At 73.3% G+C, this 55027-nt stretch carries 52 protein-coding genes, 1 other RNA gene and 1 pseudogene (2 of these 54 cut by a window edge); 24 read left to right on the forward strand and 30 right to left on the reverse strand.

All coding sequences use genetic code 11. The features are described 5' to 3' along the window. The 3 genes in view from ACFW2G_RS14170 to ACFW2G_RS14180 are tightly spaced (each overlapping or abutting the next) and all read left to right on the forward strand, a layout consistent with a single transcriptional unit that may run on beyond the window. Positions 1–803 carry the 3' portion of a Nif3-like dinuclear metal center hexameric protein gene (locus tag ACFW2G_RS14170; RefSeq protein ID WP_078556970.1) on the forward strand. 64 nt of this gene lie to the left of the window's left edge, so 803 of the gene's 867 nt are visible here — the last part of the coding sequence; its start codon lies off the left edge, out of view; its stop codon occupies positions 801–803. Next, positions 800–1543 carry a zinc ribbon domain-containing protein gene (locus tag ACFW2G_RS14175; RefSeq protein ID WP_201773415.1) on the forward strand — a complete coding sequence of 248 codons (744 nt, stop codon included), beginning with the start codon at positions 800–802 and terminating at the stop codon, positions 1541–1543. Before ACFW2G_RS14170 ends, ACFW2G_RS14175 begins: the two co-directional genes overlap by 4 nt. Further along, on the forward strand, positions 1543–2874 hold the full coding sequence (locus ACFW2G_RS14180) for a bifunctional RNase H/acid phosphatase (RefSeq protein WP_384452409.1): 1332 nt from the start codon (positions 1543–1545) through the stop codon (positions 2872–2874). The genes ACFW2G_RS14175 and ACFW2G_RS14180 overlap by 1 nt, the downstream gene beginning before the upstream one ends. 229 nt (positions 2875–3103) lie before the next feature. Here ACFW2G_RS14180 and rnpB read toward each other — a convergent pair. Continuing rightward, positions 3104–3505, reverse strand: an RNA gene (gene rnpB, locus ACFW2G_RS14185) — RNase P RNA component class A. Positions 3506–3582: 77 nt separating this feature from the next. On the opposite strand from rnpB, the gene ACFW2G_RS14190 reads away from it, so the two are divergent. From ACFW2G_RS14190 to yaaA, 3 genes are all read left to right on the forward strand, one after another. Beyond that, complete coding sequence (locus ACFW2G_RS14190; protein ID WP_384452412.1) at positions 3583–4317, forward strand: MerR family transcriptional regulator; 735 nt, start codon at positions 3583–3585, stop codon at positions 4315–4317. Then, positions 4314–5144 (forward strand): hypothetical protein, encoded by an 831-nt coding sequence (locus ACFW2G_RS14195; RefSeq protein ID WP_384583618.1) that lies wholly within the window; start codon positions 4314–4316, stop codon positions 5142–5144. Before ACFW2G_RS14190 ends, ACFW2G_RS14195 begins: the two co-directional genes overlap by 4 nt. A gap of 80 nt (positions 5145–5224) precedes the next feature. Then, positions 5225–6028, forward strand: coding sequence for a peroxide stress protein YaaA (yaaA, locus tag ACFW2G_RS14200; protein WP_384583615.1), 804 nt, complete (start codon positions 5225–5227; stop codon positions 6026–6028). Positions 6029–6051: 23 nt separating this feature from the next. Here the strand turns inward: yaaA and ACFW2G_RS14205 are convergent, their stop codons facing one another. Together ACFW2G_RS14205 and ACFW2G_RS14210 are read right to left on the reverse strand one after the other, a co-directional pair. Continuing rightward, a complete protein-coding gene (locus tag ACFW2G_RS14205; protein ID WP_384452421.1) occupies positions 6052–6801 on the reverse strand; it encodes a bifunctional DNA primase/polymerase in 750 nt (249 codons plus the stop codon). 170 nt (positions 6802–6971) lie between these two features. Continuing rightward, positions 6972–7583, reverse strand: a complete 612-nt coding sequence (locus ACFW2G_RS14210; RefSeq protein WP_037927327.1) for a TetR/AcrR family transcriptional regulator — start codon at positions 7581–7583, stop codon at positions 6972–6974. A gap of 139 nt (positions 7584–7722) precedes the next feature. Here ACFW2G_RS14210 and ddaH point away from each other — a divergent pair. Then, positions 7723–8550, forward strand: a pseudogene (gene ddaH, locus ACFW2G_RS14215) (dimethylargininase); the annotation flags it as partial. 13 nt (positions 8551–8563) lie between these two features. On the opposite strand, the gene ACFW2G_RS14220 reads toward ddaH, so the two are convergent. Both ACFW2G_RS14220 and ACFW2G_RS14225 read right to left on the reverse strand, forming a co-directional pair. Next, positions 8564–9577 carry a small ribosomal subunit Rsm22 family protein gene (locus ACFW2G_RS14220; protein WP_384583612.1) on the reverse strand — a complete coding sequence of 338 codons (1014 nt, stop codon included), beginning with the start codon at positions 9575–9577 and terminating at the stop codon, positions 8564–8566. Between the two features lie 69 nt (positions 9578–9646). Beyond that, on the reverse strand, positions 9647–10966 hold the full coding sequence (locus tag ACFW2G_RS14225; protein WP_384583609.1) for a multidrug effflux MFS transporter: 1320 nt from the start codon (positions 10964–10966) through the stop codon (positions 9647–9649). Between the two features lie 109 nt (positions 10967–11075). Between ACFW2G_RS14225 and ACFW2G_RS14230 the strand changes: the two genes are divergently transcribed. Genes ACFW2G_RS14230 through ACFW2G_RS14240 form a run of 3 tightly spaced genes read left to right on the forward strand, consistent with a single transcriptional unit; the run spans position 11076 to position 13332 of the window. Next, positions 11076–11837: an SDR family oxidoreductase gene (locus ACFW2G_RS14230; protein WP_037927317.1), complete on the forward strand. Its 762-nt coding sequence runs from the start codon at positions 11076–11078 to the stop codon at positions 11835–11837. A 59-nt stretch (positions 11838–11896) separates the two neighbouring features. After that, positions 11897–12760, forward strand: a complete 864-nt coding sequence (locus ACFW2G_RS14235) for a PhzF family phenazine biosynthesis protein (RefSeq protein WP_037927314.1) — start codon at positions 11897–11899, stop codon at positions 12758–12760. After that, positions 12757–13332 (forward strand): GNAT family N-acetyltransferase, encoded by a 576-nt coding sequence (locus ACFW2G_RS14240; RefSeq protein ID WP_384583605.1) that lies wholly within the window; start codon positions 12757–12759, stop codon positions 13330–13332. Before ACFW2G_RS14235 ends, ACFW2G_RS14240 begins: the two co-directional genes overlap by 4 nt. A gap of 4 nt (positions 13333–13336) precedes the next feature. Here ACFW2G_RS14240 and efeU read toward each other — a convergent pair whose 3' ends face one another. The 6 genes from efeU to ACFW2G_RS14270 all read right to left on the reverse strand — a co-directional run bounded on the left by efeU (position 13337) and on the right by ACFW2G_RS14270 (position 19997). Further along, positions 13337–14200: an iron uptake transporter permease EfeU gene (efeU, locus tag ACFW2G_RS14245; protein WP_037927306.1), complete on the reverse strand. Its 864-nt coding sequence runs from the start codon at positions 14198–14200 to the stop codon at positions 13337–13339. 26 nt (positions 14201–14226) lie between these two features. Continuing rightward, complete coding sequence (gene efeB / locus ACFW2G_RS14250; protein ID WP_384585228.1) at positions 14227–15519, reverse strand: iron uptake transporter deferrochelatase/peroxidase subunit; 1293 nt, start codon at positions 15517–15519, stop codon at positions 14227–14229. Between the two features lie 28 nt (positions 15520–15547). Next, positions 15548–16699, reverse strand: a complete 1152-nt coding sequence (efeO, locus tag ACFW2G_RS14255) for an iron uptake system protein EfeO (RefSeq protein WP_037927299.1) — start codon at positions 16697–16699, stop codon at positions 15548–15550. 187 nt (positions 16700–16886) lie between these two features. Further along, complete coding sequence (locus ACFW2G_RS14260; protein ID WP_384585240.1) at positions 16887–17750, reverse strand: heme ABC transporter ATP-binding protein; 864 nt, start codon at positions 17748–17750, stop codon at positions 16887–16889. Between the two features lie 65 nt (positions 17751–17815). Then, positions 17816–18979: a FecCD family ABC transporter permease gene (locus ACFW2G_RS14265; RefSeq protein ID WP_384585231.1), complete on the reverse strand. Its 1164-nt coding sequence runs from the start codon at positions 18977–18979 to the stop codon at positions 17816–17818. A 1-nt stretch (position 18980) separates the two neighbouring features. Next, positions 18981–19997, reverse strand: a complete 1017-nt coding sequence (locus ACFW2G_RS14270) for a hemin ABC transporter substrate-binding protein (RefSeq protein WP_384452446.1) — start codon at positions 19995–19997, stop codon at positions 18981–18983. Between the two features lie 115 nt (positions 19998–20112). On the opposite strand from ACFW2G_RS14270, the gene ACFW2G_RS14275 reads away from it, so the two are divergent. The 3 genes from ACFW2G_RS14275 to ACFW2G_RS14285 all read left to right on the forward strand — a co-directional run bounded on the left by ACFW2G_RS14275 (position 20113) and on the right by ACFW2G_RS14285 (position 23842). Beyond that, entirely contained in the window at positions 20113–21618 is a 1506-nt protein-coding gene (locus ACFW2G_RS14275) for an HtaA domain-containing protein (protein WP_384585234.1), read from the forward strand. Between the two features lie 66 nt (positions 21619–21684). Then, positions 21685–23157, forward strand: a complete 1473-nt coding sequence (locus ACFW2G_RS14280; protein WP_384585236.1) for an HtaA domain-containing protein — start codon at positions 21685–21687, stop codon at positions 23155–23157. Positions 23158–23176: 19 nt separating this feature from the next. Next, complete coding sequence (locus ACFW2G_RS14285; protein ID WP_106967674.1) at positions 23177–23842, forward strand: PhzF family phenazine biosynthesis protein; 666 nt, start codon at positions 23177–23179, stop codon at positions 23840–23842. A gap of 83 nt (positions 23843–23925) precedes the next feature. Here the strand turns inward: ACFW2G_RS14285 and ACFW2G_RS14290 are convergent, their stop codons facing one another. Both ACFW2G_RS14290 and map read right to left on the reverse strand, forming a co-directional pair. Continuing rightward, on the reverse strand, positions 23926–24573 hold the full coding sequence (locus ACFW2G_RS14290; RefSeq protein WP_384452455.1) for a heme oxygenase (biliverdin-producing): 648 nt from the start codon (positions 24571–24573) through the stop codon (positions 23926–23928). A gap of 130 nt (positions 24574–24703) precedes the next feature. Then, a complete protein-coding gene (map, locus tag ACFW2G_RS14295; RefSeq protein WP_037927284.1) occupies positions 24704–25561 on the reverse strand; it encodes a type I methionyl aminopeptidase in 858 nt (285 codons plus the stop codon). Positions 25562–25654: 93 nt separating this feature from the next. On the opposite strand from map, the gene ACFW2G_RS14300 reads away from it, so the two are divergent. Then, positions 25655–25903, forward strand: coding sequence for a hypothetical protein (locus tag ACFW2G_RS14300; protein WP_037927283.1), 249 nt, complete (start codon positions 25655–25657; stop codon positions 25901–25903). Positions 25904–25918: 15 nt separating this feature from the next. Here ACFW2G_RS14300 and ACFW2G_RS14305 read toward each other — a convergent pair whose 3' ends face one another. After that, positions 25919–26524 carry a hypothetical protein gene (locus ACFW2G_RS14305; RefSeq protein ID WP_037927280.1) on the reverse strand — a complete coding sequence of 202 codons (606 nt, stop codon included), beginning with the start codon at positions 26522–26524 and terminating at the stop codon, positions 25919–25921. An 84-nt stretch (positions 26525–26608) separates the two neighbouring features. Between ACFW2G_RS14305 and npdG the strand changes: the two genes are divergently transcribed. Further along, positions 26609–27313, forward strand: a complete 705-nt coding sequence (gene npdG / locus ACFW2G_RS14310) for an NADPH-dependent F420 reductase (protein WP_037927278.1) — start codon at positions 26609–26611, stop codon at positions 27311–27313. 58 nt (positions 27314–27371) lie between these two features. On the opposite strand, the gene ACFW2G_RS14315 is transcribed toward npdG, so the two are convergent. Beyond that, a complete protein-coding gene (locus tag ACFW2G_RS14315) occupies positions 27372–29435 on the reverse strand; it encodes a TerD family protein (protein WP_384452462.1) in 2064 nt (687 codons plus the stop codon). A 241-nt stretch (positions 29436–29676) separates the two neighbouring features. Between ACFW2G_RS14315 and ACFW2G_RS14320 the strand changes: the two genes are divergently transcribed. Further along, positions 29677–29865 (forward strand): hypothetical protein, encoded by a 189-nt coding sequence (locus tag ACFW2G_RS14320; RefSeq protein WP_037927275.1) that lies wholly within the window; start codon positions 29677–29679, stop codon positions 29863–29865. Positions 29866–29869: 4 nt separating this feature from the next. Here the strand turns inward: ACFW2G_RS14320 and ACFW2G_RS14325 are convergent, their stop codons facing one another. Together ACFW2G_RS14325 and ACFW2G_RS14330 are read right to left on the reverse strand one after the other, a co-directional pair. Beyond that, positions 29870–30763, reverse strand: a complete 894-nt coding sequence (locus ACFW2G_RS14325; RefSeq protein ID WP_384452465.1) for a S41 family peptidase — start codon at positions 30761–30763, stop codon at positions 29870–29872. A 70-nt stretch (positions 30764–30833) separates the two neighbouring features. Next, positions 30834–31634 carry a site-2 protease family protein gene (locus ACFW2G_RS14330; RefSeq protein WP_384452468.1) on the reverse strand — a complete coding sequence of 267 codons (801 nt, stop codon included), beginning with the start codon at positions 31632–31634 and terminating at the stop codon, positions 30834–30836. A 22-nt stretch (positions 31635–31656) separates the two neighbouring features. Here ACFW2G_RS14330 and ACFW2G_RS14335 point away from each other — a divergent pair, with 22 nt between their 5' ends. Next, positions 31657–35187 (forward strand): BTAD domain-containing putative transcriptional regulator, encoded by a 3531-nt coding sequence (locus ACFW2G_RS14335; protein WP_384680931.1) that lies wholly within the window; start codon positions 31657–31659, stop codon positions 35185–35187. A 56-nt stretch (positions 35188–35243) separates the two neighbouring features. Here ACFW2G_RS14335 and ACFW2G_RS14340 read toward each other — a convergent pair whose 3' ends face one another. The 3 genes from ACFW2G_RS14340 to panB form a co-directional block, all read right to left on the reverse strand. Further along, a complete protein-coding gene (locus ACFW2G_RS14340; protein WP_384583167.1) occupies positions 35244–36095 on the reverse strand; it encodes an ABC transporter permease in 852 nt (283 codons plus the stop codon). Further along, on the reverse strand, positions 36092–37114 hold the full coding sequence (locus tag ACFW2G_RS14345; RefSeq protein WP_370466550.1) for an ATP-binding cassette domain-containing protein: 1023 nt from the start codon (positions 37112–37114) through the stop codon (positions 36092–36094). The genes ACFW2G_RS14340 and ACFW2G_RS14345 overlap by 4 nt, the downstream gene beginning before the upstream one ends. Positions 37115–37251: 137 nt before the next feature. Next, on the reverse strand, positions 37252–38121 hold the full coding sequence (gene panB, locus ACFW2G_RS14350) for a 3-methyl-2-oxobutanoate hydroxymethyltransferase (protein ID WP_384583170.1): 870 nt from the start codon (positions 38119–38121) through the stop codon (positions 37252–37254). A gap of 288 nt (positions 38122–38409) precedes the next feature. Here panB and ACFW2G_RS14355 point away from each other — a divergent pair, with 288 nt between their 5' ends. Further along, positions 38410–39438 carry an endonuclease/exonuclease/phosphatase family protein gene (locus tag ACFW2G_RS14355; RefSeq protein WP_037927262.1) on the forward strand — a complete coding sequence of 343 codons (1029 nt, stop codon included), beginning with the start codon at positions 38410–38412 and terminating at the stop codon, positions 39436–39438. 74 nt (positions 39439–39512) lie between these two features. Here the strand turns inward: ACFW2G_RS14355 and ACFW2G_RS14360 are convergent, their stop codons facing one another. From ACFW2G_RS14360 to ACFW2G_RS14375, 4 genes are all read right to left on the reverse strand, one after another. Next, a complete protein-coding gene (locus tag ACFW2G_RS14360) occupies positions 39513–41267 on the reverse strand; it encodes an NAD+ synthase (RefSeq protein WP_037927258.1) in 1755 nt (584 codons plus the stop codon). 62 nt (positions 41268–41329) lie between these two features. Then, positions 41330–42559 carry a hypothetical protein gene (locus ACFW2G_RS14365; protein ID WP_384583173.1) on the reverse strand — a complete coding sequence of 410 codons (1230 nt, stop codon included), beginning with the start codon at positions 42557–42559 and terminating at the stop codon, positions 41330–41332. 111 nt (positions 42560–42670) lie between these two features. Further along, complete coding sequence (locus tag ACFW2G_RS14370; RefSeq protein ID WP_384583176.1) at positions 42671–44251, reverse strand: multicopper oxidase family protein; 1581 nt, start codon at positions 44249–44251, stop codon at positions 42671–42673. 134 nt (positions 44252–44385) lie between these two features. Further along, a complete protein-coding gene (locus ACFW2G_RS14375) occupies positions 44386–44763 on the reverse strand; it encodes a hypothetical protein (RefSeq protein WP_037927250.1) in 378 nt (125 codons plus the stop codon). Positions 44764–44838: 75 nt separating this feature from the next. Here ACFW2G_RS14375 and ACFW2G_RS14380 point away from each other — a divergent pair, with 75 nt between their 5' ends. Both ACFW2G_RS14380 and ACFW2G_RS14385 read left to right on the forward strand, forming a co-directional pair. Then, the gene (locus ACFW2G_RS14380) at positions 44839–45540 is read left to right on the forward strand and encodes a DUF998 domain-containing protein (protein WP_384454955.1); all 702 of its coding nucleotides are present in this window, start codon (positions 44839–44841) and stop codon (positions 45538–45540) included. Further along, positions 45537–46460, forward strand: coding sequence for an alpha/beta fold hydrolase (locus tag ACFW2G_RS14385; RefSeq protein WP_384583179.1), 924 nt, complete (start codon positions 45537–45539; stop codon positions 46458–46460). The genes ACFW2G_RS14380 and ACFW2G_RS14385 overlap by 4 nt, the downstream gene beginning before the upstream one ends. Before the next feature lie 19 nt (positions 46461–46479). Here ACFW2G_RS14385 and ACFW2G_RS14390 read toward each other — a convergent pair whose 3' ends face one another. From ACFW2G_RS14390 to ACFW2G_RS14405, 4 genes are all read right to left on the reverse strand, one after another. Next, a complete protein-coding gene (locus ACFW2G_RS14390; RefSeq protein ID WP_037927243.1) occupies positions 46480–46896 on the reverse strand; it encodes a CBS domain-containing protein in 417 nt (138 codons plus the stop codon). Positions 46897–47060: 164 nt separating this feature from the next. Continuing rightward, a complete protein-coding gene (locus ACFW2G_RS14395; protein ID WP_384454947.1) occupies positions 47061–47756 on the reverse strand; it encodes a DUF305 domain-containing protein in 696 nt (231 codons plus the stop codon). Further along, positions 47753–48385 carry a DUF3105 domain-containing protein gene (locus ACFW2G_RS14400; RefSeq protein WP_106967678.1) on the reverse strand — a complete coding sequence of 211 codons (633 nt, stop codon included), beginning with the start codon at positions 48383–48385 and terminating at the stop codon, positions 47753–47755. The genes ACFW2G_RS14395 and ACFW2G_RS14400 overlap by 4 nt, the downstream gene beginning before the upstream one ends. A gap of 131 nt (positions 48386–48516) precedes the next feature. Further along, entirely contained in the window at positions 48517–48891 is a 375-nt protein-coding gene (locus tag ACFW2G_RS14405) for a hypothetical protein (protein ID WP_384583182.1), read from the reverse strand. A 172-nt stretch (positions 48892–49063) separates the two neighbouring features. On the opposite strand from ACFW2G_RS14405, the gene ACFW2G_RS14410 reads away from it, so the two are divergent. The 4 genes from ACFW2G_RS14410 (at position 49064) to ACFW2G_RS14425 (ending at position 52658) form a co-directional block, all read left to right on the forward strand. Next, positions 49064–50425: a glutamine synthetase family protein gene (locus ACFW2G_RS14410; RefSeq protein ID WP_037927233.1), complete on the forward strand. Its 1362-nt coding sequence runs from the start codon at positions 49064–49066 to the stop codon at positions 50423–50425. A gap of 118 nt (positions 50426–50543) precedes the next feature. Next, on the forward strand, positions 50544–51368 hold the full coding sequence (locus tag ACFW2G_RS14415; protein WP_384454941.1) for an arylamine N-acetyltransferase: 825 nt from the start codon (positions 50544–50546) through the stop codon (positions 51366–51368). Positions 51369–51552: 184 nt separating this feature from the next. Further along, on the forward strand, positions 51553–51807 hold the full coding sequence (locus ACFW2G_RS14420) for a hypothetical protein (protein ID WP_037927230.1): 255 nt from the start codon (positions 51553–51555) through the stop codon (positions 51805–51807). 185 nt (positions 51808–51992) lie between these two features. Further along, positions 51993–52658 (forward strand): histone deacetylase, encoded by a 666-nt coding sequence (locus tag ACFW2G_RS14425; RefSeq protein WP_384583185.1) that lies wholly within the window; start codon positions 51993–51995, stop codon positions 52656–52658. 40 nt (positions 52659–52698) lie between these two features. Here ACFW2G_RS14425 and ACFW2G_RS14430 read toward each other — a convergent pair whose 3' ends face one another. After that, positions 52699–54759 carry a PIG-L family deacetylase gene (locus tag ACFW2G_RS14430; RefSeq protein ID WP_384583188.1) on the reverse strand — a complete coding sequence of 687 codons (2061 nt, stop codon included), beginning with the start codon at positions 54757–54759 and terminating at the stop codon, positions 52699–52701. A gap of 261 nt (positions 54760–55020) precedes the next feature. Beyond that, on the reverse strand, positions 55021–55027 hold the 3' portion of the coding sequence (locus ACFW2G_RS14435) for a PIG-L family deacetylase (RefSeq protein WP_384583191.1). The gene runs 2894 nt beyond the window's last position; 7 of the gene's 2901 nt are visible here — the last part of the coding sequence; its start codon lies beyond the right edge, outside the window; it ends in the stop codon at positions 55021–55023.

Raw genomic sequence — 55027 nt, forward strand, 5'->3', positions numbered from 1 at the left:
AGTGGGACGCGGTCGGAACCGTTTGCGGCGAACCCGAAGCCGAGGTCACCCGGGTCCTGTTCGCGGTGGACCCCGTCCAGGAGATCGCCGACGAAGCCGTGGAGCTGGGGGCCGACCTGATCGTCACCCACCACCCCCTGTACCTGCGCGGTACCACCACGGTCGAGGCCGGCACCTTCAAGGGCCGCGTCGTGCACACGCTGATCAAGAACGACATCGCGCTGCACGTCGCCCACACCAACGCCGACACCGCCGACCCGGGCGTCTCCGACGCCCTCGCCGGCGCCCTGGACCTGCGGATCACCGGTCCGCTGGTGCCGGACCCGACCGACCCGGAGGGCCGCCGAGGCCTCGGCCGGATCTGCGAGCTGGACCGCCCCGAGCCCCTGCGCGAGTTCGCCGCCCGCTGCGCCGCGTGGCTGCCGCCGACCGCCCAGGGCATCCGGGTCGCCGGCGACCCGGACGCCATGATCCGGCGCGTCGCCGTCAGCGGCGGCTCCGGCGACAGCCTCCTCGCCGAGGTCCGCGCCGCCGGCGTGGACGCCTTCGTGACCGCCGACCTGCGTCACCACCCGGTGTCCGAGGCCCGCGAGCAGAGCCCACTGGCCCTCGTCGACGCGGCTCACTGGGCCACCGAGTGGCCCTGGTGCGAGCAGGCCGCCGCGCAGCTCGACGCGATCTCCGAGCGCCACGGCTGGGGTCTGCGCACCCACGTCTCGCGCACGGTCACCGACCCGTGGACGGCGCACGCGCCGTCCGTCGTCTCTTCAACTCCCTCATCTATCTCAGGAGCCCCCAACTGAACGCCGAGCCCGCCGACCAGATCCGACTTCTCGATGTCCAGGCGCTGGACGTCCGGCTGTCTCAGCTCGCCCACAAGCGCACGTCGCTGCCCGAGCACGCCGAGCTCGACACGCTCACCAAGGACCTGACGCAGCAGCGCGACCTGCTGGTCGCCGCCCAGACCCAGGCGAGCGACACGGCACGCGAGCAGACCAAGGCGGAGCAGGACGTCGACCAGGTGCGCCAGCGCGCGGTCCGCGACCAGCAGCGGCTGGACTCCGGCGTGGGCATCTCGGCCCGGGACCTGGCGAACCTGCAGAGCGAGGTCGTCTCCCTCGCCAAGCGCCAGGGCGACCTGGAGGACGTGGTCCTGGAGGTCATGGAGCGGCTGGAGGCCGCGCAGGAGCGCGTCTCCGAGCTCACCGGACGGGTCTCCGCGCTGGAGGCCAAGGTGGCCGACGCCACCGCCCGCCGTGACGCGGCCACCGCCGAGATCGACACCGAGGCCGCCAAGGTCACCAAGGACCGCGAGGTGATCGTCACCTCGATGCCGGGCGACCTGATGGCCCTGTACGAGAAGATCCGCGTCAAGCAGGGCGGGGTGGGCGCCGCGCGCCTCTACCAGCGCCGCTGCGAAGGCTGCCGGCTGGAGCTCGACATGGCCGAGGTCAACGAGATCAAGGCCGCGGCCCGCGACCAGGTCGTCCGGCACGAGAACTGCGGCCGCATCCTGGTCCGTACGGCCGACTCGGGCATCTGATGCCGCGTTTCGTCGTCGAGGCCGACGGCGGGTCCCGGGGCAACCCGGGGCCGGCCGGCTACGGCGCCGTCGTCCTCGACCCGGCCTCGGGCGAGACGCTGGCCGAGCGCGCCGAGTTCATCGGCGTCGCGACGAACAACGTGGCGGAGTACAAGGGCCTGATCGCCGGGCTCACGGCCGCCCGTGACCTCGCGTCCGACGCGGTGGTCCTGGTCCGGATGGACTCCAAACTCGTCGTCGAGCAGATGTCGGGCCGCTGGAAGATCAAGCACCCGGACATGAAGCCGCTCGCGGCCGAGGCCGCGCGGATCCTGCCCCGCGCGCAGGTGACGTACGAGTGGATCCCGCGCGAGCGGAACAAGCACGCGGACCGGCTCGCCAACGAGGCGATGGACGCGGGCAAGCGCGGCGGGCAGTGGGAGCCGTCAGCCTCCTCCGCCGCCCTCGACGCGTCCGCCGCCCGGTCCCTGGCCACCCCGCCGCCGTCCGGCCCGCCCGGGGACGCCGCCGCGGGCGCCGCAGCGGCGCGCGCCGCCCTGGCGGCCTCCCGGGGCGGCACGGACACCGCCGCCGCGCCCGCTTCCTCCTCTGTGCCGGTCGCCGTGTCGGCGCCCGCGGAGGCCGGCGCCGACACGGGCGGACCGCTCGTCGCGACGGCACCGCCCGCCGCCGCGCCCGCGGGCGGCCAGGGCTGGGCGCCCGACATGGGCGCCCCGGCCACCTTCGTGCTGCTGCGCCACGGCGAGACCGCGCTCACCCCCCAGAAGCGGTTCTCCGGAAGCGGGGGGAGCGACCCCGAGCTGTCCCCGGCCGGCCGTCGCCAGGCGGCGGCCGTCGCGGAGGCGCTCGCCGCCCGTGGCACCGTGCAGGCGGTCGTCAGCTCCCCGCTGCTCCGCTGCCGCGAGACCGCCCGGGCCGTCGCCGACCGCCTCGGACTCGACGTGAGCGTCGAACAGGGCCTGCGCGAGGTGGACTTCGGTGCCTGGGAGGGCCTGACCTTCGCCGAGGTGCAGGAACGCTTCCCGGAGGACCTCCAGGCCTGGCTGGACTCCCCGAAGGCCGCCCCCACCGGCGGCGGGGAGAGCTTCGCGGCCGCCGCCCGCAGGATCTCGGCCACCCGTGACCGGCTGCTGGCCGCCCACGCGGGGCGGACCGTCCTGCTGGTCACCCATGTGACCCCGGTCAAAACCCTGGTCCGCCTGGCCCTCGGGGCACCGCCGGAGTCGCTGTTCCGGATGGAGCTCTCGGCGGCCTCCCTCTCGGCGGTGGCCTACTACGCCGACGGCAACGCCTCGGTCCGCCTGCTGAACGACACCTCGCACCTGCGGTAGGCCCGGCCGACGGATCCCGCCCCGCCAGGCCCCCGGCCGAGCCGGATCCTTGCGGTGCGTGTGGTGCGTGTGGTGCGGGTGGTGAAGGCGGTGCGCGGTGCCGCCGAGGAGACATTCCGGCGGGGCACCGCCGGAACCTGGCGGGTGCCGTCCCACGGCAGCCGGCAACCCCGGCGGGAGCCGAAGGGTGCGGGTCGAGAACCGCGTCCCCGAACGGGAGCGGAAGCGGCAGACGAGCCGGCCTGTACGCCGGGTTCTGTCGCCCGGAGACCTCGCGGTCGCCGGGGAGACGGCCATCCATCTAGGACCGGCGTTGCCGCCGGCCTCGTGCGGTCTACCCGCGAACTCGGGCGGGCAGCCCTCAAGCGTTCGCGCAGACCCGTCCGGGGACGGATCCTCTTGACCTTGCTCCAGGTGGGGTTTACCTAGCCGCCTGGGTCACCCCAGGCGCTGGTGGTCTCTTACACCACCGTTTCACCCTTACCGGGGGCCGAAGCCCCTGGCGGTCTGTTTTCTGTGGCACTGTCCCGCGGGTCACCCCGGGTGGGCGTTACCCACCACCCTGCCCTGTGGAGCCCGGACGTTCCTCGGCGGGATCCGAAGATCCCGACGCGGCCGCCCGGCCGACTCGTCTGCCGTGGCGACCATGGTACCGGCTGTGTCATCGCCGCTTGACCTTGCCGCGACGGCAAGGTTTCTACTGGGGTCATGCGGATCGGAGAGATCGCCGCGGTCGTCGGGGTCACCACCCGGGCGATCCGGCACTACCACCATGTCGGGCTGCTCCCGGAACCGGAGCGGCGCCCCAACGGCTACCGGGCCTACACCGTCCGGGACGCCGTCCTGCTGGCCCGCGTACGGCGGCTCACCGAGCTCGGCCTCAGCCTCGACGAGGTGCGCGACGTCCTCGCGGACGACGCCGGGCGCGACCTGGCGGACGTCCTGGAGGAGCTCGACGCCGACCTCGCCCGGCAGGAGTCCGAGATCAAGGAACGGCGGCGACGGCTCGCGGTGCTCCTGGCCGCCGGGCCGGGGGAGGGCGAGCCGATGTCGCCCGCGCTCGCCGGGCTGCTGGCGAAGGCGCCGCGCACGACCTCGCCGTCCGCGGCGAAGGACCGCGAACACCTGACGCTCCTCGACGCGTCGGGCGCGGGCGGCGAGGAGGTCTACGCCGCGCTCGGACCGCTGGCCGCCGACCCCGGGGTGCTCGCCCTGTACGAGCGGCTGGACGAACTCGCCGACGCCTGCGCGGACGACCCACGGATCCCGGGCCTGGCCGCGGAGCTGGTGGCCGTGGTCCCCGACGAGGTGTTCGCCGCGATCCCCCGGAACGGGGCGGTCGTGGCCGGGTTCCAGGAGGCGCTGCTCGCCGAGTACGCGCCCGCGCAGGCGGAGGTCGTTCGCCGCGTCATGCAGGCCTTCATCGAGCGGGGGCGCCGATGATCCGCGCCGTACGGGCGGCGCGGATCGCGGCGGCCGCTGTCCTGCCGGCCGAGCTGGTGCTCGTGGTGTGCCGGGCGGCCGGGGTGCGGCTGCCCACGCCGGCCCTGGCCGCGGCCGGAGCCGGCGTGTTCGCGGTGCTCCTGCTCCAGATAGGGGTGCTGCGCGGGCTGTACGCCGCCGCCCGGGCCGCCGGCGGGGAACCCCGGGCCGCCCTGCGGACGGCGGTCCGGGCCATGGTCCCGGTCCAGGTGCGGCGGCTGCTGCGGCACGAGCTGCGCGCCGGAGCCTCCCTCGGCCGGTGGGTCCTGCGCAGGAAGCACGGGGTGCGGCACGGCGACCTCGCCGCCGCGTACGCCGGGCCGCAGACGGCCATGATGTACGGGATGGTCTTCGTGTCGGTGGTCGAGACCGTGGCGCTGGCCCTCCTTATCCCCTGGCCGGCGGTCCACCGGGCGGTGCTCGTGCTGGACGTGTACGGGATCGTGCTGGTGATCGCCCTGCACGCCGCCTGCGTCACCCGACCGCACGTGGTCGGTGCCGACGGCTCGTTGCGGATCCGCTACGGCGCCCTCTTCGACCTCGTCGTCCCGCCGGACGCGGTGGCCTCGGTACGGGTGGAGCGCCGCTATCCGGAGGGGCGGCTGGTCACGGTCTCCGACGACGGGGTGCTCGACCTCATCGTCGGCAGTCAGACCACGGTGACCCTGGAGCTGAGCCGCCCGCTCGCCTTCACCCGCCCGCTCGGCGCCCGCGGATCGGCCACCACCGTCCGCTTCCACGCGGACGACCCCGGCACCCTGGTCTCGGCCCTGCGCCGGCCGGCGTAGGGCGGGGCGGGACCGGCGGGCGTCTACCCTGGCCGGGGGGCCGCACCCCCTGTGCCGTGCCGTACTGAAGGAGAACCACCGTGCTCGTGCTGCTGCCGCCCTCCGAGGGAAAGGCCGCCGGAGGCTCCGGCGCACCGCTGGAGCCGCAGGAGCTGTCGCTGCCGGGTCTGGCGCAGGCCCGGGCGGCGGTGCTGGCGGAGCTCGTCGACCTGTGCTCGGGCGACGAGCTGAAGGCCCGTGAGGTGCTGGGCCTGAGCGAGAGCCTGCGGGGCGAGGTCGCGAAGAACGCGGAGCTGCGCTCGGCGGCGGCCCGCCCGGCGGGGGAGGTCTACACCGGCGTGCTCTACGACGCGCTGGGCCTGGCCGACCTGCCGGCGCCGGCGCGGGCGATGGCCGAGGACACGCTGCTCGTCTTCTCCGGGCTGTGGGGCGCGGTGCGCGTCACCGACCGCATCCCCTCCTACCGCTGCTCGATGGGCGTGAAGCTCCCGGGGCTGGGGGCGCTCGGCGCGTACTGGCGCGCGCCGATGGCGGCGGTGCTGCCCGCCGCCGCCGGGGACGGGCTCGTACTGGACCTTCGTTCGGCGGCGTACGCGACGGCGTGGAAGCCCAGGGGCGAGGTCGCGGGTCGGACCGCGACGGTGCGGGTGCTGCACGCGCAGACGGTCGACGGCGTGGAGAAGCGGTCCGTGGTGAGCCACTTCAACAAGGCCACGAAGGGCCGGCTGGTCCGGGACCTGCTGGTGGCGGGTGCCGTGCCCGGTTCGCCCGCCGAGTTGGTGACGGCCCTGCGGGACCTGGGGTACGTCGTCGAGGCGGAAGCCCCCGCGAAGGCGGGCCGGGCCTGGTCCCTCGACGTGGTCGTGACGCAGATCCACCACTGACGTGCGGCGGCCGCTGCCGCTCCTCAGCGGCCGAGCGGCCAGGCCACCGTCGCCGGCGTGCGGTCGGAGGTGTCGGCGTACGCGGCGCAGGCGTCCGTCAGGGTCTCCAGGAGGGTCAGCGGGTCCGGGAGGGGGTGTTCCATGCCGCGGATCCAGCTCACCGCATGGTCGCCGGGGAGGGCCGCCGGCGGGACCAGGACGTAGCTGCCGCGGCAGTGCCAGCGCAGGCCCGGGTGCTCGTCCATGGTCTCGGGGTGGCAGTCCAGCGCGCACGGCCACCACTCGTCTTCGTCCTCGGGGGTGCCGCGGGTGGCGGTGAAGAAGAGCATCCGGGCCTGGTCGCCGGTGCCGCCCGATTCGGCGACGGGGCCGACCTTGACGCCGGCCTCCAGGAGCCGTGCCAGGGCGGCGGCGCCGGCTTCCAGCGGGACGTCGAGCACGTCGTGGACCATGCCGGTCGCGGTGATGAAGTTGGCCTCGGGCTGGTTGCGGGCCCACCGCTCGATCTGCGCGCGGTCGGTGGTCGACTGGGTCTGCCAGGCGAAGGAGACCGGATGCCGTGCCGGGGTCGGACAGCCGATGCGGTCGCACGAGCACCGGTATTCGGCGGGATGGGCCGCGGGGGCGAGGGGAAGACCGGCGGCGGCAACGGCCACGAGGAGCGCCTCGCGGTCCCGTGCGGGGTCCTCGGCGGTGGGTTTCTGCCGCCGGCGCAGCCATTGGGAAATCCTGCTCTGCTCGCCGCGTTTGACGCGGCCGGACTCAGACCCCATCGATCCCCTCACCTCACCGTTACCCCGGCAGACCTTCACATGGTCCCACCATCCTGCGCCCAGGGTGACCGCTCTTCGAGACCGGGGGGCCGTGGACGGGTGACCGCGAATACCTGCATACCGGCAGAATCAGTGCAAACATGCCCGGGTGAACGCAGGGGGTCGGGCGTCTAGCGGGCGGTGACGTTTGCCACCCCGCCGAGCACCCGGTCCACCAGCGCGTCGGTGTACGCGTGCGTGAGCGGCGCGGTGCGCATCAACCAGCGGTAGGTCAGCGGCCCCACCAGCATCTCGACCGTGAGCCGCAGATCGGTGTCCGGCGCGAGCTGGCCGGCCTCGCGGGCCGTGCGCAACCGGGCCTCGTAGAGGGCGAGCTGGGGCTCCAGGAGCTGCTCGGTGAACCGGGCGCCGAGCTCGGGGTCGCTGGCGCCGGCCGCCGTCAGGGCGCGCACGGGGGCCTCGTACTTCTCGTCGTTGAACTCGTCGACCGTCGCCCGCATCACGTGCTTCAGGTCGGCGGCGAGGTCCCCGGTGTCGGGGAAGCCGGTCCACCCGGCGTCCGTCTCCGCGTCCCCGGCGAGGGCGAGGGAGGCCTCCAGGAGGACGGCGGCCTTCGAGGGCCACCACCGGTAGATGGTCTGCTTGCCGACGCCGGCCCGGGCGGCGATGGCCTCGATGGTCAGCTTGTTGTAGCCGACCTCCCCGACCAGGGCGAGCGCGGCATCGAGGATGGCGCGCCGGGAGCGGTCGCTGCGGCGCGCGGCGTCAGGGGTCTTGGGCATGCCCCGAAGCTATCAAGCGAGACGTCTCGTCTCTTCGTCTCTCCGGCTCTCATCGTTTCGGTAAACCACCCCATCGGTCCACTGCGCCGTCCCGGTCGAGGAGGCACGATTCTCTCCAGCACTCGTCCCGAGTCGTGAAAGTCGTGAGGAGCCTTCTTTGCGCAGAGACGCCACACCCCGGCGCTACCTGATGTGCCCACCTGCACACTTCAAGGTCACGTACTCCATCAATCCGTGGATGGATCCCACGAAACCGGTGGACCTCCCCCTCGCCCTGACCCAGTGGGAGGACCTCAGGGACCGCTACTTGTCCCTCGGCCACGCCGTGGAGACGCTCGTACCCGATCCCGCGCTGCCCGACATGGTGTTCGCGGCGAACGGGGCCCTGGTGGTCGACGGCCGGGTCCTCGGGGCCCGGTTCGCCCACCGGGAAAGGGGCCCCGAGGCCGACATCCACCTCGACTGGTTCCGCGGACACGGATACCGGGACATCCACGAGCCCGCCCACGTCAACGAGGGCGAGGGCGACTTCGCCGTCACGGCGAGCTTCATCCTCGCCGGGCGCGGCTTCCGATCCAGCCCGCTCTCGCATGACGAGGCCCAGGAGTTCTTCGGCCGCCCCGTCATCGGCCTCGACCTGGTGGACCCGCGCTACTACCACCTCGACACGGCGCTCAGCGTCCTCGACGGCGACGAGGTCATGTACTACCCGGAGGCCTTCTCGCCCGGCAGCAGGGGCGTGCTCCGCAGGCTCTTCCCCGACGCGCTGATCGCCGACGGCAGGGACGCGGCCGCCCTCGGCCTGAACGCGGTGTCCGACGGCCGGCACGTCCTGCTCCCGCAGGCGGCCACCGGGCTGTTCGGCCCGCTGCGCGACCGGGGCTTCGAGCCGATCCCGATGGACCTGGGAGAGCTGCTCAAGGGCGGCGGCAGCGTGAAGTGCTGCACCCAGGAGCTGCGCCCGTAGGACCAGGCACTGCCTATTCCGCCGAGGGCGGCGGCCAGGCCCGGCCCCAGTCGGCGTCCCGTGCGGCCCTGTAGAGGTCGCCGTGGCGCTTGGTCACGTTGACCCGGGTCAGGCCCGCGCCGTCGCCCTCCTCGGGGCCGCACAGCTCCAACAGCACCAGCCCCTTGCGGATCTGCGGCCTGCGCGTGATCCGGAAGGCGGCCGGCTCCACGGGGAAGCGGGTCGCGGCGACGTAGCTGAACTTCTCGTCCTCGTACGGGAGCGAGCCGCCCTTGACCTGGCGGTGCAGGGAGGAGCGGCTGACCCGCGCCGAGAAGTGGCACCAGTCCTTGCCCACCTCGATGGGACAGGTCCCGTCGTGCGGGCAGGGGGCGGCCACCTTCAGCCCGGCCGCGATCAGCTGGTCGCGGGCCTCGCGGATGCGCAGGTACCCCTCGGGCGTGCCCGGCTCGATCAGCACCACGGCCCGGCCGGCCCGCGCCGCCTCGGCGACGACGGCCGTGCGGGCCTGCCCGGTCAGCTCGCCGAGCACGTACGACACCGTCACCAGGTCGGCGTCGGGGACCGACAGCCCTGAGCCGATGACGGCCCGCCGCCACTCGGCGCCGCGCAGCACGGGCGAGCCGGAGGCCGCCGCCAGCTCCCGGCCGAGGGCCAGGGCCGGCTCGGCCCAGTCCAGCACGGTGGTGCGCCGCGGGCCGTCCCAGGTGGCGTCCACCGCCCAGGCCGCCGCCCCCGTACCGCCGCCGATGTCCACGTGCGAGGCGGGCGCCCAGCCGGGTGCCGCCGCGGCCAGCCCGTGCAGGGCGGCCCGTACGGCCTCGAAGGTGGCGGGCATGCGGTAGGCCGCGTACGCCGCGACGTCCGAGCGGTCGCGTAGTACGGGCGCGTCCGTGGGGGTCCGCCCCCGGTAGTTGGCGATGAGCCGCTCGACGGCGGCGGAGGCCTGCTTGGGCGGGAGCCCGTCGAGCAGCCCGCCGAGCGTGCTGCGGAGGGACTCGGCGGTGGTGGGGGCGGAGGCGTTCACCTGCCGAGTTTACGGCGGTCCGGGGCCGGGACCGCCCTCGGGGCCCGGCCCCGGATCGGGCCGCCCGGTTCAGTCCCCGGCCGGGGCGGGCGCGGTCTGCTCGTCCCGCTGCCGCCAGGGCCGGCACAGGGCCAGGAAACAGCTGACCGACACCAGCGCGCACACCAGCTGCACCAGTGCCATCGGAACCGCGGTGCCCTCGCCCGCGATGCCGACCAGCGGCGAGGCGATCGCGCCGACCAGGAAGGACGAGGTGCCGAGCAGCGCGGAGGCCGATCCCGCCGCGTGCGGGGTCCGCATCAGCGCCTGCGCGTTGGTGTTCGGCAGCACGATGCCCATCGCCGACATCAGCACGAACAGTGCGGCGGCGACGGGGGTCAGCCCGACCTCGCCGACGGCGCCCGTCGTCATCAGCAGCAGGGACACCGCGCAGGCCGTGACGACCGCGAGCCCGACGGCCAGCACCTTGTCCAGGCGGACCCGGCCGACCAGCAGCTTGCCGTTGATCTGGCCGACGAGGATCAAGCCGACCGAGTTCAGGCCGAAGAGCAGGGAGAAGGTCTGGGGCGAGGCCCCGTAGATCTCCTGCACCACGAAGGGGGAGGCGGAGATGTAGGAGAAGAGGACGGCGAAGGCGAAGCCGCCGGTCAGGGTGTAGCCGGTGAAGACCCGGTCGCCGAGCAGCCCGCGCATGGTCCGCAGCGCCGAGCCGACACCGCCGGTGTGCCGCAGCGCGGGCGGCAGGGTCTCGCCGAGGCCGCGCCAGACCATCAGGGTGAGGACCGCGCCGACGCCGGTGAGGACGAGGAAGACCCCCCGCCAGTCGGCGAAGCGCAGCACCTGGCCTCCTATGAGGGGCGCGACGATCGGGGCGGCCCCGGATATGAGCATCAGCGTGGAGAAGAAGCGGGCCATCTCGTCGCCGTCGTACAGGTCGCGCACGACGGCACGCGCGATGACGACGCCGGCGGACCCGGCCAGCCCCTGGAGCAGCCGGAAGGAGATCAGCAGCTCGGCGGTCGGGGCGAGGGCGCAGATCGCGGTGGCCAGGACGTAGACGACCATGCCGGCGAGCAGCGGCCGGCGGCGGCCCCACCGGTCGCTCATCGGGCCGATGACGAGCTGGCCGAGGGCCATGCCGGCGAGGCACGCGGTGAGGGTCAGCTGGATCGTCGCGGCAGGGCTGCGGAGGGCGTCGGTGACCTGCGGCAGGGCCGGCAGGTACATGTCCATGGACAGCGGCGGGAGGGCGGTCAGACCACCGAGTACGAAGGTGACGAGCAGGCTCGTGCGGCGGGCGCGCGCCAGGGACGCGGGTGCGGAGCGGGCGGAGGGCGAATCGGGCGACGAATCGTGCGAGGGTGCCGTCGCGGGGCCTCTCTCCGACATGCGGAACTCCAGTCTTCTCATCTGCTCTTATGCACCCCTGACCGACCCATGTTCTCAGCAATCGGAACGTCCCGGGACCTGGGCGTGCTGTGACGTACCCTGCGGCCCCATGGACGAACCTACGAAGAAGACCGCCGTGGTGACCGGTGCCGGCTCCGGGATCGGGCGTTCCGTGGCGCTGGCCCTGGCCGCGGCGGGATGGGCCGTGGCCCTGGCCGGCCGCCGGGTCGGACCGCTGGAGGAGACCGCCGCCGCGGCCGGGGCGGCGGCCGACGTCCTGTGCGTGCCGGCCGACGTCAGCGACCCGGACGACGTCACTCGGCTGTTCGAGTCAGTGCGGGCCCGGTACGGGCGCCTCGACCTGCTCTTCAACAACGCGGGCACCTTCGGCCCCGGCGGCGTTCCGCTGGAGGACATCACCTACGACGCCTGGCGCTCGGTCGTCGACGTCAACCTGACCGGTGCCTTCCTGTGCGCGCAGGCCGCCTTCCGGCAGATGAAGGGGCAGGATCCGCAGGGCGGACGCATCATCAACAACGGCTCCATCTCCGCCCACGTGCCCCGCCCGAACTCGATCGCCTACACCGCGACCAAGCACGCGATGACCGGCCTGACGAAGTCCCTGTCGCTCGACGGGCGGCCGTACCGCATCGCCTGCGGTCAGATCGACATCGGCAACGCGGCGACCGAGATGACCGAGCGGATGCAGACCGGCATCCTCCAGGCCAACGGGCAGCTGGCCGTCGAGCCGGTCATGGACGCCGCCGACGTCGCCCGTACGGTCCGGCACATGGCCGAGCTCCCGCTGGAGGCGAACGTGCAGTTCGCGACGGTGATGGCCACCTCCATGCCGTACATCGGCCGCGGCTGAGCCGCCGGCCCGCCCGGCGCCCGTTGCCACGGCGCACCGACGGCGCCGATCATGACCGCATGACCGATACCGAGGTACTGCGCTACACCGCGTTCTCCGGCGACCCGGACGGCGGCAACCCCGCCGGGGTCGTGCTCGACGCCTCCGGGCTGGACGAGGACGCGATGCTGGAGATCGCCGCCGGGCTGGGCTACAGCGAGACGGCCTTCCTCACCGCCCCGCCCGAGGGGCTCGGCGGCCGGGAGGGCCGCTCCTTCACCGTGCGCTACTTCAGCCCGAAGGCGGAGGTTCCCTTCTGCGGCCACGCCACCGTCGCCACGGCCGTAGCGCTGGCGGAGCGGACCGGCCCCGGCGAACTGCTCCTCGCCACCCGCGCGGGAACCGTCCCGGTGTCCGTCACCGCCGAGGACGGCCGCCTGCGGGCCACGCTGACCAGCGTCGAGCCGCACACCGAGGAGATCGGAGCCGCCGACCTCGCCGAGGCACTCGCCGCGCTGGACTGGCCGCGGGCCGACCTCGACCCGGCGTTCCCGCCGCGGATCGCCTACGCCGGAGCCCGCCACCTGGTGCTCGGCGCCGCCACCCGGGCCCGGCTCGCGGACCTCGACTACGACTTCGCCCGGCTGGAGGCGCTGATGCGGCGCCTGGACCTCACCACGGTCCAACTGGTGCACCGGACGGGTCCGCGGGAGTTCCACGTGCGCGACCCCTTCCCGGTCGGCGGCGTGGTCGAGGACCCGGCGACCGGGGCCGCGGCGGCCGCCTTCGGCGCCTACGCCCGAGAGCTCGGCCTCGTCCCGCAGGACGCCGTGCTGACCCTGCACCAGGGCGCGGACATGGGCCGCCCCGGAGTGCTCACGGTCGAACTGCGCGAAGGCGAGCGCCGCGTCCGCGTGGGCGGCACAGCGGTCCGCATCCCGTGAGCACGGCTCTGCGGGTGCTGGGGTTCGCCGAGCCGGACGTGCCCGGACGGCTGGCCCGCCAGGTGGCCGACCTGGAAGCAGAGGCCTGGCCCGGCTCCACCCCGGGGCACGACCCGGCGCTGGCGCCGCGCACCCTCCTCCTCGTCGACGACGAGGGGACGGTGGCCGCCGCGCTGGCGCTGCTGTACAAGGGGATCCCGCTCGCCGGCCGCACGTACCGGGCGGCCGGCCTCAGCTCCGTCGTGACCCGGAGCACGCGGCGCGGACAGGGGCTCGGCGGGCGGCTGGTGTCGGCCGCCCGCGCGGAACTCGCCGCGGACCCGGCCGTGGACCTGGCGCTGTTCAGCTGCGACCGGGCCCTCGCGCCGTTCTACGAGGCGGCCGGCTTCGCAGCGCTGCCCGGCACGGTCCTCGTGGGCGGCACCCCCGAGGACCCGCTGGCCACCGACGCCGCGGGCTTCGACAAGGTGGTGATGGCGGCGTTCTTCACCGGCGCCCCGGGCGTGGACCGAGCGGCCTTCACCGCCGTGCGCGTCCCGCTCCACCCCGGGGGCGTCGACCGGCTCTGGTGACCCGTCAGCCGGCGGGCTCGCTGCCCGAGGGGGCGGAGGCCCGGGGCGGGGTGCCCGCCGGGCCGCCGCGCCCGCGCTCGGCGAAGAACAGGACCAGCACGGGGACCAGGTACAGCGCCCACACCGTCAGCTGGAGGACGGTCGGGTCCGGCTGGAAGTTGAAGACGCCCTTGAGCAGCGTCCCGTACCAGCTGTCCGGCGGGACGGCCGTGCTGACGTCGAAGGCCCTGTCGTTCAGACCGCCCAGGAAGCGGGCCTCCTGGAGGTCGTGGACGCCGTACGCGAGCACGCCGGCCGCCACCACCACCAGCATCGCGCCGGTCCACCGGAAGAACTTCGCCAGGTTGATCCGCAGGGCGCCCCGGTAGAAGAGGTACCCCAGCACGATCGCGGTCGCGATGCCCAGCAGCACCCCGATCAGCGGAGCCGAGGAGCCCTCGCCGCTGGCCCGTACCGACGCCCACACGAACAGGGCGGTCTCCAGGCCCTCCCGGCCGACCGCCAGGAAGGCCGTCGCGACGAGTGCGCCGGTGCCCATGGCGAGCGCGGTGTCGAGCTTGCCGTGCAGCTCGGCCTTCAGGTGCCGCGCGGTGCGCTTCATCCAGAAGACCATCCACGTCACCAGCCCCACCGAGATGATCGACAGGCTGCCGCCCAGCAGCTCCTGTGCCTCGAAGGTCAGCTCCTGGGAGCCGAATTCGAGCAGGGCGCCGAAGGCGAGCGAGAGCGCGCAGGCGATCCCGATGCCGAGCCACACGGGACGCAGGGCGTCCCGGCGGCCGGTCTTGACGAGGTACGCGACCAGGATGCAGACGACCAGGCTGGCCTCCAGCCCCTCGCGCAGGCCGATCAGATAGTTGCCGAACACGGCGGTTCTTCCTCTCCGGCGGGGACTCAGGCGAACAGCGCCCGACCCCACCAGTCGTCCTTGTCACGGACGCCCGGCGGGACGGCGAAGACGGCCGAACCCACGTGCTGGATGTATTCGTTGAGAACGTCGGACTTCGCCAGGTTGCGCTGGATCGGGACGAAGCCCGTGCGCACGTCGCGCTGGTAGGCCAGGAAGAACAGGCCCGCGTCGAGGCGGCCCAGGCCGTCCGTGCCGTCGGTGAAGGAGTAGCCGCGCCGCAGGATCGTCGCACCGTTGTTGGAGTCGGGGTGCGCGAGACGGACGTGGGAGTCCGGCTTCATCGCCTTCAGGAAGGGCTCGTCGCGTTCCCTGGACTTGCCCACGGGGGCTCCCTCGCCCTTGTCGCGGCCGAAGATGTCCTCCTGCTCCTGGAGCGGGGTCCGGTCCCAGGTCTCGATGTTCATCCGGATCCGGCGCGCCACCAGGTACGAGCCGCCCGTCAGCCAGTCGCTGCCGTCGCCCGCGCCGACCCACACGTGCCGGTCCAGGGCGGCCTTGTCGGTGCCCGAGACGTTTCGTGTGCCGTCCTTGAAGCCCATCATGTTGCGCGGGGTCTGCTCGTCGGGCGTCGTCGAGGACGTCTTGCCGAAGCCGAGCTGCGACCAGCGGACCGCGACCCGACCGAAGCCGATCCGGGCCAGCTGGCGGATGGCGTGCACCGCGACCTGCGGATCGTCGGCACACGCCTGGACACAGAGGTCGCCGCCGGAGCGGGCCGGGTCCAGGTTGTCGCCGGGGAACAGCTCCAGGTCCACCAGGGCCTCGGGGCGCCGGCCCTCCAGCCCGAACCGGTCCTTGGCGAACAGGCCCGGACCGAAGCCGACGGTCAGGGTGAGCCGGGAGGGCTTCAGGCCGAGGGCCTCGCCGGTGTCGGTCGGCGGCGCCTCCGGCCGGCCCTCGTACACGTCGCCGACCGGCAGGCCCGCCGTCATCAGACGGGCCGCGGCCGTCCACTCCTTGAGGAGTGCGACCAGCTCCGCGCGGTCCTTCGTCTTCACGTCGAAGGCCGCGAAGTGCAGGCGGTCCTGCACGGCGCTCGCGATCCCGGCCTGGTGCTCGCCGTGGAAGGGCACGGCCGCGCCGGCGGCCGACGCCGACACCATGTCGGTGCCGCCGCCGAAGGCCGCGGCGGCACCGCCGGCCGCGGCGGCACCGAGCGCGAGCCCGGCACCACCCCAGCCGAGTACCGCGCGACGGGAGGGCGCGGCCCCCGCTGCCGCCGAAGAGGCGTCGCCGTCGTGCTGCGGCTGCCCGGCGGCCGCTTGAGACTCGGTCATCGTCTACTCCCGTCCGGTTCCGTTCCCGCTACTTCGCGACCGCGGCGGCGAGCTTGGACAGCGGCTCGGCGAGCGCGTTGACGCCGTCCGAGAGCTCCTTGCGCTCCGCCTCGCCGACCTTGTCGTACGAGGTGAACTCGTAGGAGGTCTGGTCGGCGCGGTACTTGTCCAGAAGGGTGTTCAGGGCCGCGAACTGGGTGTCGAGCTGCTTGGACAGCTCCGGGTCGTTCTTCTCGGCGATCGGCTTGAGCAGCTCGTACGCCTTCTGCGCGCCCTCGACGTTGGCCTTGAAGTCGACCAGGTCGGTGTGGGAGTAGCGCTCCTCCTCGCCGGTGACCTTGCCGGTGGCGACCTCGTCGAGGAGCTCCTTGGCGCCGTTGGCGATCGAGGTGGGCGTGATCTCCGCCTCGCCGACCTTCTTCCGCCACTCGTTCAGGTCCGCGATCAGGGTGTCGGCGAGCTTCTTGTCGTTGTCGTCGATCTTGTTCTCGGCCCACAGGGACTTCTCCAGGCGGTGCCAGCCCGTCCAGTCCTTCGCCGGGTCCTGGCCGGCCTCCAGGCCGTCCTCGCGGACGTCGACCTTCGGGTCGATGTCGCCGAAGGACTCCGCGACCGGCTCGGTGCGCTCCCAGCCGATACGGGAGGGGGCGTAGGCCTTCTTGGCGGCCTCGACATCGCCGGCCTTGACCGCGTCCACGAAGGCCTGTGCCTTGGGGAGGGTCTCCTCGGCCTGTGCGACGACGTACGCGCGGTACGCGGTGACGGCGGCGTCCGCCTCCGGGCTGCGCTTCTCCTCGGCGGCACCCTGGGCGCCGGTCGCCTTGACCTTCTGGGCGATGCCGTCGCCCTTCATGCCGGGCTTGCAGACGATCTCGTAGTCGCCCGCCTTGATCTCGGCGGTGATGGACGCCTTGGTGCCCGGGCCGATGTTCTCGCGCTCGGTGACGATGCGGGCGTCCGGGAAGAGGACGTAGACCTCGGTGACCTTGGAGCCCTTGTTCTCGACGTCGATCTGTACCTTGCCGGCCGGGAACTCCGTCTTCGACACCTCGCAGGCGCTGTCGGAGGCCGCCACGCGGATCGCGTCGTCGCCCCCGGTGCTCTTCTGGGAGCAGCCGGTGGCGACGGTCAGGGCGGCCGCCACGGAGGCGGCGGCGACGGTGAGGCGGGCGGGGCGCATAGGGGGCTCCTGGGCGTCGGGCGAGGGCCGTCCCAAGGGGGGAGAGGCCAGTGAGGCGGACCTAACTTAACCGAGCCTTACTTCACCTATGAACCCGCGTGCAGTGATTCAGATCTCACGTTTCGGCCAGGGAAACGAGGCCGTCACGGACGTCCCACGGCAGACCCATGACAGGGTCAAGCGGAGGTCAAGAGGGCAGACCGTCCGGTATGCCGCCGGGCTCCGCGGCCCGTACGGGGACCACCAGCGGCGCTCCCGTGCGCGGGTGCCGGAGCACCTCTACGGGCTGCCGGTAGACCCGGCTGAGGAGGGTGGGCTCGAACACCTCGGCGGGCGGGCCGTGCGCGGCGATCCGCCCGTCGTGCAGCACGGCGGCCCGGTCCGCGTAGGCGGCGGCCAGTCCCAGGTCGTGCAGGACGACGACGACCGCGTCACCGGCCCGGGCCCGCTCCCGGCAGACGCGCAGGACGAGTTCCTGGTGGCGCAGGTCGAGGGCGGCGGTGGGCTCGTCGAGCAGCAGCAGCGGGGTCCGCTGGGCCAGTACGCGGGCCAGCGCGACCCGGGCCCGCTCGCCGCCGGAGAGCGCGGAGAACGGGCGCGCGGCGAACGCGGTCACCTCGGCCGCGGCCATCGCGGTGACGACGGCTTCCTCGTCCGCCGCGGCGAAGGGGGTGCCGGCCCAGGGGGCGCGTCCCATCCGCACGACGTCCTCCACTGGGAAGGGGAAGGACAGTGTGGCGGACTGGGGCAGGACCGAGCGGCGCAGTGCGAGGTCCGGGGCGCTCCAGCCGCCCGCCGGGCGGCCGTCGATGCGGACTTCGCCGGAGGAGGCCGGCAGGTCGGCGGCGAGGGCGCCGAGGAGGGTGGACTTGCCCGCGCCGTTGGGGCCGATGAGGGCGAGCACCTCCCCGGACCGTGCGGACAGCCCGATGCCGGCGAGCACCTCCCGCCCGCCGAGCCGGACGTGCAGGTCCACGGCTTCGGCGAGCACCGCACCCAGCGGCGGCCGGGCCGGGACGGCGCGGCGGCCGCGCGCGAACAGGCGGGCCAGCGGGCCCGGCCTGGTGGCGGTGGTGTCCGTGGTGGCGGTGGTGTCCTTGGTGACGGTGGTGCGGGTCACGCCCAGCCTCCTTGTCTGCGGCGGGTGCGGCGCAGTAGCCAGAAGAAGAACGGGCTGCCGATCAGGGCGGTCAGTACCCCGAGCGGTAGCTCGGCGGGCTGGGCGAGGGTCCGGGCGGCGAGGTCGCCCGCGACCAGGACCACGGCGCCGGCCAGGGCGCTGCCCGGGATCAGGAAGCGGTGGCCGGGGCCGTTGGCCATGCGCAGCAGGTGCGGGACGAGCAGGCCGATGAAGGTGATGACGCCGGCGACGGCCACGGCGGCCGCGGTGAGCAGGGCGACGACCAGGATGAGGGCCAGGCGCAGCCGTTCGACGTCGATGCCGAGGTGGCGGGCGGGCCGTTCGCCGAGCGAGAGCAGATCGAGCCGGCGGGCGTAGCAGGGGGCGATGAGCAGGCCGGCGAGGGCACAGGGCAGGACCGCGAGCACCTTGGGCCAGGTGGCCTGGGCGAGGGAGCCGAGCTGCCAGAAGGTGATCTGGTTGACCTGGCCGCTGTCCGCGAAGAACACGAACAGGCCGATGAGGGCGCCGGCGAAGGCGTTGACCGCGATGCCGGTGAGGATGAGCGTGACGACCTCCGTCTTCCCGCCGTTGCGGGAGAGGAGGTAGACAGCGCTGACGGTGGCCAGGCCCGAACCGAACGCGCAGACGGTGACGGTCCAGTTGCCGAGGAAACCCAGGCCGAGGGCGATGGCGGCGACCGCGCCGACGGCGGCGCCCGCCGAGATGCCGATGACGCCGGGCTCGGCGAGCGGGTTGCCGAAGACGCCCTGCATGAGCGCGCCCGCGCAGCCGAGGCCGGCGCCGACGAGCAGCGCGAGCACGATCCGGGGGAGGCGGACGTTCCACAGCACGCTTTCGGCGACCCGGTCGAGCGGTGCTCCGCCGAGGCCCAGGCGGTGCTGGGCGGAGGCGAGCACGTCCGCGGTGGGGATGCGGTAGGCGCCGGTTCCGGCGGAGATCAGGGCGAGGAGGAACAGGGTGGCGATGAGGGCGGCGGTGAGGAGCAGGGCCCGTCGGCCGCCGCGGCCGCCCGGGCCGCCCGCGCCGGGTTCGGCCGGTTCGGTGCGGGTGGGCGCGCCGGCGGAGTGCCCGGCGGCCTGCGGGGACCGCCCCTGACTGGTGGGTGCCGTCGTGCCGGTGTCGTGGGGGAGCGGCATCTCAGCCCTTGCCGTGGAGCTGGGTGATCAGGGAGGAGAGCACCTGGTCCGTGCGGGGACCGTAGTTGAGGAGGACGCCGTCGTCGACGGTGACCACGCGGCGGTCCATGCCGGCCGGGGTCTGTGCGACGCCCGGGATCTTCACCAGGCCGTCGATGCCGCCGACCGATTCGAGTCCCTTGGCCATGACCAGGATCGCGTCGGGGGCGGCGGCCGCCAGGGCCTCGCTGGTGATCGGAGTGAAGTCCTTGCCGAGGCCGGACTCCTTGCCGGTGTCGACCGCCCCGGCCGCCTCCAGGAGGGAGGCCGCGCCGGAATCCGAACCGCCCAGCAGATAGACGGAGGCGGTCCCCCGCAGGTAGAGGAAGGCCACTCGGGGCCGCTTGCCCGCGGCTGTGGGAACGTCCCTGCGGGCGGCGGCGATCCGGTCGGCGGTGCGCCGGTTCAGCTCCGCGCCGGCCTCCGTGACGCCGAGGGCCGCGGCCACGGCGTCGATTCGCTTCGGTACGTCCTCCAGCGCCTTGGCCGGGGCGACCACGAGGACCGGGATCCCGGCGTCGCGGATCTGCTGGACCGCCTCCGCCGGGCCGGTGGTGGTCTCCGCCAGCACCAGGGTGGGGCGCAGCGAGAGCACGCTCTCGGCGGAGACGTCGTGGCCGCGCGTCACCACCGGCAGCCGGGCGGCCTGTTCGAAGGTGGCCGTGACGTCCCGCGCGACGACCTGCCCGCCGAGACCGAGTGTGTGGACGATCTCGTTGAGGCTGCCGGTCAGCGGGATCACCCGCTCCACGGAGGTGACGGTGACCTGTGTGCCGTCGGCGGAGGGCACGGTCGCCGGCAGGGCGGGCCGCGGTGTCGCGGCGAGCGGCTCCACCCGGTCCGCGGCGGTGGCTGCGGCGGGGGTGGACGGGCCCGGGGGAGCGGTCGTACCCCCGCAGCCCGCCAGTGCGAGTGCCAGTGCCAGTGCCGCCACGGCAACTGCGCTACGGGAGAAGCGGTGTGACGGGGGCGTGGGCACGAAGGCACCGTCCTGATCGTCCGACGGAGGTTCTGGGGACCGGGGTGTTTTCATCCGCCCCAGACTTAGCTTAGGTTAGCCTAACCTTGCCCGCCAGACCCTGGAGGGGGCGTCCATGCCCGCGAGACCCGTCCGTACGCTCACCATCGCCCTGTTGGCGGGCCTGTTGGGGGCTCTGCTTCCGGCGACCGCCGCTCGCGCGGGCACCGTGCAGGGGGGTCGGCTCGACTGGGGCATCAAGTCGTCCTTCCAGAGTTATGTCACCGGCCCGGTGGCGAAAGGCGGTTTCACGCTGAAGGGCGGCGCCGCCACGGTCGGCGGGAGCCTGTTCCGCTTCCACTCGGCGACCGGCTCGTACGACCCCGGCACGGGCGCGTTCGAAGCCTCGTACTCCGGCGGGGTGGCCTTCCAGGGCCACCGGAGGCCCGACGGTGTGCACGAGCTGGACCTGACCGTCGGCAACCCCACCGTCAGGATCGGCGGCGGCAGCGGGACGCTGTACGCGGACGTGACCAGCAGGGCCAAGGACACCGGCGCGGTCAGCAGCCACCGTCAGGTGCCCTTCGCGACGCTCGGCGTCGGCGGGATCGACATGAAGGGCGGCACCACCCCGCTGACCCTCGCGAACATCCCGGTCACCCTGACCCCCCAGGGCGCCCAGGCGTTCGCCGGCTACTACCAGGCCGGCGCGCGGCTCGACCCCCTCTCGCTCTCCGCCGACGTGAGGACGGCCCCGGCGGCGGAGCCCCCGCAGCAGCCGTCCGCGCAGCCGGGCGCCACGGTCCGGGCGCCGCGGGCGCCGGGTGCCTTCGCCGACGCCGCCGTCGACTGGGGGGTGCGGCGTACCTTCCGCGAGTACGTCACCGGTGCGGTCGGCCAAGGCGGGTGGACCCTGGCCGAGGGGGCCCGGGACGGCGGCGCGCTGTTCCGCTTCCCGCAGGGCAAGGGCACCTATGACGGCCGGAACGGCACCCTTGACGCGGCCTTCGCCGGCACGGTGCGGTTCACCGGAGCCCACCTGGACCTGACGTTCGGCACCGTGGTCGTGAAGGTGGAGAACGGCAGGGGCGTGCTGTCCGCGGACGTCACCACGGCGGGGGCGACGGAGAACGCCGTCCCGCTGGTCGAGTTCGACGCCGCGGCCCTGAAGGCCGAGGGTGCGCTGGTCACTCTGACCGAGGCCCCGGCCACCCTCACCGAGGGCGGCTCCCGGGCCTTCAACTCCATGTACAAGGCCGGTACGGAGATGGATCCGGTCTCGCTGGCCGTCGCCCTCGACGCCACGGCGCAGCTGCCGGCCCTGCCCGACCTCGGTTCCACGGCCCCGCCCCCGGCGGCTCCCACTCCCGCACCGACGGCCGCCGCCGCCCCTGCCGCGGAGTCGGGGGGATCGTCGAACACCGGGCTCTACGCGGGCCTCGCCGCGGCGGCCCTCCTGTCGGCCGCCGCCGGAGCCTTCCTGGTGGCGCGCAAGCGCCGCGCGGACGCGTCTGCCGCGGCTGCCGCGGCCGCCCCGGCTCCGGCCCAGCCGCCCGCGATGCCGTCGGCCGCCGGGCCGGCAGCGGCTCCGCCGGCCGATGCCGCGCCCGCCGATGCCGCGCCCGGCGACGACGCCCCGTAGCGACCCGCCCCTGACCTCGCCCCGTTTCCCTTCCCTCCCCTTCCCGTCTCTCAGGAGTCCACCGCCATGTCGTCCATCCGCCGCCGGATCACCCTCGCGGCCGCCGCCCTGACCGCCGCCGCGCTCGGCGCCACCGCCTTCTGTCCGCCGGCCACCGCCGCGGGAAGCCCACCGGCCGGGCCGGTGAAGATCGTCGGCGGCACCCTCGACTGGGGCGTACTCGCCGGCTACCGCGCCTATGTCACCGGCATGGCCAAGGGCGCCGTCACCGTGGCCGACGGCGCCCGGCAGAACGCCGACGGCACCCTCCGCTTCGTCGAGCCGACCGGCCAGTACGACCCGGCCGGCGGCCACGTGGTGAAGGCGGCCTTCAAGGGCAGCGTCACCTTCTCCTCACCCGCCCCGCCGGCCGGCCACGGTTTCGAGGTCACGCTCTCCGACCTCCGCATCGACACGGGCACCAGGAAGCTGACCGCGGACGTCACCAAGTCCGGTACCACCGCCCAGGACGTGCCGCTGGCCACGGTCGCCTTCGCCGGCCGGTCGATGACCGGGCTGGCGACGACGCTCACCAAGGAGGCCGCGGACGCGTTCGGTTCGCCCGGGTACGAGAACAGGGCCGGTGACCCGCTCACCGCGAGCCTGGCGTTCGAGGAACCCGCTCCCGAGCCGACCCCGACGAAGCCGACGCCCACCAAGGACCCGACCCCCACCAAGGACCCGACCCCCACGGGGAGCCCCACCCCCACCACCAAGGACCCCGCCCCGTCGGCCGACGGCCCGCGGAAGATCCTGAACGGCAGGCTCACCTGGGGTGTGAAGGAGTCCTTCCGCCGGTACGTGCTGAGCGCGGGCTCGATCACCCCGGCCGGCGGCGCCACCGGGAACGGCGAGCTCTTCGACTTCTCCGCGGGCAAGGGCGAGCTGGACGGGGAGAAGCGGAGGCTGGACGCCTCCTTCGAGGGCGAGCTCCGCTTCCGGTATGCGGCCCACGGCATCGACATGACCTTCGCCGCACCCCGCGTCGAAGCCGCCGGTGCGACCGGCGTCCTGTACGTCGACGTCCAGAACGCCGCCGGCAGCCGCAAGGGCGTCGCCTTCGCCACGCTCGACCTGTCGAAGGCCGACTACCGGACCAGGAACGGCGTGCTGGCACTGGACCGCGTACCCGCCGCCTTCACCGCCGAGGGCGCTGCCGCCTTCGCCAACGACACCACCGGCTCGATGTACAAGGCGGGCGACCCGATCGACCCGCTCACCCTGTCCATGGCCGTGGACAAGGACGCCATCCTGCCGCAACCCGCGGGCGGCACCACCACGGGCGGTTCGCCGGGTGCCACCTCCGGCGGCACAGGCACCACCGCGGGCGGCGGCTCGGTCGGCGGCGGCTCGGCCGTCGGCGGTTCCGTCGGCGGCAACCTCGCCGCCACCGGTGCCGAGATCCCGGCCGGGGCGCTGCTCTCCCTCTCCGGCGCCGTCGTCGCGGTGGGCGCGGGTGCGGTCCTCCTCGCGCGCAGGCGCCGTACGGCCCGGTTCTGAACCGTGTTTGAATTCCCGGGTGAACGATCTCGATGTGCTGAGGGTCTTCTGCGCGGGTGACGGCCGCTACGGCAACCTGCTCGGTGTCGTGCGCGACGGCCGGACCTGCCCCGACGACGCGTCGCGGCAGGCCCTGGCCGCCGAACTCGGCTACAGCGAGACGGTGTTCGTCGACGACCCCGAGCGCGGAATCGTCGACATCCGCACCCCGGGCACGCGGATGTCCTTCGCGGGACACCCGCTGGTCGGGGTCGCGTGGTTGCTGGACATCGAGGAGCTCCAGCCGCCCGCCGGATCCGTATGGGCCCGTGACGACGGGGAGTTCACCTGGATCACGGCCCGGCCGGAGTGGGTCGAGGGCAAGCACACCCGGCAGTACGAGAGCGTCGCCGAGGTCGAGGCGCTGCCGGCGCCGCCGCCGGGCGAGGGCTGGCTGTACGCCTGGGCGTGGGAGGACGAGGCCGCCGGCCGCGTCCGGGCCCGGGGCTTCCCGCGTCGCCCCGACGGCGTCATCGCCGAGGACGAGGCCACCGGCTCGGCCGCGATCCTCCTGACGGCCCAGCTGGACCGCGCCCTGAACATCACCCAGGGCGCCGGTTCCCAGATCCTCACCGCGCCCGGCGCCGACGGCACAATCGAGGTGGGCGGACGCGTCCGCTTCGCTCCGCCCGCGGGTCCCGCGTAGGAGCTACCGCGGCGGCCGGGCGGGGTGTGGTGTGCACCCCGCCCGCACCCGCACCCGCCCCCGCACCCGCACCCGGCCACGGGTCACGCGGTGAGGCGGAACTCCTCGCCCAGTTCGCGGAAGACCGCGCCGTTGAAGTCGAAGGCGCGCCTGCACTCCTCGATGATGCGCTGCTTCTCCAGATCGTCCGCGGCGATCGCGTCCAGCAGCTCGCGGTAGGTCCGCTTGAAGGCCGCAGGGTTGGAGATGTCGGCGAAGACGTAGAAGCGGACGCCGTCGCCCTTGCGTGCGAAGCCCCAGGTGCGCTCCGCCTTGTCGCGGATGATCTGCCCGCCGGAGAGGTCGCCCAGGTAGCGGGTGTAGTGGTGGGCGACGTACCCGCCCGGCCACTCGGCCGCGCACTGGGCCACCCGTGCGGCGTAGGCCTCGGTCGAGGGCAGCGCCACCGCCTTCTCGCGCCACCGCGGGCCCAGCAGGTGCGCGAGGTCCCGCTCTATCTCCGCGACGCGCATCAGTTCGGGCCGGATGAACGGTCCCGCGATCGGGTCGTCCCTCAGGGAGTCGGCCGCCTCCTCCAGGGCCCGGTACACGAACCACAGCTGTTCGGTGTAGCGCGCGTACGCGTCCACTCCGAGCCGCCCGCCCAGCAGGTCGCTCATGAAGGTCGACGACTCGGCCTCGGTGTGCTGCTCGTGCGACGCGACGCGGATGACCGTAGAGAAGGCGTCCAAGGCGGACCTCCAGGAAAGAGGAAACGGGCGCGGCAGCAGTGCCGCCACGCCCGATACTCCTACTTAGGTTTACCTAAGTCAATGGGTTCCCGACGTCTTGTCGGTAAAGAGCCTCCGGCCCGGCCGCCGCCTACGGGAGGGTGAGGATGTCCGCCCCGGAGTCCGTCACCACCAGCGTGTGCTCGAACTGGGCGGTGCGCTTGCGGTCCTTCGTGACGACCGTCCAGCCGTCGTCCCACATGTCGTAGTCGTGGGTGCCGAGGGTCAGCATCGGCTCGATGGTGAAGGTCATTCCCGGCTCGATGACCGTGGTCGCGTGCGGGCTGTCGTAGTGCGGGATGATCAGGCCGGAGTGGAAGGACGAGTTGATGCCGTGGCCGGTGAAGTCCCGGACCACGCCGTAGCCGAAGCGCTTCGCGTACGACTCGATGACCCGGCCGATGACGTTGATCTGGCGGCCCGGCTTGACGGCCTTGATCGCCCGGTTCAGCGCCTCACGGGTGCGCTCCACCAGCAGCCGCGACTCCTCGTCCACGTCACCGCACAGGTAGGTGGCGTTGTTGTCGCCGTGCACCCCGCCGATGTACGCCGTCACGTCGAGGTTCACGATGTCGCCGTCGCGCAGCACGGTGGAATCGGGGATGCCGTGGCAGATGACCTCGTTGACCGAGGAACACAGCGACTTCGGGTAGCCGCGGTAGCCGAGCGTCGAGGGGTAGGCGCCGTGGTCGCACATGTACTCGTGGGCGACCTTGTCGAGCTCGTCGGTGGTCACCCCCGGCGCGATCAGCTTGGCCGCCTCCTCCATCGCCTGGGCGGCGATCCGGCCGGCGATGCGCATGGCCTCGATGGTCTCGGCCGACTGCACCTCCGGTCCGGTGTACGGAGTGGGCGCGGGCTTGCCCACGTACTCGGGCCGGCGGATGTTACCGGGAACGGAACGGGCGGGGGAGAGCTCGCCTGGTACGAGCAGCGACTGACCGGACATGCAAGCGAGTGTATCCAGCGGGGATGGGGCAGCATGGCGGGATAGAGCGGCACACAGCGGCTTGCGGAGGCATCGAGAGGAGCCTGGACGGCGATGGCCCTGTTCAAGAAGCGCCAGGTGGGCAAACCCGGCGAGTGGTACTACTGCCTGGTCCACCACAAGGTCGAGGAAGGCCCCGAGTGCCCGGCGAAGGACCGGTTCGGCCCGTACGGAACTCCCGAGGAGGCCGCCCACGCCATGGAGACGGCACAGGAGCGCAACCTCGAGTGGCAGAACGACCCCCAGTGGAACGACCGGACCCGCGAGGACGAAGAAGGCACGGGCACGGGCACGTCCGGCTGACGGGCCGGCGGAGGCCTACCAGCGGCTCGGCGGCGGAGCGGTCAGCCGGTCGGCCAGCCCCGCCAGCCGGTCCCGCAGCCGGCGGGACCCGCGCTGTGCCGGCAGGCCGTTCTCCCCGGCTGCCGCGCTGACCAGGTGCTGCACGGTGTCCAGGTCCAGCCCGGGGCCGCCGTCCGGCACCGACAGCGCGTCGTGCGCGAGCGTGCCCAGATCCCGGTCCCCGCCGTCCAGGGACAGTACGGTCGCCCCCGCGCGTCGGGCGTCGTGCACGCGCTCCAGCAGTTCCTCGCCGGGCTCCCGCGGTGCCACCACCAGCACCGTGTGTCCCCGCCCGGCCGCCGCCAGCCGGCCCAGCCCCACCGACAGGTGCGGCGGCGCCCCGGGCCGCACCCGGTGGCGCACGAGCGTCGGCGCCAGCTCCGGCCGGCCCGACCAGGCGGCCTCGTCGACCAGGTGGGCCGCCATGTGCCAGGGCTCGTACACCTCGGTCCCCACCAGCAGCAGCTTCCCGCCGACCGCGGCGACGGACCGGCGCAGCGAGCCGGCGAAGCGGCGCGCCTCGCCCGGCCACTGCGTACCGGCGAGCACCTCGCGCAGCAGGGCGACCCTGACGGCATCCATGCCCGCATCCTGCCGCATCGAAGCCGACACGGGGGCCGTTCCCGGCTCTTCGGCTGCGGGCTACCCGGCAGTACGCTCGCCCCCATGACTTCCTCAGACAATCCGCAGAAGCCGCAGGCCAAGGACCCCTGGGACCTGCCCGACGTGTCCGGCCTGGTCGTCGGCGTCCTCGGCGGCACCGGCGACCAGGGCCGCGGCCTCGCCTACCGGCTCGCCCGCGCCGGCCAGAAGGTGATCATCGGCTCGCGTGCCGCCGACCGCGCGCACACCGCCGCCGAGGAACTGGGGCTCGGCGTGGAGGGCGCGGACAACGCCGAGTGTGCGCGCCGCAGCGACATCGTCATCGTCGCGGTGCCGTGGGAGGGCCATGCCAAGACCCTGGAGGCGCTGCGCGAGGACCTCGCGGGCAAGCTCGTCGTCGACTGCGTCAACCCGCTCGGCTTCGACAAGCAGGGCGCCTACGCCCTCCGGGTCGAGGAGGGCAGCGCCGCCCAGCAGGCCGCCGCCCTGCTCCCGGACTCCCGGGTCACGGCCGCCTTCCACCACCTCTCGGCGGTCCTCCTCCAGGACGGGTCGATCGACGAGATCGACACCGACGTCATGGTCCTCGGCGAATCCCGCGCCGACACCGACATCGTCCAGGCCCTGGCCGCCCGCATCCCGGGCATGCGCGGCATCTTCGCCGGCCGCCTGCGCAACGCCCACCAGGTCGAGGCCCTCGTGGCGAACCTGATCTCCACCAACCGCCGCTACAAGGCCCACGCGGGCCTGCGCACGACGGACGTCTGACCGCCCCGCCCGGCGGTCCGGTCCGGTCCCGGACCGGACCGCCGGGCGCGTGCCGTGCTCAGCCCCGCCGGGCGGTACGGGCCTCGACGGCGCCCAGGTGGGCCACCACCCCGTGGTAGAAGCGGTCGACGGCGTCGTCGACGCTTCGGATGAAACCCGACTCGGTGTTGCCGCGGCTGTTGCCCATCCCCTTGATGAGGGTCAGACGGAAGCCTGCGATCGCGGCGCCGTCCTGCGGCAGCAGATCACCCGGCTCGGGCCGCAGGCGCTCCAGAGTGCCGCGCGGCCCGTTCTCGCCCTCCACCAGACTCTGCACGTGCAGATCCGCCGGCGCCTCGGCGAGCATGCGGATCAGCCGTTTCGCCGCCGCCAGCGGATAGGCCCCCTCGGCGGCCGGGACGTCCACGGAGGTGCGCACCTTCATCGTGCGCAGATCGGCGACGACTCCGATGACCGAGCGCGTCCCGTCGATGCGCAGTTCGGCGGCGAGCCGGCCCTCGGCGCACAGCGTCCGGGCGGCCGCCTCGCGCCTCGCCCGCGGATCGCTGCTGCGCCGGGCCCGCTGGACCGGCAGGGCCTTCTGCCCGAGTTCCCCGCCGAGGCGCAGGCACACCTGGCGGATGAGGCGCTCCCAGCTCTCCACCACGTCGACGGCGCGGACGTCGCCGATGCCGATGGTCTCGTCGTCGATGCCGTTGCGCACCGGCACCCATGCGGGACCCATGTTCTGGAACCCGTGGCAACCGGAGTGCTCGTGCTGCAAGTACTCCAGGAGTTCCTGCAGGAGCCAGGCGTGGGCCGCATTGCCGACCCCTTCGTGGCGGATCAGCATCTGCGCCTGGTGGGCGACTTCGGCCCACGACAGGTGCCACAGGCTGACCTTGTGCTTGCGCCGTCCGTCGATCTTGACATCCACCATGGGGGCCCCTTCGAGGGCCACGTCGTTGGAGAGCGTGATCACGGCCTCGTAGCCGCGGCGCGCCGCGATGTCCATGTACTGCTGGACCTGTTCGGCCTTGAGCGGATTGCCGTTCGTCTTCGTCTCCACCAACGCGGTCCACAGCTTTCCGGCCCGCTCCACCCTGATGACTCCGTCAGGGCGCTTCGGGGCGTCACCATGGGGCAGTGGCACCTCGGTGAACGTCTGCATGCGACCGGCGGGCGCACCGAACGCCGCGGTGAGGCGGCGTCCGAACTCCGGGACCTGGGCCATCACCGACAGCAGGACGGAGGTGGCCCGCACCTCGCGCTCCTTGTCGCTCTTGAGGGACGGGACCGGGAACAGCCGGGCGGTACGCCAGGAGTCGTTCTCGGCGAGCGACTTCTTGGCCACCCTGGGGAGGGTGACCTTCTTCCGCGTCGTACGGGGGCTGCGGCCCCGCGACTGGGTCGGTACGGGGGAGGCGCCGGGAGCGGGCTCCCCCGCGGCGGGCGGTGCGGGTGCGCCTGCCGTATCGGCCGGTGCACCCGCCGGGACCGGAGCGCCGGTGCCAGGTGCTGCCGCCTGCGCGGGAGCTCCGGACACACCGGACTGCTCCGCAGCGGCGGGAGCCTCCGCGGCCTCCGGTTCGTCGGCCTCCCCGTCGACGTCGATGCCGAAGTCCGTGGCGAGACCGGCCAGGCCGGTCTCGTAACCCTGCCCCACGGCACGGAACTTCCACTCCCCGCCCCGTCGGTAGAGCTCACCGAAGATGAAGGCCGTCTCCGCGCCCGCGCCCTCGATGGAGAATCCGACGAGGGCTTCGCCGGACCGGTCCGCGACCGTCATCCGCAGGTCGTCTAGGTCCCCGAACCTGGCGCCGCCGTACTGGCTCGCCGCCACCACGATCCGTGCGACGTCTTCCGGGACCGCGGTCAGGTCCACGCTGATGCGGTCCTCGTCGCCGTGGTCGGTCGGGGTCTTGCCGAGGAGCTGCACGCTTCCGTCGGCCGCCGCGGGGTTGTTGTAGAAGTAGAAGTCGTTCTCGCTGCGGACCTTGCCGTTCTCGTCCAGGAGCAGCACGGAGACATCGGCGTCACCGGCCCCCGAGGCACTGGTCCAGCTCAGGCTGACGACCACCGAGCCGGCGTCCTCGCTGAGCCCGGCCAGGCTGACGTTCGCGCCCTTTGAGATCTCCTGCATGCGGCATCCCCCCCACCTGCCCGGCGGCAGCCGTCGCGGGCGGCGCGGCCGGGCTGTTCTTTCTTTCGCGCTCCGGATGCGGCGCGTCACGGGCGAACGCTAACGCTGCGGGGGAGAGGGGGTCAGGCAAAGCCGGAAATGTATCGGAAGCCGCTGCGCGCGGCCCTTACGGCAGCACTGCGGGGCATGGGGGACACTGGAGGGGCTCTACCGCCTTCCGTGTCCCCGAGGAGCTCTTCCCATGCCCCGCCTTGCCGTCTTCGCCGTTGTCGTGTGCGTCCTTGCTGTGGCCGCGGCGGTCGTCGCCTTCGTGGAGGGCAGCTTCCTCGGGATCGTGTGGGTGCTGCTGGCGGGCCTCACGTCCAACATGGCCTGGTACTACATGCGCAAGGCCAAGGCCGAGAAGGCCGCCACCGCGCGCAACGTCTGAGCCGTCAGCACCCGGCGGCCGCTCGGGCGGCCGCCAGGGCCGTATCGAGCGCCTGATCCGCCGGAACCGGGACGTCGGGGACGACGCCGACGCCCTCCCAGTTGCCGCCCGTCACCGTGTTGATCGTCCGGGCGGTCGGCACCGCCACCAGGACGTGCTCGCCCAGCGTGTGCCGCTCCGTCGGGTGCGCGCCGCCCCGCGTGGTCTCCCCGACGAGCACGGCGCGGCCGTGCGCCTGGAGGGTGTAGGCGATGTCCTCGCCCCCGGAGAAGGTGTACGCGCTGGTCAGCACGTACACCGGGCGGTCGAGGAAGCGAGGCGCGGGCAGGTGCGCCAGCGTCCAGTACTGGCGGGTGGTACCGGTGGCGCGCTCGTAGATGTCGTTCAGGTGCACCTGGTCGTCGGGGAAGAAGTAGCTGCACCACATCGCGGCCCCCTCGGGTGAGCCGCCGCGGCATGCGCGCAGGTCCAGGACGAGCGCGGAGCCGTGGGCGGCCAGCTGCATGGCGGCGCCGATCACGGCGGCGCCCTCGTCGGCCGTCGCTATCAGGCCGAGGTCGACCAGGGTGACGCCGCCGTCCAGCCGCTCGACGCGCCGCACACCGTGGTTCTCGGCCCGCAGCGCCGCGAGGAACGCGGCCTTTCCGGCGTCCTGGTCCTGCGGTTCCAGCGACTGAGGCTCCTCGACCCACAGCAGCCGCAGGTGCTCGTCCGGGCACACCTCCTGGATGTGCGCCGTGACCGCCTCGCACAAGGCCCGTTCGTCCAGGCCGTCGTACTCGCCGGCCGCCAGTCGGCGCCGGATCGCGGCGTCGACGTCCACGGCCTTCTCGGGGAACACGTACCCTGCGCCGATCCGCTCAAGGGCCCGCTCGATGATCTCGTCGTGTGTCTGCACGGCGGGCCATGCTAGGTGCCGGCCGGGCCGGCGGTGAAAGGATTTTCCGCCGCCGGTCCGGCCCGCGCGGCTAGTCCTGCGGGACCGCGCAGATGCCGCTGCCCTCCTGCCAGAAGCGGTACAGCTCCCGGCCGCAGTACGTCTCCAGGTCCGACACGCCCAACGCCGACAGCACGCCGTCCACCGTGTCGAAGAAGACGACGTTGACCTGCGGGATCCACAGCAGCGCGAAGACGGCGATCAGGCCGAACGGCGCCAGCGGCGCCATCTCGCGCCGCACCCGGTACGACAGCCACGGCTCGATCACCCCGTAGCCGTCGAGGCCCGGCACCGGCAGGAAGTTCAGGATCGCCGCCGTCACCTGGAGCATCGCAAGGAAAGCGAGCGCGTAGCGGAAGGCCGGCGGTACCCCGTCCAGGGCGCCCAGCCAGAACGGGGCCGTGCAGACGACGGCGAAGGCCACGTTCGTCAGCGGTCCGGCCGCCGAGATCAGACTGTGCTTTCCGCGCCCCCGGATCCGGTCGCGCTCGATGAAGACCGCGCCGCCCGGCAGACCGATCCCGCCCAGGATCACGAAGACCACCGGCAGGACGATGCTGAGCAGCGGGTGGCTGTACTTGAGCGGGTCCAGCGTCAGGTAGCCCTTGGCACCGACGGTGAGGTCGCCGCCGTGCAGGGCGGTCCGGGCGTGTGCGTACTCGTGCAGGCAGAGCGAGACGATCCACGCCGACGTCACGAAGAGGAACACGGCGAGGCCGGTGCTGGTCGAGTATCCCGTCCACACCGCCCAGGCCGTGACCGCCATGACGGCGAAGACGCCGAGGAATACCGAACTGATCCGCCGCTCGTGGCGCGTGCCCTGATGACCCATGCCGGGAAACCTATCCCGGGCCATGCGGGGAAAACGGTTCGGGGCCGGGCCGGGCACCGGGGACAATGGGCCGGTGCGCTATGCGATTCTCGGCCCCGCCCAGGTCCTTCGCGACGACGGGACCCCCGTGGCCGTCGGCGGTGCCCGGCTGCGCGCGCTCCTGACCGCGCTCGCGCTGCGCCCGGGACGGGTGGTGCCGACCCGGCTGCTGGTCGAGCAGGTGTGGGACGGCGATCCGCCGGCCGACGCCGTCGCCGCCCTGCAGGCCCTGGTGGCCCGGCTGCGCCGGGCGCTGGGACACACCGCCGTGCTGTCCGCCGACGGCGGCTACCGGCTGGTCGCCGAGCGCGAGGACGTCGACCTGTACCGCTTCGAAGCGCTGGTCCGGGCCGGCGCCGAGGCGCGGGATCCGGCCGAGGCCGCCGCCTCGTACGAGGAGGCCCTCGCCCTGTGGCGCGGACCCGCCCTCGTGGACCTGCCCGATCCGGCCGTGGAAGCCGCGCGCTGGGACGCCGTACGGATGGACGCGCGCCGGGGCCGGCTCGCAGCGGCCCTGGCCCTCGGCGAGGCCGAGCGCTCCCTGCCGGAGCTGACCGCGCTGTGCGCACGGCAGCCGCTGGACGAGCCGCTGCAGGCGCTGCGGATCCGGGCCCTGCGCGACGCGGGCCGCCCGGCGGAGGCCCTGTCCGCCTACGACGAGGTCCGCCGCGATCTTGCCGAACGGCTCGGCACGGACCCCGGCCCGGCCCTGCGCGCCCTGCACGCCGAACTCCTGGCGCCTGCGGAATCCGGTCCGGGCACCGGGCCCGCGGCCGCCGTTCCGAGGTCCTCGCCCCCGGCCGGCGCCGAGCACCCGCCCCACGCCCCGGCCCCGTACGGCACCCCGGCCCCGCCCCAGCTTCGGGTCACGGCTGCGGTTCACGCCCCGGGCGGTGCTGCGGTCACGGCTGCGGACCCGGCCCGGCCCGGGGCCGCCGTCCCGCCCGCGCCCACCGCCACCCCCGCTCCGCCCGTTCGGGGCACCGGCAACCTGCGGGCCCGGCTGACCACCTTCGTCGGCCGGGAGGACGACATCCGCGTCATCGGCGACGATCTTGCGCGGGCCCGGCTCGTCACGCTCCTCGGGCCCGGCGGCGCCGGCAAGACCCGGCTCTCGCAGGAGGCTGCCGAGGCGCACGAGCCGCGCGGCGGATGGCACGACGGCGTGTGGCTCGTCGAGCTGGCCCCCGTCGACGACCCCGAGGACGTCGCCGAGGCCACCCTGACCGCCGTCGGCGCACGGGAGACCACGCTGCGCGGCGCCGCCGCCGAGGAACTGCGGGCGCTGACCGATCGCGGCGACGACCCCCTCGACCGGCTCGTCGAGCACTGTGCGCACCGCCGTCTGCTGCTGGTGTTGGACAACTGTGAGCACGTTGTCGAAGCTGCTGCGGCGCTTGCTGAACGCCTCCTTACGCAGTGCCCTGGTGTTCAGGTCTTGGCCACCAGTCGCGAACCCCTCGGTGTGCCTGGGGAGATGGTCCGTCCGGTGGAACCGCTGCCCGACCCGATTGCGCTGCGGCTGCTGGGCGACCGTGGGGCGGCGGCCCGTGCCGGGTTTGCGGTGGAGGAGGATCCGGTCGCCGCTGCGGAGATCTGCCGTCGTCTCGATGGGCTGCCGTTGGCGATTGAGTTGGCGGCGGCGCGGCTGCGGCTGTTGACCCCGCGGCAGATCGCGGATCGGTTGGACGATCGGTTCCGGCTGTTGACTGGTGGTTCCCGTACGGTCCTGCCGCGTCAGCAGACCCTGCGTGCGGTCGTCGACTGGTCTTGGGACCTGCTGGACGAGGCCGAGCGCGCGGTCCTGCGCCGGCTGTCGGTCTTCGCGGGCGGCTGTGACCTCGCTGCCGCCGAGGCCGTCTGCTCCGATCCGGCCGGGGACGGCGTCGCGGACGTCGCCGACACCCTCGGCTCCCTCGTCGACAAGTCCCTCGTGGTCGCCGCCCCCGCCCCCGACGGCACCGCCATGCGCTACCGACTCCTGGAGACGGTCGGCGAATACGCCGCGGAGCGCCTCGCCGAGGCCGACGACGAACGGGAGGAGACCACCGGCCGCCACCTCGTCCACTACCGCGAGCTCGCCCGGACCAGCGAGCCCCTGCTCCGCGGCCACCGCCAGCGCGAGGCGGCCGAGCGGCTCGCCACCGAGTACGAGAACCTCCGTACGGCGCTGCGCCGGGCCGTCGCCACCCGCGACGTGGACGAGGCGCTCTGCCTCGTCCACTCCCTGGGCTGGTACTGGCACCTGCACGACCAGCGCGCCGAGTCCCGGCACTGGGCGGAAGCGGTCGCGGCGCTCGGCCCCAACCCGTTCGCGGCGCCCGTCGTCCCCGCGGAGCCGGTGTACGGGCAGCTCGTGGACTCGCCGCCGCCCTACGGCAGAGAGGTGCTCACCGAGGCCTGGCGCGCCCTGCACCTGCTCCGGCTGGTGGCCCGGGACCAGACCAGCAAGGACTGGGACGATCCCGAGGTCCGGTCGCTGATCGACGGGGTGATCGCCGCGTACCGGCCCGGGCTCCCGCAGACCTGCCGCATGCCGGGCTCCCTGTGGATCTACGCCGTCATGATCGCGGGCAATGCCGAGCTGCTCAAGCAGGTCGTCGACGCGACCGTGGCCACCGCCCGCACGCTCGGCTGGAACTGGGAGCTCGCATCCGCCCTCCAGTTGCGCGCCAACATCCTCGCCAACCGCGCCGACTGGGCGGGCGACGCCTCCCGCGACGCGGACGAGAGCCTGGAGCTGTTCCGGGACCTCGGTGACGACTGGGGCTGCGCGGAGGCGCTCTCCGCCCGCGCGGAGTCCCGCGAGCGGCGGGGCGAGTACGCCCTGGCCGCCCGCGACTACCGCGAGGCGATCGCCTACGCCGAACGTCTCGGCGCGAAGGCGCAGGTGACGGTGTTGCGTGTGCGGATGGCCGGCGTGCTCACCGAGAACGCCGAGATCGCGGAGGCGGAGCGGATCCTGACCGACATCACCACCTCGGTGCAGCAGTCCGGCAGCGAGGCGATGCCCGCCGCCCGGATGTTCCTCGCGGGCATCCTCGGCCGCACCGGCCGGATCCCCGAGGCCCGCGTCCAGATCCAGGTGCTGCGCGAGGAGTTCGCCTTCGGCGCGTACGCCGTCTTCAACGTCTTCCTGCTCGCCACGACGGCTTGGCTGGACAACCAGGACGGCTGTTTCGAGGACGCCCTGCAGGGGATTCGCGACGCCACGTCCGCCTTCCTGCATCCGCTGGCGCTGATGGTCGCCCCGCACCTGCCCGCGACGTTCCTCCTGACGGCCGCCGTCTCGCTGGTGTCGCCCGGCGGACCGCAGCGGGAGTACGACGGCGCGCGGCTGCTCGGCGCCTATCACGCCCTGCTGCCGCCCGACCACTTCCCCGTGACCACCGAGCGCGAGGATTTCGCCTTCGCCGAGAAGCAGGCGCGGTCGGTGCTCGGCGACACGGCCTACCGGGCGGCGTACGCCGAAGGCGGCGGCCTCACGCTGGAGGAGGCCACCGCCCTGGTCTGACCCGTCCCCCGACCGGGGCCCGTCCGGGACGCGATCCGGAGCAGGCCGGCCGCGGGTCAGGTCTTCTGGCGGAACTTGCGGACCGCGAGCGGCATGGTGACCGCCGTGATGGCCAGCGACCAGACCAGTGTCATCCACACCGAGTCGCCGACGGGGGTGCCGTTGATCAGGGCGCGGGCGGCGTCCGCCAGGTTCGACAGCGGGTTGTAGTCCGTGAAGGACTGCAGCCAGCCCGGCATCGTGGACGGCGGGGCGAAGATCGAGCTGCCGAACTGCAGCGGCATCAGGACCAGCATCGCCATGCCCTGGACGGCCTGGGCGGTCTTCATGGTGAGACCGAGCAGGATGAAGATCCACATCAGGGCGCTGCCGAAGACGGCCGACAGCCCGACGGCGAGGAGCAGGTCCAGCATCGAGGACTTGATCGACAGGCCGAGCAGGAAGCCCACGCCCAGCAGGATCGTGATGGCCACCAGCATCCGGCCGAGCTCGACGACGATCTTGGCGAGGAGCACGGACGACCGGGCGATCGGCATGGACCGGAAGCGGTCCATCACGCCCTTCTTGAAGTCGTCGTTGACCCCGGTCCCCACCGCCATCGCGATGTTCATGCCCATCATGGCCATCAGGCCGGGGACCACGTAGTTCACGTAGTCGGCCTGGTTGCCCTTGCCGGAGATCGCGCCGCCGAAGACGAACACGAACAGCAGCGTGAAGATGATCGGCATGAACAGGACGTCGAACATCGACTCAGGGTCCTGCTTGATCTGCAGGGCGTTGCGGCGCACCAGGGCGCCGATGTGCCGCAGGTTGGCCCGTAGGCCGATCCGTCCCTCGCCGTGCCCGGCCAACGCCCGGGCCCGACCGGGGGCGGTGGGAGCCGGCTTCGTCGTGGTGGCGGCGCTCATGCCGCGACCTCCTCGGTCGTGTCGGTGGTGACGCGGTCCTCGGTGAACGTGGGCTTCTGGCCGGTGATGGCCAGGAACACCTCGTCGAGGCTGGGCAGGTAGGTGCCGAGGTCGGCGATCGCGTACCCGCGGGCGGCCAGCAGGCCGACCACGGCCGTCAGCTGCTCGTCGCTCAGGATCGGGACGAGGAGCACCCCCTCGTCCGGCACGGCCTGGGAGCCGGCCACGCCGTCCAGTCCGGCCTCGGCCAGCGAGCGGGCCATGCCCGGCAGGTCGGAGGAGGACACGGGACGGATCTTCAGGGTGCGGCCGCCGACGCGTGCCTTCAGCTCGTCTACCTTGCCGTTGGCTATGACCTTGCCGCGGTCGATGACGGTCAGCTCGCTCGCGAGCTGCTCGGCCTCCTCCATGTACTGCGTGGTGAGCAGCACCGTGGCGCCTTCCGCGACCAGGGACTGGACCTCGTCCCACACCTCGTTGCGGGTGCGCGGGTCGAGACCGGTGGTCGGCTCGTCCAGGTAGATCACGGCCGGCCGGCCGATCAGCGAGGCGGCCAGGTCGAGCCGGCGCCGCATGCCGCCGGAGTAGTGCATGGCGGCCTTCTTCGCCGCCTCGGTCAGGGAGAAGCGCTCCAGCATCTCGTCCGCGCGCAGGCGGGCTTCCTTGCGGGAGAGGTCGAGCAGCCGCCCGATCATGTAGAGGTTCTCCCAGCCGGAGAGCTTCTCATCGACCGAGGCGTACTGGCCGGTCAGGCCGATGGTGCGGCGCAGCTGCCGGGGCTGTCGGACCACGTCGAAGCCGGCGACGGTCGCCGTCCCGGCGTCCGGGACGATGAGGGTGGACAGGCAGCGCACCAGCGTGGTCTTGCCGGCGCCGTTGGGGCCGAGGACTCCGAGGACCGTGCCCTCACGGACATCGAGGTCGACACCGTCGAGGGCCCTGGTCTCGCCGTAGTGCTTGACCAGCCCCCGCACCTCCACGGCGTTGGGGTTCTTGTCGTTTCGCGTCATGCCCACCATGGGACCAGGGGCCACTGACAAAGCACCGACAGGCGACCGACAAAGGTACGACAGACATACGACAGCCCGCCGACGCGCCGGTAGGCGGTCGGCGGGCTGCCGGAGCGGGTCACCTCACGTCAGCGGGCGCGTCCGGGTCAGTGGAAGGCGTGCTGCTCCTGCGGGAACGCCCCGCCGACGACGTCCTCGGCGAAGGCCTTCGCCGCGTCCGCCATGGTTTCGCGGAGCTTCGCGTACTGCTTGACGAACTTCGGCATCCTCCCGCCGGTCAGGCCCATCATGTCGGTCCACACCAGGACCTGGGCGTCGCACTCCGCGCCCGCGCCGATACCGACCGTCGGGATGTGCAGGGACCGGGTGACCTCGGCGGCCAGTTCGGCCGGAACGAGCTCCAGCACCACCGCGAACGCACCCGCGTCCTGCGCCGCCTTCGCGTCGCGCAGCAGCTGGTGTGCGGCTTCGTCGCCGCGGCCCTGCACCCGGTAGCCCATGGCGTTGACCGACTGCGGGGTCAGGCCCAGGTGGGACATGACGGGGATGCCCGACTGCACGATCAGCTCCGTCTGGGCCAGCGAACGCTCGCCGCCCTCCAGCTTCACGGCGCCCACTCCGGCCTCCTTGACCAGGCGGGTCGCGCTGCGGAGCGCCTGCACGGCGCCCTCCTGGTACGAGCCGAACGGCATGTCGCCGATGACCAGCGCGCGGCTGGTGCCGCGTACGACGGCCGCCGAGAGCATGGTCATGTGGTCCATCGTCACCGGGACGGTGGAGTCGAAGCCGAGGTGGCAATTGCCCATCGAGTCGCCGACGAGGATGACCGGGATGCCGGACTCGTCGAAGACGGACGCGGTCATCGCGTCGTAGGCGGTGAGCATGGGCCACTTCTCGCCGCGTTCCTTGGCGAGGGTCAGGTCGCGGACGGTGATGCGCCGGGTGCCCGTGCCTCCGTACAGGGTGGGGGAGGCCGCGGCTGCGGGTTCGCGGGCAGGCGAAACGGCATGCGTCATTGCAACTGCTCCTTGTGTCATCTCGAGGCACCCTCACGGTGTCCCCGGACTCACCCACCATGGTGGCATCCCCGGGGCCGTGGGCGGAAGTGGTGCGCCGGGCACGCCACGCCGGGCACGCCAATGTGCGCGTTTCGTGACAAGCGGAACCCGCTGCGTACGGCCGTTCGTCCTTCCGGACGTGCGACCGCGACGAACGGTCGTGATGTACGGCACGGAAGGCTCCGCTTCATCGCCTAGGGTCAGGAGGCGGGGACGGAGCGCGAGCACGGCAGTGAGGGCAGCGGCATGGCACAGGCGTACAGGACGGAACCGGGGAGCGGCGGCTCGGAGCGCGAGCCCTCCGGGTCCCGTTTCCGGCGCCGGCTGGCCGGTCTGAGCAGGGATCCGGGGATCTGGCGGCGTGGACGGGTCCTCGCCGCGATCGCCGTGCTGCTGTCACTGGTCATGATCTTCCATGCCGAGCTGCCCAACGACGTGGGCAACCTCGGCAGCCTCACCGAGACGTTCCTGCCGTGGCTGGGCCTGGCGGTTCCGTTTCTGCTGGGGGGCGCGTTCTTCCGCCGGTCGGCGACCGCTCTGGTCGCGGCCCTGCTGCCCGCCGTGGTCTGGCTGAATCTTTTTGGCGGCCTGGTCTTCGACAAGTCCGGCACCGGCGGCGACCTCGTCGTCGCCACCCACAACGTCGACGCCGACAATCCCGACCCGGGCGGCACCGCCGCCTCGGTCGCCCGCTCCGGGGCCGACGTCCTGGCCCTCACCGAGCTCAAGGGCAGCGTCGTCCCCGTCTACGAGAAGGCCCTGGCGGGCACATACAAGTACCACGCGGTCGAGGGCACGGTCGGCCTGTGGAGCAAGTACCCACTGAGCGGCAGCGCGCCCGTGGACATCCGGATGGGCTGGACGCGGGCCATGCGGGCCACCGTGGCCACCCCGCAGGGCGAGGTCGCGGCGTTCGTCGCCCACCTCCCCTCGGTCCGCGTCAAGCTGAACGCGGGCTTCACCGCCAACCAGCGCGACAACAGCGCCGACGCGCTGGGCGCCGCACTCGCCGCCGAACCCCTGAAGAAGGTCGTCCTCCTCGGCGACCTGAACGGCACCATGAACGACCGCGCGCTGTCCGAGGTCACCTCGCAGATGCGCTCCACCCAGGGCGCGGCGGGCGACGGCTTCGGCTTCAGCTGGCCGGCACAGTTCCCGATGGCCCGCATCGACCAGATCCTGGTCCGCGGGATCCGGCCCGAGGCCTCCTGGACCCTGCCCCGCACGGGGAGCGACCACCTGCCGGTCGCCGCGCGGCTGACGGTCGGCACGTAGCGGCGCGGGCACGGCGGCGCGCGGGGTCCCGCCGGCGGGCGCCGGTCCGGGGCCCCGCCCGCGGCGCCGCGCCCCTACGCCCGCTCGCGCCAGCCGTTCGTGATCGGCAGCCGGCGGTCCTTGCCGAAGCCCTTCGCGGAGATCTTCGTGCCCGGCGGGTACTGGCGGCGCTTGTACTCGGCCGTGTCGACCATCCGCAGGATCTTCGCGACCAGCTCGGCGTCGAAGCCGGAGGCCACGATCTCCTCCAGACCCTGGTCCCGGTCCACGTACAGGGCGAGGATCGCGTCGAGTACCGGGTAGTCCGGCAGCGAATCGGTGTCCACCTGCCCCGGACGCAGCTCGGCGCTCGGCGGCTTCACGATCGAGTTCTCCGGGATCGGCGGAGTCTCGCCGCGCTCGGCCGCGGCCCGGTTGCGGTAGCGGGCGAGCCGGAAGACGTCGCTCTTGTAGAGGTCCTTGATCGGGCCGTAGGCGCCGACCGAGTCGCCGTACAGGGTGGAGTAGCCGACGGCCAGCTCCGACTTGTTGCCGGGGGCCAGCACGATGTGGCCCTCCTGGTTCGAGACGGCCATCAGCAGGGTGCCGCGCAGCCTGGACTGCAGGTTCTCCTCGGCCAGGCCGGTCAGGCCCAGCGAGTCCATGTAGGCGTCGAACATCGGCTCGATCGGCACGGTGCGGAAGTTCAGGCCGGTGCGCTCGGCCAGGTCGGCCGCGTCGCCCCGGGAGTGGTCCGAGGAGTACTTCGAGGGCATCGAGACGCCGTACACGTTCTGCGCGCCGACGGCGTCGCAGGCCAGCGCGGCGACGAGCGCGGAGTCGATGCCTCCGGAGAGTCCGACCAGGACCGAGCGGAATCCGTTCTTCTTCACGTACGCGCGCAGGCCCACCACCAGCGCGTCGTAGACCTCCTCGTCGTCGTCGAGCCGGTCGGCGTAGCCACCGGTCACGACCGGCTCGTACGGCTCCACCGGATCCTCGGACAGGACGACGCGGTCGATGCGCAGGCCGTCGTCCACCAGGCCCTCGGGGGCGTCGGCGCGCGCGGCGGGCAGATCGAGGTCGACCAGGACGCAGCCCTCGGAGAACTGCGGGGCGCGGGCGATGACCTCTCCGTCGGCGCCGACGACGATCGAGTCGCCGTCGAAGACCAGCTCGTCCTGGCCGCCGATCATCGCCAGGTAGGCGAGGGTGCACCCGGCCTCCTGGGCGCGCTTGCGCACCAGTTCGAGGCGCAGGTCGTCCTTGTTGCGCTCGTAAGGGGAGGCGTTGATCGAGACCATCAGCCCGGCCCCGGCGGACCGGGTGGCCGGAACCCGGCCGCCCTCCTGCCAGAGGTCCTCGCAGATGGCCAGGGCCACGTCGACGCCGCGCACCCGGATCACCGGCTGGGTGTCGCCCGGCACGAAGTAGCGGAACTCGTCGAACACGCCGTAGTTGGGCAGGTGGTGCTTGGCGAAGCGCAGCACCACCCGGCCGCGGTGCAGGACGGCCGCCGCGTTCTCCGGGGAGCCTGCCGGGCGCCCGAGGCGGGGCGTCGCCCTCTCGGTCCGGTCGAGGTAGCCGACGACGACGGGCAGTTCACCGAACCCTTCGTCGGCCAGTCGTTCCGCGAGTGCGTGCAGGGCGCCGCGGGAGGCCTCGACGAAGGAGCCGCGCAGGGCGAGGTCCTCGACGGGGTACCCGGTCAGCACCATCTCCGGGAACGCCACCAGGTGGGCGCCCTGCTCGGCGGAGTGCCGGGTCCAGTGGACGACCGAGTCGGCGTTGGCGGCGATGTCGCCGACGTGCGAGTCGATCTGATTCAGAGCGAGGCGTAGTTGAGGCACGGGGCCCAGTCTAATCGTCTTTCTGACGCGATGTCCTGGGCCCCGCCTTCCCCGAGGCCGCGTCAGCCGACGGGGCCGGCGAACCTCACGTCGTCGAGGAGGGTTCCGGCGGCGATGTCGGCGGTGATGCTCCTGGTGCCCTCGGGGAGCTCGAACGCCACCACACCGCTGGCGGATTCGCCCGGCAGGATGGTTCCCTTGACCATCTTCGGGACGGTGGTGCCGCCGCCGATGTCGAAGACCATCTCCGCGGTCATGCCCTTGTCGTCGCGGACGTCGGGCACCGCGTAGATCACCTCGTGCGGCGCGGTCGAGCCGTTGGTGATGGTGATGGTGATCTGGACCGCGTTCTTGACCTGCTCGCGGGCGATGATGCCCTTCGGCTCGTACTTCGTGGGCTTCGAGAGGCTCACCTTGATGCCGTTGGAGTGGGTGAAGGTCTCGCCGAACGGCAGCGCGCTGGTCAGGCCCGGAACCTGGGAGGGCGACGCGGACGGCCAGGGCTCGCCGCTCGGGTACAGGCCGTCCAGGTCCAGGTCGTCCTCGTCGATGCCCTCCTCGATGCGGCTGGCGGCCTGCTCGGCGACGGAGACGGTCAGGAAGCCGCCGCCGACCGAGGCGACGATGCCCAGACCGGCGAGGACGGTCCCGATGACGGCCATGGATTTGTTCGGGCCGCCCTTGTTGGCGCGCACGATGGCGCCGGTGCCCAGGCCCAGGCCGGTCAGGGCACAGATGCCGCCGAGCCAGAACAGGAACGGCACGACGCCCAGGACGATGGCGAAACCGCCGAGGATCAGGGCGGCGACGGCCAGGCCGTTGGTGGCCGGAACGGCCTGCGGGTAGCCGCCGTACGGGACGGATCCGTAGCCGTGAACGGGCTGCGCCCACGGGTCGGCGGGGCCGCCGGGAGCCCCGGGAGCGCCGAATGGCGGGGCCGGGACGGGGGTGGGCGGGGCGAACGCCGCGGGTGCCGGGGCCGGTTCCGCGGCGGGTGCCTGGGGAGCCTCGGCGGCGGGCGCCGCGGGCGCCGCGGGCGCCGCGGGCGCGCCGGGAGCCTCCGGGGCCACCGGAGCGCAGGGGGCCTCGGCGGCCGACGCAGCCTCCGGGGCTTCCCGGGCCGGTTCCGCGGCAGGCTCGGGCGTGGCCGGGGGCTGGTCGGTGGCCGGGGCCTTGTCGAGGGAGAGCGGCTGGGCGGCCGCCGGTATCGGGGCCGTCTCGGGATCGGGCGTCCGCGCCGGTTCCGTCGGCGGGCCGGAGGGGGAGCTGGGCGGGTTCGGCGGGGTGGTCATACCGGCGGAAGCGTCCTTTGTCGCGGCTGTCGTGATCAGAGCAAGGGTGCCATGCCGGTGGCGAACGTCCTTCCGAATTCCCGCCCGCCCCTCCCGCGAGAGGTCCCGGACCTACAGCCGGTAGCCGATCACCGTCATCATCCCGGACTCCGAGTGGTAGACGTTGTGGCAGTGCGTCATCCACAGCCCCGGGTTGTCGGCGTCGAAGTCCGCCGTCAGACGCCCGCCCGGCAGGACGATCGCGGTGTCCTTGCGCGCCCCGCCCGGCTCCGAGCCCAGCGCGAAGCTGTGCCCGTGCAGGTGCACCGGATGCCACATCGGGGTGGCGTTGCGGAACTCCAGTCGGACCCGCTCGCCCGCCGTGACCGGATGCCGCTGGTCCGGCGTGTACGGGGTGCCGTCGAAGGCCCAGTCGTAGCGGGTCATGGAACCGGTCAGCCGGATCTGCACCGTACGGTCCGGCTCCCGGGCCGCCAGCACGGCCGGACCGGCGGCCCGCAGCGCGTCCGCCATCAGCGGCCGCGACTCCAGCTCGGCGGGCCGGGTCGCCGCCGTGGGGGCGGTTCCCGTCCCGGTGCGCAGGACCGCCAGCGCCGACCCGTCCTTGCCCTCCGCGAGCGCGGTGAGCGGGAACACCCCGTCCCCGGCGGTGACCAGGACGTCGTAGCGCTCGCCCATGCCCAGCAGCAGCGAACGCGCCGTGGTGTGCTCGACCGGGAAGCCGTCGGTGTGGGTGACCGTCAGCTCGTGCCCGCCGAGGGCGATCCGGAAGGCCGTGTCCCCGCCGGCGTTCACGATGCGCAGCCGGATCCGGTCCCCGGGGCGGGCGGTGAACACGGACGGGTCCTCCGGCACCCGGCCGTTGACCAGGTAGTGCGGGTAGACGACGTCGCCCGCGTCCTTGCCGAGGACATCGCTCTCGCCGCCCGTGCGGACGTGGGCGTGCCCGTGGGCGCCGCCCGTGGACTGCACGCCCATGCCCTTGCGGAGCTCGGCGAGGACGGCGTCCGGGGTGGCCCCGTCCACCCCGTCGATCCAGTCGTCGAGGACCACCACCCACTCCTTGTCGTAGGAGAGCGGCTCCTTCGGGTCCTCGACGATGAGCGGCGCGTACAGGCCGCGGTCCTGCTGGACACCGGTGTGCGGATGGAACCAGTAGGTCCCCGGGTGCATGACGGCGAACTTGTAGGCGAACGACCCGCCCGGGGCGATGTCCCGCTGGGTCAGCCCCGGGACCCCGTCCATGTCGTTGCGCAGCGCGAGGCCGTGCCAGTGCACGGAGGTGGCCTCGGGGAGGTTGTTGGCCAGGGTGAGGGCCAGGGTGCCGCCCGCGGTGGCGCGGACCTCCTGGCCCGGCAGCCGGTCGCCGTACGCCCAGGAGCGCACCGTGCGCCCGCCCCCGAGGTCCAGCGTGGTGGCGGTGGCGGTCACCTTGACCTCGGTGAGCGGGCCGGTGGCGTCGCGGGCGGCCTCGGCGGCCCGGACCTCGGGCCCGGACGGGTCGACGTACCCCTCGGGCCCGTCGGCCCGCGGGCCGCCGTGGTGCACGGAACCGTGGCCCGCACGGGATTCCGCGGCAGAGCCCTGGGGGCCGGCGGAGCCCGGAGCCGTGGAGCAGGCGGCGAGCAGCCCGGAGCCGGCCGCGGCCGCGGCGGCGCCGAGTACGGAGCGACGGGTGGGGAGACAGCGCAAGGGAGCACCTCGGGGTGTGGGGTGACGGGTTCACGGGCACGGCACGGCACGGCACGGCACGGAGGACCGCGGGCCCGGCGGTACGGCTGCGGCGCCGGGGACCGGGCGCCGGGGTCGAGCGCCGGGGGCCGGGCCTATATCCGGCGTACCGCCGGCCGGGCGAGGAGGCAGCGGGCGGCCTCGGCGGGAACGGCGCGGCGGACCGCGGGCCCGGGGTGGCCGGTTCCGGTCCCGGCCGGCACCGCCCGCCGGGGGGCCCGCGCCGGCTCCGCGGCCGCCTCCTGGGCCGCGCCGCGCGCCTGCGGTGGCGCGGCAGGGATGTGGTGAGCGCCACCGCGCGTCGTGGCGCCGGAGGCCCCCGCCGAGGCAACGCACCGGGCCGGGGACACGTCCTCCATGGTGCGGGGCTCAGCAGGACGGCCCGGGAAGAGCAGGGCGACGGCGCCCAGCAGCAGCGCGGCCAGCAGCAGGAGCCGGGACCCCGGGGCGGCTCGCCGAGCACTGCGCGTCATGGCCGGAACCCTACCCGGGGTGGGTATCCGATCGGCGGAGGAGCGACCCCGAGCTTGATGAGGATCAGTCACACTATGTCCACACATCAGCCCTCTTCGCGCACCGCCTGGCCGGTCGCCCTCCTGATCGGCCTCGCCGGGGCGGCCTACACCGCATGGGTCCTCGAAGTCGTCCTCTCGACGGGCCTGAACCCCATCGAGACGTACGTCAGCGAGCTCGCCGCCCAGGACCAGCCGCTCGGCGGCCTCTTCCGGGCCACCGACTTCATCGCCGGGACGCTCGCCTTCGCCGGTGGCCTGCTCGCGCTGGTACGGCTGCTGAAGCACGCCGAGTCCCGCCGCCCCTGGGCGGTGGCCGGCTGGGCCGGCGTCACCCTCTTCGGAGCGGCCACCGCGGCCGACGCCTGGCTGCCGCTGAGCTGCACGCCCACCGCGGACCCCGAATGCGCCGCCCGGGAGACCGCCGGACTCGTCCCCGCCACCCACCAGGCCCACGCCGTCAGCAGTACCCTCGCCATGACCGGGGCCCTCGTGGGACTCGTGGCCCTGACCGTCGCCGCCCGCCGCTACGGCTGGTTCGCCCCGCTCGCCCGCTACGGCCCGGCGCTGGTCGCCATGGAGCTGCTCGCCACGACCTGGACCCTGTCCGCCATCGCGATGTTCACGGCCGGACGCGGCACCTGGGCGCTCGGCGCCGGCCAGCGGCTCCAGGTCCTGCTCGTGGCGATCTGGCTGGGCCTGCTCGCCCACTCCGTCCACAAGGAGCACCGCACATGACCGTCCCCCAGGGGCCGTCGCCCGGAGAGACCCGCAGCCCGGGCACGGGCCTCTTCCTGAACGTCGACGGGACCGCGCTGCACGTCGTCGTCGAAGGCCGGGGACCGGTGTGCGTGCTCAGCGCTGGACTCGCCATGGCCTGGTTCGACTGGGACGCCGTCGCCGCGCTGCTCGTCGCCCACGGCCGCACCGTCGTCCGCTTCGACCGTCCCGGACACGGCCTGAGTGCCCCCGCGACCGCACCGCCGACCACCGCCGGGGAGGCCCGCCGGATCGCGGGCCTCCTCGACGCCCTGGGCCGCGGCGGCCCCACCGCCGCCCCGGTCACCGCCGTCGGGCACTCGATCGCCGCCTTCCACGCCGAGGCCTTCGCCCGGCTGTACCCGGAGCGCACCGCCGCCCTGGTCCTCGTCGACGCCAGCACCGAGGAGGACGCCCGTACGGTCCTGCCCGCCGCGCTGCGCACCGCCGCCGCCCGCCTCCTCGGCCGGGCCGTGACCGCCGCCGGACTGCCGGCCGCGCTGGGCCCGGCGGCCCGGCGCGTCACCGTAGGGGCCTCCCGGACGGGCGGCGGCGACCCGGCCGCGCCGGACCTCGTACGCCGCTGCTACCGCACCGGCCGCGTCTGGCGCGGCGCCCTCCTGGAGAACTCCCGCTACCTGGACATGGCCGCCGAACTGGCGGCGCTGCGCCGGACCCGGCGGCTGACCGCCCCCACCACCGTCCTGGCCGCTCACGACGGGACGTCCGGCCGCGGTGCGCTGCGCTGGATGGGCCGCCAGGCCGACCTCGCCGACCGGCTCGGTGCCCGCTTCGAGGTCGCCGAGCCCGCCGGACACCTGGTCATGCTCGACCGCCCGGACCAGGTGGCCCGGACGGTCGTGGAGACGAGTGGGCGTGGCCGGCGCGACGGATTCTGACGGGCCGGTCGCCCCGTCACTACCGGGCGTAGACCTTCTCGACGAAGCCCGCCAGCTGGTCCTCGGACAGGTGCTGGGCCAGATCGGCCTCACTGATCATGCCGACCAGCTTCTTGTCCCTGATCACGGGCAGCCGCTTGATCTGGTGGCTTTCCATCTCGTCCAGCACGGCGGACACGTCCGCACCGGCGTCGATCCAGCGCGGAGTGCCCTGGGCCACGTCCCCGCACGTCATCTTGGACGGGTCCAGGCCCTTGGCCACACAGTTCACGACGATGTCGCGGTCGGTGACGATCCCGCACAAACGCTCTTCGGTGTCGCTGATGGGCAGCGCACCCACATTGAGCCGGGCCATCAGCTCGGCGGCACGGTCAAGGGTCTCGTGCGCCGGGATCCACCGGGCCCCGGGGTGCATGATGTCTGCGGCGGTGGTCATTGCTGAACCTCCTGAGCACGCCGTTCACGGCCGGGTACGGACGCACCCGGCGCGGCGTCCCCATCGGGATGCGGCCGTTCGGCCCATCCGACGACCCCCGAACGGTGGAACACACGCCCGTACGGGTGAGAGGGCGCCTCCCCCCACCGTACGAGCGTGTCCCGTCACCCGCGCGGTGTGGCTCCGCGCTGCTTGAGCATGTCCGCCATCAGGGTGAGCTCCGAGCGCTGCGCGTCGACCATGCCCTGCGCCAGCTGCCGCTCGACGGGCGTCACGCACTGCTGCGCACACCCCTCGGCCATCGTCACACCGCCCTTGTGGTGGTCGGTCATCAGCTGGAGGAAGAGCACCTCCGCGTCCCGCCCCGAGGCGGCGCCGAGCTGCTCCAGCTCCTCCCTGGTGGCCATGCCGGGCATCAACGCACCGGGCTTGGCGGACCCGTGCCCGGCGTGTCCGCCGTGGCCCGCCGAGCTGCCCATCCACGCCATCGGCGGCTCGCCGGCCACCACCTTCGGCAGCCCCCACAGGTCCAGCCAGCCGAGCAGCATCCCGCGCTGGTTCGCCTGGGTGTTGGCGATGTCGTAGGCGAGGGTGCGCACCGCCTCGTCCTGCGTGCGGTCCCGCACGAGGAAGGACATTTCCACCGCCTGCTGGTGATGGACCGCCATGTCCCGGGCGAAGCCGGCGTCGGCGGAGCGCAGCCCCGGCGTACCGGGCTCCGTGCGGGCCGCCGGAGCACCCGAAGCGGACCCGGTCCCGCCGCCGCTCGCGGCGGCGACCGTGGCCGCCGCCGCGAACAGCAGCGCCAGCAGAACGGCCGTGCCAGCGGCCCAGTAGGTACGGGGGATCGGGCGGCTCACGAGCCGGCCACCCCGCTCGTGCAGGCCGCGCCGGGCTCCGGCGTCTGCTCACCCTGCACGTACTTGGTGAAGAACTGCGCCACCCGCGGATCGTCCGCGCTCTCGACGGTCAGCTGCTTGCCCCACGCGCTGAGCATGATCGTGCCGGTCTGCGCCCCGACCGGGCTCATCAGCGTGTACGGGGTCTTGCTCACGGTCGCGGCGAGCTTGTCCACATCGGCCGGGGCGGCCTTGTCGTTGTAGGTCACCCAGACCGCGCCGTGCTCCAGCGAGTGGACGGCGTTCACCTCGGGCACCGGGTTCTTGTAGACGTCGCCGTTGCAGTTCATCCAGCGAGGGTGGTGGTCACCGCCGACCGGCGGGTTCATCTCGTACTTCACCGGCGTCTCGACGTGGTTGCGGCCGAGCTTCTTCACGTCCCAGAGCTGCTCGCCCTCGACCGGCTTCCTGCGGATCTCCTCCGCCTCCCTGCGGAGCTTCTCCGCGGCGGCCGCCTCGCGCTTCTCCTCCTGCTTCTGCTCGATCAGCACCCAGGTGCCGAAACCGACGAGGCCGACGACGACCGCCGACGAGACGGTGATCGCGATCGCCTTGTTGCGCCGCTCGCGCGCCTTCTCGATGCGGCGCATCTCGGCTATCCGCGCCTGGCGGGAGTTCGGGTCGGTGTGCTGGGGGTGGGGGGTCCTGCCGGACGTGCTGGCCATGTGCCCTGGTTCCTTCGTGTGAAGAGGGGGGTGGACGGAACGCAAAACCGGACCCGTCAGGTCCGCAGCACCTGGAGAACATGCAGGTCGGGGGCGCGTGCCAGCGTCTCGGGCGGCCGGACCGGCCCCGCCGCCGTCGCGTACGAGGGCGGCGGCGTGCCGCCGCCCGTCACGGCCACGGCGGGCGGCGGCACGGGCAGCACGGCAGGGGGCACGTGGGCGCGGGAGGAACAGCCGGGCAGTTCGTACGGGGACACGCAGACGGCGTGCTCCGTACCGTGCGCCCGCACCTCGGAGGCGGTGGGCGACTCGCCCGAGCGGGCGCAGAGGAGCCACGCGCTGACCAGCGCGCCGAGGACCGTCAGCAGGACAGCGCGCCGGAGCGCGGAACGTCCACGACGTCCCTGCTGCGTGTGCTCCCGGCCCCCCATGGGCGCAGATGGTAATGCTCAGGGCTGTGCCGAGGTCAGTGCGGGGGTGCCGCGAGCTTTCGCGGGTGCGTAATGTGGCGGAAACCACCACTGGCGATACTGGGCCGGCCCGGGTGCGCCGCGACCTTCGAGGCGGTGGTGCACAGGCCGTCTGAACTGCGAGGATGAAGGCATGGACAAGCAGCAGGAATTCGTCCTCCGGACGCTTGAGGAGCGCGACATCCGCTTCGTGCGCCTGTGGTTCACCGACGTACTGGGCTTCCTCAAGTCCGTCGCGGTCGCCCCCGCGGAGCTGGAGCAGGCCTTCGACGAGGGCATCGGCTTCGACGGCTCCGCCATCGAGGGCTTCGCACGGGTCTACGAGTCCGACATGATCGCCAAGCCGGACCCGGGCACGTTCCAGATACTGCCGTGGCGCGCCGAGGCCCCCGGGACCGCCCGGATGTTCTGCGACATCCTCATGCCGGACGGCTCCCCGTCCTTCGCGGACCCGCGCTACGTCCTCAAGCGCATCCTCGCCAAGACCTCCGACCTGGGCTTCACCTTCTACACCCACCCGGAGATCGAGTTCTTCCTGCTGAAGGACAAGCCGCTGGACGGCACCCGCCCGGTCCCGGCCGACAACTCCGGCTACTTCGACCACACCCCGCAGAACGTGGGCATGGACTTCCGCCGCCAGGCCATCACCATGCTCGAATCGATGGGCATCTCGGTCGAGTTCAGCCACCACGAGGGCGCCCCGGGCCAGCAGGAGATCGACCTGCGCTACGCCGACGCGCTCTCCACGGCGGACAACATCATGACGTTCCGCCTGGTCATGAAGCAGGTGGCCCTCGAACAGGGCGTGCAGGCCACCTTCATGCCGAAGCCGTTCTCGGAGTACCCGGGCTCGGGCATGCACACCCACCTCTCGCTCTTCGAGGGCGACCGCAACGCCTTCTACGAGTCGGGCGCCGAATACCAGCTCTCCAAGGTCGGCCGTTCCTTCATCGCGGGCCTGCTGCGGCACGCCGCCGAGACGGCCGCGGTCACCAACCAGTGGGTCAACTCCTACAAGCGCATCTGGGGCGGCTCCTCGCGCAGCGCCGGCGCGGGCGGCGAGGCCCCCTCGTACATCTGCTGGGGCCACAACAACCGCTCCGCCCTGATCCGCGTCCCGATGTACAAGCCGGGCAAGATGGGCTCCTCGCGCATCGAGGTCCGCTCGATCGACTCGGGCGCCAACCCGTACCTCACGTACGCCGTCCTCCTGGCGGCCGGCCTCAAGGGCATCGAGGAGGGCTACGAGCTCCCGGCGGGCGCCGATGACGACGTCTGGGCCCTCTCCGACGCCGAGCGCCGCGCGATGGGCATCGAACCCCTCCCGCAGAACCTCGGCGAGGCCATCTCCCTGATGGAGCGCAGCGAGCTGGTGGCCGAAACCCTCGGCGAACACGTCTTCGATTTCTTCCTGCGCAACAAGAAGCAGGAGTGGGAGGAGTACCGCTCGGAGGTCTCCGCCTTCGAACTCCGCAAGAACCTCCCGGTGCTGTAACCGCAGGAGGAGAAGCAGCGGTCCGGGCCGGTGGCGGCGAGCCACCGGCCCGGAGCCGTCCGGGACCTAGGTCCAATGGCGCATGGCGGCGCTGGGCGGCGCTGGGCAGGGTGGGGGCGTGGAAGCTCTCGACGACGCCCGTACCGATGCACGAACCGACGCCCGTACGGATGCCTACCTGCGCCGCCTGGGGGTGGCGCGCCCAGAAGGGGTCCGCAGCGGCTCGCTGCGCGAGCTGCACCTGCGGCATCTGCGGACTGTGCCGTTCGAGAACCTCGCGATCCACCTCGGCGAGGAGATCGTGCTCACCCCCGACGCTCTCCACGACAAGATCGTGACCGCCGGACGCGGTGGCATCTGCTACGAACTGAACGGCGCGTTCGCCGAGTTGCTGAGCGCCCTCGGCCACCGGGTGGAGCTCCTCCAAGCCCGGGTCTACGGCAAGGACGGCGTGCTGGGGGTCCCCTACGACCACCTCGCGCTGCGCGTCGACGGGCGATGGCTCGCGGACGTGGGCTTCGGCGAGCACAGTGCGTACCCGCTCGACCTGGAGGAGCGGGGCGAGCAGCAGGACCCGGGCGGGGTGTTCCTCGTCAGGGCCGCGGCCGGGGACGCCGCTGTGGGGGATCTCGACGTGCTGCGCGACGGTGTGCCGGCGTACCGGCTGGAGGCGCGGCCACGGGCGCTCGCGGACTTCCGGACCGGTGCCTGGTGGCACGCCACCAGCCCGGAGTCCGGTTTCACCCGGGGCCCGGTCTGTTCCCGGCTCACCGAGGACGGCGGCCGGATCACCCTGCGGGACCGGACCCTCATCAGCACCTCCGCGGACGGTGACCGCACCGAGGTGGAACTGGCGACGGAGGGGGAGGTGCTGGCCGCCTACCGCGCTGAGTTCGGCATCGTGCTCGACCGGTTGCCGGTGGCGCTCCACCCCCGGGACTGACGACGCCCGGGCCGGCCGCACGCGGGGTTCATTCGGGGGGCGCGCATGGGGGGCGTGGAATGTCGAAACGATACAGCCGCTGGCATTGGAGTGAACTGCCGTTCCCGGCGGTGCCTCCGGGCGTTGGACCGGCCGACGCGCACATCGAGCGCGCGTCGTCGATCCACAGATCCTTAGGGGAGTCATGCGTATTCGTTCTGCTGTCACCGCGTCTGTCCTGGCCGCCGGCATCCTGCTGGGCGGGGCCGGTGCCGCCCTGGCCAACGACGGGGTCGACATCGACTACTTCTCCGGCGGTCGCGCGGGCTACTCGTCGAACTGCTCCTCGCTCGCCGCGGTGCCCGCCAGCCGCCCGGCGTTCACGGGCCCGGTCTACACCTCCACCTGCCTCAAGGACGGCGAGGTCGAGTGGGCCAAGGGTCACCACCTGGGTGCCTGATCCGGCGGCCCGCGCCGCGGGGACGAACCGACGGCGAGGTCGGCCGTCCCCGCGGCGTTCGCGGACCGGGGAGCGTGGGGCCACCGGTTTTGGGCAGAACTTTGCCCGCCGGGCTGCATGAAGTCCGCCCGGCGCGTGCAGGCGCACGGGTGGAAACCGCACCGCGCAGCCCCGAGGACCCGTGCATGGCTGTACACGCCGTTCGTCCGCTGATCCGGACGATCCCCGCCCCCGAGCGCGTCTGGTACGCCTCCTACGGCTCCAACATGCACACGGACCGCCTCGCCGCCTACATCGCCGGCGGCGTCCCGCCGGGGGCGACGCACGCACACCCGGGCTGCCGTGACCGCCGGGCTCCCGAACGCTCCGTTCCGGTCGAGCTCGAAGGGCGCCTGTACTTCGCCACCGAGTCCCTGGTGTGGACCGGCGGGCGGGGTTACTACGACCCCACCGCCCCCGGCCGGCTGCGCGGGCGGGCACACCTGGTGACCGCGGGCCAGCTGTCCGACATCGCCGCGCAGGAGATGGCCCGGGAGCCGGGCGCGGACCTCGACCTCACGACCGTGCTGCGGGACGGCCGGCACGTGCTCGGCCCCGGCCGGTACGAGACCCTCGTCTGTCCGGGCACGATCGACGGGATCCCCGTGGTGACCTTCACCGCGCCGTGGACCCTCCGCGACGTCGAACTGCGCACCCCCTCCGCCGCATACCTGCGCCACCTGGCAACAGGCCTCCTGGACTCCGGCCCCTGGACGCGACAGGACACCGCCGAGTACCTCTCCGGCTGCCCCGGTGCCGCCGGCACCTGGACACCCGACCGCATCCACGCCCTCCTGACGGCCGCCTCCTGACGGGCGCCTTCCGACGGGCGCCTTCCGACGGCGCCGCCGGTCAGCGGACCGCGCGGTGCCAGGCGGGCCGGGTGGGGGTGGAGGGGGTGGCGAAGGTGTGGAGTTCGGCGTCCAGGCCGAGGACCGTCGTGGTCGTCGTGCCGCCCTGTTCCCGGACGGCCGCCGGGGCGCCGGCGAAGAGCATGCGGGACTCCGCCCAGGCCGGGGGGCCGCCGAGGCCGGAGGTGCTGACCGTGCCGCTGTGCGCGCGGCCCGCCACGTGACGGCCCGCGGCGCCGATCGCGCCGTAGCCGGCCCGGCCGCCCGCCTCGGTGACGCTGGAGACGTGCGGTCGGGGCGCGGGACCCGCCGTGACCACGGCGGTCCGCACCACCCCCGAGTCGGGGCGCCGGAAGTACAGGCGGACGCCCGCGCCGTCCGGGGCGGCCGTCAGCGGGACCGTCGTGGCCGGCAGACCCGTCGGCGAGGGGCCGCGGAGGGGGCCGTCCGGGTCCGCCTGCGTCCAGGCCAGCACCGAGGTTGTGGTCGCCGCGTACACGTGCCGCCGCCCGGCGGCGTCGACCGCCGTGGCCGGGTCGCTCTGCAGGTCCTCGCCGCCGAGCCGCTGCCAGGCGGAGAAGCCGCCGCCGGGCTGCTGGACGGCGGCGCGCAGGGTGCGCCGGGAGTCACGGAGGTAGACCGTGAGCAGGCCGCGGGCGTCCACCGCGGCCGCGGGGGCGCTGATCGCCGAGGTGCCGTCGGCGTCGCCCTTCTCGGGAGTGCCCAGTGACTGCCACGCGCCGAACGCCCCGTCGGGTGCGGTCTGGACGGCGTAGACGACCTCGCGCCGGTAGTCCGAGGGGGCGGGGCCGAGGACGGTGCGGGTGGCGAGGACGGCGACGCGACCGTCGGGCAGCCGGGCGGCGGTCGCCCCCGGGTCGATGCCGGTGCCCGCGAGGAAGACCGGCCTCTCCCAGACCCCGGCGGCATCGCGCCGCCAGTAGGCCATGCGGCCGTCCAGCACGGTGAAGGCCCAGAGGCTGCCGGGCGTCCCCTCCGTCAGCCAGGAGGAGTTGTCGGCGCGGGTGTAGCGCAGCGACTGGGCCCAGTTGCGCCCGGTCGGGTTCCCGGCGACCTTGCGGTCGCCGCAGCCGGAGGGGCTTGCGCAGTAGTCCTGGTGGTCCTGCCAGGCGTAGGTCCGCAGGTAGTCGGTTTTGGTCTCGGCCGTCTGCGGGTCCAGCGAGTGCGGGAGGGTGCCGTTGTGGTAGCCGAGGTAGCTCTGCACCGAGAACTGTGGCCGTCGGTGGACCTGTTCGGCGTAGCCGGCGGTGGCGGCCTGCACGAAGCGGGCGCCGTACATGTGATCCTGGTGGTCGGTCAGGCGGCCGCTCTCCCGGTACCGGCCGGGCGTGGGGTCCTGCATCCGTATCGTCGTGGGCCGGTACCGCTCCAGGACCCCGGCTATCGCCTGTATCAGCTGGTCCTTGGTGTACGAGAAGCCCTGCTTGACCGGGGTCCCGGAGGTCAGCTGGGAGTCCAGCGCGGCTATCCGGCCGTTCCACAGGCCGCGCAGGCTGTCGGGGGTGTCCTGGCCGGTGCTGCGGGCCTCGCGCAGCATCAGCCACACCAGGTTGACCTGCGGCTTCGCGATGAGCACGTCGATCTCGGCGCTGCCGCCGCCCGCGGTGGGCACGACCGTGCGCCGCCACGCGCTGGTGCGGTCGCCGGTGGCCATCTCGGCGTAGGCGGAGCGGATGCCGTTCTGCCGGGCCTCTGCGTAGTGGGCGCGGTCGGCGGGCTGTTCGGGATCGTCGGCCGCGTGGCCGTGCGCCTCGTTGCGGCCGTCGGACTCGCCCGACGTGAGGTAGGCGGTGGTGACCTGGGTGCCGGCCCTCAGGGAGCGGCTGAGGTCGGGGTTCATGAAGAACAGGTCGTCGTCGGGGTGCGCGACGACCTGGATCACCGACCCGGAGGTGACGCTCGCGGGCAGGACGGCGGCCGGGTTCCTCCCCTGGTCGGCTCCGGCGGAGGTCTGCTGTCCGGAGGCCACGGAGAGGAGGCCGGTGGCGCCGGCGGTCAGCACGGTGAGCAGGACCGCGAAGCGGCGACGGGTCACGGGCATCTGGGTACGCCTTGGGTTCGTTCCGGGCAGGACAAAACGCCGAGCAGTCAGAGAGAGGCCGAATCGGCGAACTTGGTTCACCGGACAGGCCGATGACTCCTGCCCTGCGGAGAAGACCCGGGACGACGTACCGCCGCGACGGCGGGTGCCGTCCGGCTCCGATGCCGTCCGGTACGAGTTCTACGAGCCGCGGCGTTTCCGCCGTGTGCCCCACCGCACCGGACGCCGCGACCCGGCAGGCCCCGGCGGTCACGGCGCGGGCTAGGGG

The organism is Streptomyces sp. NPDC058880 (assembly GCF_042742535.1).
Lineage (GTDB): Bacteria > Actinomycetota > Actinomycetes > Streptomycetales > Streptomycetaceae > Streptomyces.

What these genes read in the sequence shown, in the direction of transcription:
- ACFW2G_RS14180 (WP_384452409.1), top strand. Translation starts at nt 1,543, where the DNA reads ATGCCGCGTTTCGTCGTCGAGGCCGACGGCGGGTCCCGGGGCAACCCG.
- ACFW2G_RS14190 (WP_384452412.1), top strand. Translation starts at nt 3,583, where the DNA reads ATGCGGATCGGAGAGATCGCCGCGGTCGTCGGGGTCACCACCCGGGCG.
- ACFW2G_RS14195 (WP_384583618.1), top strand. Translation starts at nt 4,314, where the DNA reads ATGATCCGCGCCGTACGGGCGGCGCGGATCGCGGCGGCCGCTGTCCTG.
- ACFW2G_RS14205 (WP_384452421.1), bottom strand. Translation starts at nt 6,801, where the DNA reads ATGGGGTCTGAGTCCGGCCGCGTCAAACGCGGCGAGCAGAGCAGGATT.
- ACFW2G_RS14210 (WP_037927327.1), bottom strand. Translation starts at nt 7,583, where the DNA reads ATGCCCAAGACCCCTGACGCCGCGCGCCGCAGCGACCGCTCCCGGCGC.
- ACFW2G_RS14225 (WP_384583609.1), bottom strand. Translation starts at nt 10,966, where the DNA reads ATGTCGGAGAGAGGCCCCGCGACGGCACCCTCGCACGATTCGTCGCCC.
- ACFW2G_RS14230 (WP_037927317.1), top strand. Translation starts at nt 11,076, where the DNA reads ATGGACGAACCTACGAAGAAGACCGCCGTGGTGACCGGTGCCGGCTCC.
- ACFW2G_RS14235 (WP_037927314.1), top strand. Translation starts at nt 11,897, where the DNA reads ATGACCGATACCGAGGTACTGCGCTACACCGCGTTCTCCGGCGACCCG.
- efeB (WP_384585228.1), bottom strand. Translation starts at nt 15,519, where the DNA reads ATGACCGAGTCTCAAGCGGCCGCCGGGCAGCCGCAGCACGACGGCGAC.
- efeO (WP_037927299.1), bottom strand. Translation starts at nt 16,699, where the DNA reads ATGCGCCCCGCCCGCCTCACCGTCGCCGCCGCCTCCGTGGCGGCCGCC.
- ACFW2G_RS14265 (WP_384585231.1), bottom strand. Translation starts at nt 18,979, where the DNA reads ATGCCGCTCCCCCACGACACCGGCACGACGGCACCCACCAGTCAGGGG.
- ACFW2G_RS14275 (WP_384585234.1), top strand. Translation starts at nt 20,113, where the DNA reads ATGCCCGCGAGACCCGTCCGTACGCTCACCATCGCCCTGTTGGCGGGC.
- ACFW2G_RS14280 (WP_384585236.1), top strand. Translation starts at nt 21,685, where the DNA reads ATGTCGTCCATCCGCCGCCGGATCACCCTCGCGGCCGCCGCCCTGACC.
- map (WP_037927284.1), bottom strand. Translation starts at nt 25,561, where the DNA reads ATGTCCGGTCAGTCGCTGCTCGTACCAGGCGAGCTCTCCCCCGCCCGT.
- ACFW2G_RS14300 (WP_037927283.1), top strand. Translation starts at nt 25,655, where the DNA reads ATGGCCCTGTTCAAGAAGCGCCAGGTGGGCAAACCCGGCGAGTGGTAC.
- ACFW2G_RS14305 (WP_037927280.1), bottom strand. Translation starts at nt 26,524, where the DNA reads ATGGATGCCGTCAGGGTCGCCCTGCTGCGCGAGGTGCTCGCCGGTACG.
- npdG (WP_037927278.1), top strand. Translation starts at nt 26,609, where the DNA reads ATGACTTCCTCAGACAATCCGCAGAAGCCGCAGGCCAAGGACCCCTGG.
- ACFW2G_RS14315 (WP_384452462.1), bottom strand. Translation starts at nt 29,435, where the DNA reads ATGCAGGAGATCTCAAAGGGCGCGAACGTCAGCCTGGCCGGGCTCAGC.
- ACFW2G_RS14320 (WP_037927275.1), top strand. Translation starts at nt 29,677, where the DNA reads ATGCCCCGCCTTGCCGTCTTCGCCGTTGTCGTGTGCGTCCTTGCTGTG.
- ACFW2G_RS14330 (WP_384452468.1), bottom strand. Translation starts at nt 31,634, where the DNA reads ATGGGTCATCAGGGCACGCGCCACGAGCGGCGGATCAGTTCGGTATTC.
- ACFW2G_RS14335 (WP_384680931.1), top strand. Translation starts at nt 31,657, where the DNA reads ATGCGGGGAAAACGGTTCGGGGCCGGGCCGGGCACCGGGGACAATGGG.
- ACFW2G_RS14340 (WP_384583167.1), bottom strand. Translation starts at nt 36,095, where the DNA reads ATGAGCGCCGCCACCACGACGAAGCCGGCTCCCACCGCCCCCGGTCGG.
- ACFW2G_RS14345 (WP_370466550.1), bottom strand. Translation starts at nt 37,114, where the DNA reads ATGGTGGGCATGACGCGAAACGACAAGAACCCCAACGCCGTGGAGGTG.
- panB (WP_384583170.1), bottom strand. Translation starts at nt 38,121, where the DNA reads ATGACGCATGCCGTTTCGCCTGCCCGCGAACCCGCAGCCGCGGCCTCC.
- ACFW2G_RS14355 (WP_037927262.1), top strand. Translation starts at nt 38,410, where the DNA reads ATGGCACAGGCGTACAGGACGGAACCGGGGAGCGGCGGCTCGGAGCGC.
- ACFW2G_RS14365 (WP_384583173.1), bottom strand. Translation starts at nt 42,559, where the DNA reads ATGACCACCCCGCCGAACCCGCCCAGCTCCCCCTCCGGCCCGCCGACG.
- ACFW2G_RS14375 (WP_037927250.1), bottom strand. Translation starts at nt 44,763, where the DNA reads ATGACGCGCAGTGCTCGGCGAGCCGCCCCGGGGTCCCGGCTCCTGCTG.
- ACFW2G_RS14380 (WP_384454955.1), top strand. Translation starts at nt 44,839, where the DNA reads ATGTCCACACATCAGCCCTCTTCGCGCACCGCCTGGCCGGTCGCCCTC.
- ACFW2G_RS14385 (WP_384583179.1), top strand. Translation starts at nt 45,537, where the DNA reads ATGACCGTCCCCCAGGGGCCGTCGCCCGGAGAGACCCGCAGCCCGGGC.
- ACFW2G_RS14390 (WP_037927243.1), bottom strand. Translation starts at nt 46,896, where the DNA reads ATGACCACCGCCGCAGACATCATGCACCCCGGGGCCCGGTGGATCCCG.
- ACFW2G_RS14400 (WP_106967678.1), bottom strand. Translation starts at nt 48,385, where the DNA reads ATGCGCCGCATCGAGAAGGCGCGCGAGCGGCGCAACAAGGCGATCGCG.
- ACFW2G_RS14405 (WP_384583182.1), bottom strand. Translation starts at nt 48,891, where the DNA reads ATGGGGGGCCGGGAGCACACGCAGCAGGGACGTCGTGGACGTTCCGCG.
- ACFW2G_RS14410 (WP_037927233.1), top strand. Translation starts at nt 49,064, where the DNA reads ATGGACAAGCAGCAGGAATTCGTCCTCCGGACGCTTGAGGAGCGCGAC.
- ACFW2G_RS14420 (WP_037927230.1), top strand. Translation starts at nt 51,553, where the DNA reads ATGCGTATTCGTTCTGCTGTCACCGCGTCTGTCCTGGCCGCCGGCATC.
- ACFW2G_RS14425 (WP_384583185.1), top strand. Translation starts at nt 51,993, where the DNA reads ATGGCTGTACACGCCGTTCGTCCGCTGATCCGGACGATCCCCGCCCCC.
- ACFW2G_RS14430 (WP_384583188.1), bottom strand. Translation starts at nt 54,759, where the DNA reads ATGCCCGTGACCCGTCGCCGCTTCGCGGTCCTGCTCACCGTGCTGACC.